This is a genomic window from Actinotalea lenta (assembly GCF_030586465.1).
Taxonomy (GTDB): Bacteria; Actinomycetota; Actinomycetes; order Actinomycetales; family Cellulomonadaceae; genus Actinotalea; species Actinotalea lenta.
The window spans coordinates 512,616-568,953 of record NZ_JAUQYP010000001.1; the positions used below are offsets into that span (position 1 = coordinate 512,616).

Genomic DNA, 56,338 nt, shown 5'->3' on the forward strand with positions numbered 1-56,338 from the left:
CACGGGCCGCCCGAGCCCGGGCGAGGGCCCCGGCAGAGGCGGCCGTCGTCCCGGGCTCGTCCGAGACCAGGGCCCAGCGCCGGACCTCGGCCTCCGCCTCGTTGCGCGCCTGCTCGGCACGCTGGGCGTGCTGGAGGGCGACGAGCGAGTCGACCTGCGCGCGATCCAGGGCAACCGCGTAGTCGGCCAGCGCGCCTCCCACCGCTTCGTAGCGTCCGTGCGCGTCACCGATCTCTGATGCGACCTGCCGGGCACGGCCGCGAACTGCAGACACCGCCGCAGAGACCATCTCCTGCGCGGCGGCGACGCGCCCGAGGGCCTCGGCGGTGTTCTGGATGTCCGCCGCCACGCCCCGGTAGGCGCTCGCCGCCGCCCGCACCGCGCCCGGGTCCCCCGGGACGGGGTCCCTCGTCGCGAGCGGGTACCACGAGCAGGGCCGCGTCATCCCTCGCCCTTCAGAGCCGTGACGAAGCTGGTGTCAAGCTCCTCGAAGCCGTCACCGATGCCGGTGCACGCCTCGGCCAACGCCTGGATGCCGGCGACCACCCTCTCCCGTCTGTCGTCCCACTCGTAGGCGAAGCCGCGCACGCACGCCGCGAGCCTGTCGTGGCCGATCGCGGGCGACAGGTCGCTGCTGCGGGCGTTGGCGTGCTCGAACTCGAGCGCCACCCTTCGCAGCGCGGCGCCGGTCTCCCGTAGGCGCGTGGTGTCGAGGACCAGGTCGGTCACGTCCACCCCCTTCGACGTGGCGGCGCCGCCGGCGCCGCACTGTGGTCCCGCCGGTCAGCCGCGCAGGCCGGCGGCCAGCTGCGTGTCGGCGTCCTCCAACGTGGTCGCCGCGTTGCGCAGGTACTCCCCGAGGTTGGCGAGCGCAGCCACCGTCTGGGTGGTGCCCTGGGTGAACTGGCGATACGTCTCGCCGAAGGCCACGGACGCCTGGTCCGTGACGAAGCCGGAGGAGACCAGCGACTCGATGAACGCCTTCAGCTCGTGAAGGGTCGTGGTGATCTCCTCCTGACCGGTGGTCAGCCGCGTCGCCGCGTCACGCATGTCCTGGTAGCTGACGGTGAGATTGGCCATGTGCGCCCCTTGGTGGTGTCCCGAGTCCCGCGGCCGACGGTCGATCGCGGCCCTCAGGACACTAGTCGTCAAAACACATCAAAGGGGATCAAACGGCCCACCTGTGGATGACAGAGGTCTGGTCCGCGACGCCGGTCAGTCGGGGACCGGCACCTGCACCCGCCGGAGCCGCCCGTGCTCGACCAGCACCCCCCGTCCCGGGGGGAAGTCCGCGCGCGCCATCCGCGGAAAAGGGGTCCGGAAGAGCGCGTCCCCGTCGAGGTGGTCGGGCTGGAGCACGAGCCCTCGTCGGCCGTTGCGCACCTCGGCCACCAGGGGCCAGGAGGAGCCCCACGTGCTGGTCTCCGACTCGGCGATCACCAGGTGGTCGTTGCGCCGCGCCGCCTTGACCGCCTGGGTGAGCGGAGCTTCGGCGGGACCCCCGAGGAAGTCGCTGAGCCCCTCGACGACCAGCACGATCCCTGGCCCGTCCGGGGGCTCCGCCAGCTCGATCAGCAGGGCCGACGCGAGCGCCGCAGCCTCGCCGGCCCCCGCCGCCGTGCGCGTCCAGACCCCGGCGGCGTGCACCGGAGACCGGCGCCCACCGAGGAAGTACAGCCGGGCGTCCGGGTCGAATCGCCTCAGCGCCGAGCCGAGCGCGGCGAGCGCCGTGGTGCGGCCGCTGCCGGGCAGACCGGCCAGCAGGAATGAGCCCCGCGGGTCGAAGCCGACCGGCGCGAGGGTGTCGTCGGCGAGCCCCAGGAGCGGGAGGCCGTCGACGGAGGTCGGCAACGACGAGGTTCGTACGAAGGCGGACAACCGCCGGATCGGCGGCGCAGGGCGGGCCCCGGACGCCCGGAGCCGCTCGGCCAGCGCCGCCACCGCAGCCGCCTGCTGAGCCGGTGCAGGACCGCCCGCCACCGCGATCTGCAGCTCCTCGCAGGTGCCCGCGATCACGGCCCGGCCCGGTGGTGACTGAGGGCCGAGGACGTCGGCGGGCACCCCCAGCGCGCCGTACGCGGTCTCGTCCGCCTGGCGCAGGACCACGCGGTACGGCACGCTGCCCGCGAGCGCCGTCGGCAACGCGCCTGGGCGTTCCGCGGCCATGGCCACGTGAACCCCCAGCGGGCGCCCCTCGGCGAGCACCCGCCCGAAGACGGACCAGGACTGGGCCCGGCCGGGTTCGCTCTCGTAGGCCTCGCGGAACGCCGCGAGCCCGTCGACCACCAGCAGGATGCGGGGCTCGTCGTGGTCACCGGTCAGGGCGCGGTACTCCGCGATGGTTCCGGCGCGCGCGGCGGCGTAGCGCGACGCGCGCTCGTCGAGGAGGTCGCGCAGCATGCGCATCGTGCGTGCCACGCGTTCCGTGTCCCGCCCCTCGACCACAGAGCCGACGTGCGGCAGGTCCTCGAGCATGGCCAGGCCGCCGGCACCGAAGTCGAGCCCGTACACCCACGTCGGCCCCTGGGACCGGCCCGCGCCCAGCACCAAGGTGCGCAATAGGGTGGACGTGCCGGAGCCGCTCGTGCCGTAGGCGACCAGCGCACCGTCCCGGTCCGGGCGGTGGTGCAGCACACGCTGCTCCTGGAGCGCCGGGAGGTCGACCAGGCCCAGGACGAGGGCGCCGTCGGAGTCACCCGGATCCTCACGACCCGTCGGCGTCGCCACGTCAGGCGCCGACGTCCCAGCGGGCACCACCGGAGCGGCCGCGGCTCTCGCCAGCAGGCGTTCCAGCGGCACGACGTGCTCGAGCTCGGGCAGCCACGGCCTGCGCGGGGCGGGCAGGTCGAGCCGCTGTGCGGCGGCCCCTATGGTCCCCACGATGCGCGCGACGTCCGTCGGACCGTCCGCGTGAGGGTCCTCGGCGGGCGACGACGGCACGTCCCACGGCTCGCCGGGACCGAACGACAGCGATTCCACGCCCACCGTCACCGGTGGTGGCGCGGCCGCGGTCCGGCCGCCCGCGTACCCGGACTGGAACAACGCGATGCGGCCGGGCCCCGTGCGGACCGCGCCGCGTCCGGGCACGCCGGGGTCGAACTGCGCCGCGACGGGTGACCCGAGGACGTCGACCGAGTCGTGCTCGTCGGCCATCCGCAGAGCGATGCGAAGGGCGGCATTGGCGCGCAGGTTGTCCGTGATGACGCCGGCGGGGCGCTGCGTCGCCAGGATGAGGTGCAGCCCCAGGGACCGTCCGCGTCGCGCCACGTCGATCACACCTTCGACGAACTCGGGGACCTCGGTGGCCAGTGCCGCGAACTCGTCCACGACGATCACCAGTGCGGGCGGCGTCTCGGGGTGCCCGGCGCGCTCCAGGGTGAGCAGGTCCTTCGCCTTCGTGCGTTGCAGCAGTCGCTCGCGGCGGCGCAGCTCGGCACGCAGAGAGGCCAGCGCCCGCCGCACCAGGTGCGGGGACAGGTCGGTGACCAGCCCCACGGCGTGCGGCAGGTGGACGCAGTCGGCGAACGCCGAACCACCCTTGTAGTCGACGAACAGGAAGGAGACCCGGTCCGGGCTGTGCGCAGCAGCCATCCCCAGGACCCATGTCTGGAGGAACTCGCTCTTGCCCGAACCCGTCGTCCCGCCGACCAGGGCGTGCGGGCCCTGAGTTCGTAGGTCCAGGACGAAGCCGTGCTCAGGGCCTTGCCCCACCAGCGCGCGCAGGGTCGCGTCGGGCCGGTGCGCGCTGGGCGCGAGCGCGCCGGTCCGGTCCAGGAGCGAGGACGTCTGGCGCCACCGCTCTGCCACACGGTCCGGGTCCTCAACGAGGTCGGCGCCGGCCAGCGCGAGGAACGAGGCCGTGCGGGGCAGATCGGACTCGTCGACCACGGGAGCGCCGGCGTCGACCACGGCCGCCAGATCGCGCGCCAGGTCACCGGCGGTCGCGAGGGCAAGGGGCTCCACCGCGACCGGGGTCCACCGGCCGTCGAGGACCAGGCCGACGGTGGCGGATGCGCCGGGGTTCTCGACCTGCACGAAGGCACGGCACACCGCGGGCAGCCGCTGGACCGAGCCGGCGCACCACAGCACGTGCACCCCGGCCGACGGGCCTTCCTCGGCGAGGCGGACGACGCGACCGCGATCCACCGGGGCGTCGTCCTCGACCAGGACCAGGACGGCCGGCACGGGACGATCGCCGCGTGACCAGGTCGCTCGCGCGGCGACCAGCTCCTCGAGGTGCGTGACCAGCGTGAGCGCGGCCGCCGGGCTCGAGGCGAGGTGCGGTCCGGGCAGCGGACTGTGCGGCGAGGTGGTGTGCGGCAGCCACGCGAGCCAGCGCCAGTCGTCGGCGCCGGTACCGACCAGGCCCGCGACCACGAGCTCGGCGGGTGAGTGCAGGCACACGAGCTGGGCGACCAGGCCCCGGGCGGGACCCCGGTCGCGGCCCACCACACCGATCGCCCCGCACTCGCGCAGGTCGACTGTCACCGGCACACCGTCGATGGTCGAGAACCGGTTGCTGACTTCCTCGAGCGCCTCCCAGTGCTCAGCGACGGCACGTCCCCGAGGCGGCAGCGCCACCGTCGTGCGGGCGGGTGCCCGACCCGTTCCGAGCCTGGCCACGAGGAACTCCGGGTGCTCGGGGCGCCGCGCCCAGAGCAGTGGTGAGAGCTGCCGGGCACCGAGCACGGCCTCCCCGGTCGAGGGTGCCTCACCCAGCCGCGCCCGGCGCTCGGCCTCGTGTCGACGCGCCAGGTCCGCATCGAGCCGGTCGAGGTCCCGGCGGAACTGCTGTGCGCGGTGCCGCCACTCGCGCCGACCGGCGAGGTGCTTGTCCAGGTAGGCGCCGAGCATGAGCACCGGGCTCAGCCCGACGAAGATCAGGCTGAGCGGATTGTGCATCGTGACCCACAGGACCGCACCCAGCAGCAACGGCGCGACCAGGGCCACCAGCGGGAAGCGACCCGACGACGCAGGCTCGGGCGGGACCGGGGCCTCCACCGCGTCGGGTGGCAGGCGCGGCACCACCCGGGGTGACCGGTTGAACGGCACCACCGCCCCGACGCCCGTCGTCCGAACACCCGCGAGCGGCGTGACCCGGATGACCGTGTCGCCGAGGAGCACCACGTCGGTCGCCCGCAGGACTGCGCGTTCGACGGTGCTGTCGCCCACCGTCAGGCCCGAGGTGCCCGCGTCGACGATCTCGATGTCCTCGCTCACGTGCACGCGCGCGTGCAGCGGCTCGACGCGGGGGTCGGTGAGCGGGACGTCGGCGTCCACGTGCCGACCGATCGTGCTGACCCCGGTCGGCAGGGTGTGCTCCGCACCCTGGTCCGGCCCGAAGAGCACGGTCAGCCGGGCCGCAGCAGCCGCCAGCGCCTCGGGGCACGGCTCGCCCGGACGGGGGTGTCGGACCGACGCGCCGCCGGGCACCAGACGCAACCAGGAACCGGCACGGATCCCTGACTCGACCATCCCCGTGCTGCGGCGGAGCGACCGGCGGACGGCATGGTCGGGGGTCTCGACCTCGAGCGTCACAGCGCCGGAGACCTGCGGCGAGCCGGCCGACGCCCCAGGGGCCGCCCTCGCGAGGGCGTCGGCCACGTCGCCGACCGTCGCCGAGACGTCGGTCGTGACCACGATGTCGCGGTCCGGCCCACCGTCGACGCGCAGGGTCAGCTTCGTCCTCACGGGCGGCGACGCTAGCGACGGCGCCGGTCGAGGCGGGGCTCCCCGGGGGATCTGTGGACGACGGCGACGACGGCGAGCGGTCGTCGTCGTGTCCCGACCTCGGGACGGGCGCGCTGCTACAGGCGGTCGTGACGCGTCCAGCCCTGCCGGACCCGCCACACAGCCAGAACCCAGGCCGCCGAGGCGACCGCGATGAGGACGGCGACGCTGCGCCACACGGCCGCGGCGTCACCCGCGAGTGCCCCGGTGAGCCCGGCCATGCCCCAGTACCCGGGCGAGATCGGCGCCACGTGCTGCACGGCCGTCGGCAGCAGGGTCAGGGGCACCAGGGCGCCGCCCAGCCCGGTGAGCACCAGGCCGCCGACGTCCTGCGCCGCAGCCAGCTCGTCACGCGAGCGCACCAGGGTCGCCAGCGCCATCCCGATCGCCAGCAGCATCACCAGCCACGCGGACTCGGCGACCAGCAGTAGCCAGGGGTGCCCGACGCGCAGACCCAGCAGCGCAGCCCCGAACCCGAGGACCACCCCCTGCTGGGCGACGAGGAACCCCAGGGCGGGCACCGCCTTGGCGGCCAGCATCTCCGCCGGGGATGTCGGGCTGGTCCGCAGCCGGTCCCAGGTGCGCCACGTCCGCTCGGACACGATCCCCGATGCGACCATCGACAGGGCGAGCAGCGAGAACATCACCGCCATCCCGGTCACCGAGCGCGCGGTCCCGTCCCCCGCCGCCGCCTCGTACAGCGGTCTGAGCAGGATCATCAGGACGACGGGCATCACGAGCCGGCTGACGATCGGACCGGGTTCGCGGAGCATGAGGGTCATCCCCATGCGGACCATCGCCGCGAACCGGCCGGCCGCGTCCCGGGCGTCCCCCGGTCCGACCCGCACACCCACGGCTACCGCTGCCTCACGCCGCATCACGCACCTCCTCGCCCTGGCCGAGGGCGACGATGAGGTCGTCGAGGGTCGCGTGCTGCACGTCGATGCTCCGCAGCCGGCGGCCCGCGGAGGCCAGCTCCGCGAGCGTGGTGCCGGGGTCCTGGGTCCGGATGACCCGGGGTCCGTCGGCGCCGCCGTCCGCGAACCGTACGACCAGGCGGGACGGCAGCCCTGCGAGCAGGGCGGCCTGCGAGTCGCGGGCGACCACGCGTCCGGCGCGCATCACCGCGAGGCTCGCGTCCAGCTCCACGAGCTCGGGCAGGTAGTGCGTGGTGTAGAGGACGGCTGCGCCGGCGTCGGCACGCCGCCGGACGGCGGCGAGCAGCGCCGCTCGGGTCTGCGGGTCCGCGCCCACCGTCGGCTCGTCGAGGAGCAGCAGGGCCGGGTCACCGACCAGCGCGCACGCGGCCTGGGCCCGGCGCCGTTGTCCACCCGAGAGCGTCATCACGGGGCGGCCGGCGAGCTCGGACAGGCCCAGCTCGTCGAGGACTTCGGTGATCGCTCGCGCACGTCGGCCCGCGCGGATCCCGGCGAGCCCCGCGCAGAGCGAGAGGTTCTGCCGCACCGTCGCCGTCGCGTAGAGCTGCAGCTCCTGCGCGGCGACCCCCATCATCGCGCGTGCGCGCCGGGGCGCGGCCAGGGCGTCGACGCCCGTGACACGGACCTTCCCGGCATCCGGGACGACCAGGCCGGTGATCACGTCCATGGCGGTCGTCTTCCCTGCGCCGTTGTGGCCCACCAGCCCCACGACCTCGCCCGCGGCGACGTCCAGGTCGAGACCGTCGAGCGCCACCACGTCCCCGTACCTCTTGCGCAGACCCACCACCTCGAGCACCACGCACCTCCTTCTCGGCAGACCGCCGGTCACGCCGCACACCGCAGTGGGACGCCCCTCATGTATACGTTGTATACGTCTACCGTGTATACATGGCACCTCGCAAGAACCAGATCCTCAGCACGGCCCTCGAGATCGCGGACGAGTTCGGCCTCGACGCGGTCACCATGCGTGCTGTTGCGAACCGCGTCGGCATCACGCCGATGGCGCTGTACCGCCACGTCGAGGACAAGGAGGCCCTGCTGGACGGGATGCTCGAGCTGGCGATGAGCGAGGTGCCGGCGCCGCCCGCAGACCTCGGCTGGGAGGCGCGCCTCACCGAGCTGGCGGGAGGGGTGCGCGACATGGCGCGGCGTCACCCGGCGGCGATCGGCCTGGCGTTCAGCCGTCCCGGCTACACGCCGGGCGTGCGGCGCCTGGTCGGCGCGATCCACGAGGCATTCGCCGACGCAGGAGTCCCCGAACGGCACCGCGCCCGGCTCGAGCGGATGGTGAGCACGTTCGTCGTCGGGTTCGCCGTGTCGGAGGTGTCCGGTCGCTTCCCGCACGACCAGGCCGAGGGACTCGCCCGCGAGTTCGCTCGGGACCTGCGTGACCTGATGGGCGTCGTACGCGCCGTGGCGACGGAGGACTGAGGCCCGGGCCGGCGCGCCTTCCTACCCCACGGCCAGCGCGAAGGGCAGGACGGCTGAGGCGCCGGCCAGCCGCAGCGCGCGCGCCGCGACCGTCATGGTCCAGCCGGAGTCGACCCTGTCGTCGACGAGGAGCACCGACCGGCCCGGGAGACCGGCGAGCGCACCCTCGCCCAGGGCGAGCCGGAGCCTGCCGTGCACCGTGGCCAGGCGCTGCGCCGAGTTCACGTCGTGGCGGGAGGCACCGGGACCGGGACTCACCACCCCGACGACGGGCACCTGGAGGTGCCGCGCCACCCCGGTCGCCAGGTGCTCGACCAGCGTCGGGCGTGACGCCGAGCGCACCAGCACCACGCCGTCCACGTCCGGACCCCACGCGTCGAGCACGTCGAGCGCCGGCCTGCGCAGCGGCGAGGGAAGCTCGCCGTCACGCGGCACGCCGTCGGGGTCCGGCGCGAACAGCTCGCGCAACGCCCGGCCGAACGCGATCCCGTCCAGCCGCCCGACCGCGCGGCCGGGTTCCGCGCGCTCAGCCTCAGGGATCCGCCCCGACAGCGGCACCTCCAGGGCCGACATCTGGGGAGGCCACTGACGGCGCGATGCGATCTCCACGCCGGGGACCTCGACCTGCGCACGGGCCCGCGCGACGGCCTCGTCATCCGGGAGGACGTCGCGCGAACCCCCGAGGCACACGTCGCACCGGCCGCAGGTCCACGTCGGGTGCTCGCCCAGCGCCGGGTCGTCGAGCGCGGCCCGCAGGAAGGCCATCCGGCACCGGTCGCCGGCCGCGTACTCACGGATGGCGGCCTGCTCGGCCCGGCGGGTCTCGGCGACCCGCGCGTAGCGCTCGGCGTCGTAGGACCACGGCTGCCCGGTGGCCCGCCAGCCGCCGCGGACGCGGGTCACCGCACCGTCCACGTCGAGCACCTTGAGCATCATCTCGAGGCGGCTGCGGCGCAGGTCGATGCGCGGCTCCAGGGCCGCCGTGGACATCGGGGCGTCGGAAGACGCCAGCACGTCGAGGGTCGCGCGCACCGACGCCTCGTCGGGGAAGGCCTGCGAGGCGAACCAGTCCCAGATCGCCGCGTCGTCCCGGCCTGGGAGCAGGACCACGTCGGCGCGGTCCGTGGCACGCCCCGCACGACCCACCTGCTGGTAGTACGCGATCGGCGACGGCGGGGCTCCCAGGTGCACGACGAACCCCAGGTCCGGCTTGTCGAAGCCCATCCCGAGCGCCGACGTCGCGACCAGCGCCTTCACACGATTGGCCACGAGGTCTGCCTCGCACTGCAGGCGCTCGGCAGGCTCGGTCTGACCCGTGTAGGCCCGCACGGCGAGGCCCGCGGCCCGCAGTCGCTCGGCGGTCTGCTCCGCCGCCGCCACGGTCAGGCAGTAGACGATCCCCGAGCCCTCGAACCGGGGCAGGTTCGCCTCCAACCAGGCGAGCTGGGCCGCGTGGTCGCCCAGCTGCCGCACCGCCAGGTGCAGGCTCGTGCGGTCCAGCGTGCCGCGCAGCACCAGGACGTCGCCGGTCGCAGCGTGCCGCGTCCCCGCGAGCTGCTCGGCCACGTCGGCGGTGACCCGTGCGTTCGCGGTGGCCGTGGTCGCGAGCACTGGGGTGCCGGCAGGCAGGTCCTCCAGCAGGGTGCGGATGCGGCGGTAGTCGGGACGGAAGTCGTGCCCCCAGTCGGAGATGCAGTGCGCCTCGTCCACGACGAGCAGGCCTGTGGTGGCGGCGAGGCGCGGAAGCACCTCGTCGCGGAAGCCCGGGTTGGTGAGCCGCTCGGGCGAGACCAGCAGCACGTCGGTCGAACCGTCGGCGACCCGCGCGGCTACGTCGTCCCACTCGGTGACGTTGGCCGAGTTGATGGTCTCGGCGTTGATGCCTGCCCGGCGCGCGGACTCCACCTGGTTGCGCATCAGCGACAGCAGAGGCGACACGATGACGGTCGGTCCCGCGCCCTTGGCCCGGAGCAGCGCGGTGGCGACGAAGTACACCGCCGACTTCCCCCATCCCGTGCGCTGCACCACCAGGGCGCGCCGGCGGCCCACGACGAGAGCCTCGATCGCGCGCCACTGGTCGGGGCGCAGCTCGGCGTCGGCACGGCCGACGAGGGCTCGGAGCACCTCGTCGGCGCGGGCGCGGAGAGCGGGGTCGGGGGCCGGGTCGGGGCCCGGGTCGCGGTCGGGGTTCGGCTGGGTCATCACGGGCAGTCTGCCCCGACGAGCCGACATCCCGCTCACCCGGCCGAGGCGCCGGTGGAAGAAGCGAGGCGCGGGGGGCGGCTTCGGGCGGGGGCGCGGCCGGCGCGGCCGGCGCGGACGCCCCGTCGGTTGTCCACAGATTCCATCCCGGTCGCCCCACCGTCACCTGTCACTCGTACGCTTGTTCGAAGGAGGTGATCTCGTGACGGCAGGGGCGGGCGGCTTGACCTTGGGCGACCGGAGGCTCCCTCCGCGTGCGACCGCGACGGGCGGCTCGGGCGCACCGGGGACCGGCGGCGCGCAAGCGCAGGACGCTCAACGTTCGGGCCGCCCCGACGCGTCCCCCGCGGACCATGGCACCGTGCTCGCCGCACGGATCGCGCGAGTACGGGCGGAAGTCGCCGCGCTCATCGCGCTGGAGCCGGACGTCGACGGCGAGACCGGGCCGAGCCTGCACGCTGAGCTGTGCACCGCAACGGACCAGCTGCGCGGGTTCGCGGCCCGGATCCTGGCGCGGGTGGAGGCGGACGGCCGCTGGTCCGACGGCGGGTCGCGCACCTTCCCCGACTGGGCAGCCCGCACCCGACGCGCGTCCAAGGGTGCGGTGCGCCGGGAGGTGGCACTCGGCCGCGCACTCGACGAGACCCTGCCGCACATGGCGGAGGCCGTAGCCGCAGGAACGGTGACGCTCGAGCACGCCCAGGTCCTCGCGCGCGCCGCCGACTCCTCGCCTGCGCGTCGGGCGGCCCTGCTCTCGGGCGCACCGGGCCGGGACGAGGAGGCCCTCGTAGAACTGGCCACGCGAACGCCGGTAGACGTCTACCGCCGCGCACTCGACCGCTGGGGAACGAGCGTGGACACCACCTCGGCGGAGCGGGAGGAGGACGCCGCATGCGCACGGGAGTACCTGACCGTGGCGCGGCGGCGCGACGGGGTTGCCCTGCAAGGGTTCCTCGCCCTGGAGAACGCCGAGCTGGTCTCCTCCGCCCTGCGCGCCGTCGCCGGCGTCCCCGCCAAGGACGACACCCGCACCCGAGAGCAGCGGCAAGCCGCGGCGCTCGTGGACGCCGCGCACCTCGTCCTCGACCGGGGGCTCGCGGGAGGGGGCAATCAGGTCCGGCCTCACCTGCTCGTTCATGTGCCGCTCGAGACGCTCGAACGCCTCGAAGCGGTCGATGCCGAGGGCGCGGAGGTCGACGGAGCATCCGGCGATCTCACGCCGGAACGCTTCGACAGCACCGAACCCGCCCAGCTGTCCGACGGCACCCCGCTGACCCCCACGACGCTCGCTCGTCTCGCCTGCGACGGCGAGCTCACGCGAATCGTGTTCGGCGCCGACGGCGCCGTCCTCGACGTGGGACGCGCCCAGCGCACCTACAGCGGGCAGCAGCGCCTGGCCGTCATCGCGCGCGACGCTTCGTGCCGCTACCCGGGATGTGGCGCCCCGCCGACGCTGGGTGAGGTTCACCACGTGCTGTCGTGGGCGGATCACGGCCGGACCTCGGTCGCGAACGGAATCCTCCTGTGCTGGTACCACCACAGAGTCGTCCACCAGCAGCGGATTCGGATCCGACGTGTCGGCGGCCGCTGGCGGTTCAGTCGACGCGACGGCACACCGATCACCGAGTCGGGATCGCCGCCGACCGAGCCGAACCCTGAAGGAGCATCCGGGGGTCGGCCTGACGCTCGAGTGCCAGGCAAGCGCGCCACTGATGCGCGCGCCTCCGAGAGCAGCATCCCCGGCACCCGCGCGGACGGCACCCGCGCGGACGGCACCCGCGCGGACGCCAATCGCGCCGCGGGTACCCGCGCGCCCGACCGGTCTCGAACCGGCGGACGGTCGAACGACCCAGCAGGCCCGGAGCCGGCCTCGTGGGGTGGGCCGTCGCGCACCGGTCGTGCCCCATCCCGAGACCGGTCCGCGACGGGGCAGCTCGCGCTGGACCTGGGACAGGCGGGCCCATGACATGCCCCCGCGCACCCGGCACGCGCAGCGGCACCGGGATCCGGCACCGGGCGACCGAGCACCCGGCACGACGCACCCGCCCGCCAGGCCGCCGCGACCGCGGCGTGCCTGCTCGCTACGCCGCCGCGAGTGCGGCGTAGCGGCCGGCGCGCGCCAGGAGGTCCGCGTGCGCCCCGGACTCGACGACGCGGCCGTGGTCGAGAACTGCGATCTGGTGGGCATGCCGCACCGTCGACAGCCGGTGGGCGATCGTGATCGTGGTCCGTCCGCGGGAGAGCTGCTCGAACGCTGCCTGGACGGCGCGCTCCGTCTCGGTGTCCAACGCGGAGGTCGCCTCGTCCAGGACGAGGATCGCCGGATCGCGCAGCAGCGTCCGGGCGATCGCGATGCGCTGGCGCTCTCCCCCCGAGAACCGGTGCCCGCGTGACCCGACCATCGTGTCGTAGCCCTCTGGCAGGCCCGCGATGACGTCGTGGACCCGCGCGGCGCGCGCGGCCGCCTCGATCTCCGCGTCGGTCGCCTCGGGGCGCGCGTAGCGCAGGTTCTCCCGCACCGTGGTGTGCAGCAGGTAGGTCTCCTGGGACACCACGCCGACGGTCCGAGCCAGGTCGGCGAGGGACACGTCGCGCACGTCGATCCCGTCGATCGTCACCCGGCCGGTGCCGACGTCCTGCAAGCGAGCCACCAACGCCGCCAGTGTCGACTTGCCCGAGCCGGTCTCCCCGACCAGAGCCAGGGTGGTCCCGGCTGGGACGTCGAGGGTGACGTCGGCGAGCGCCGGCTCCTCGGATCCGGGGTACGTGAACCCCACGCCCTCGAGGCGCACGTGACCCCGGACGTCCGTGAGCGGGACCGGCTGGGCCGGGTCGGCCACCTCCACCGGCAGGTCGAGGTACTCGAAGATCCGGGCGAAGAGCGCAAGCGACGACGTCAACGTGACCCCGACGGACAGCAGGCCCATCAGCGGGCGGAACAGCCCCGACTGCAGCGCGGTGAAGGCCACGAGCGTCCCGATCGTCATGCCGCCCCGCGTCGCCGGGAGCCCCGCAGCGAGGTAGATGGCGGCCGGGATCGCGGCGAAGATCACACTCATGGTCGCCCAGCGCCACCGGCCCGCCAGCTCGGAGCGCAGCTCGAGGTCGATCAGCCGCGCCGAGGACGCCGTGAACCGCTCGACCAGAGACGGTCCCGAGCCGAGCGTCTTGCTCAGCTGCACTCCGGAGACCGACAGGCCTTCCTCGATCACGACGTTCAGATCAGCCAGCTCGCGTTGCCGGCGTGCCACGATCTCGCGACGCAGGTGCGCCACCTTCCGGGTCAGGTAGATCGCCGGCGGCATCACGAGCAGGGAGATCAGCGAGAGCTTCCAGGACAGCGCGAGCATGGCGACCGCCGTCGCGACCGCGGTCGTGAGGTTCGACGCGATCGACGTCGCGGTGGAGGTGACGACCTCCTGCATGCCGCCGATGTCGTTGGTGATCCGCGACTGGACCTCCCCCGTGCGGGTCCGCGTGAAGAACCCGAGCGACTGGCGCTGGAGATGGGCGAAGACGTCCGTCCGCAGCGTGTGCATCACACGCTGACCGACGCCCGTGCTGATCCAGGTCTGCACCACACCGAGCACACTGGTCAGGGCGGCCACCGCCACCATCGCCAGCACCAGGCGGACGAGCAGCCCGACGTCCTGGCGTGGCAGGGCCCGGTCGATCACCGAACGCAGCAGGAAGGGCTGGGCCATCGACACCACCGACGACACGACGATGATCGCCGTCACGGCGGCCAGCGAGACGCGATGGCCCACGAACAGCCGCGCGATGCGCCGCAGGGACACGCGCTGAGCCTCCTCGCGTTCCTGCGCGGTGACTGGCCGCGGTACTCCGTACCGGCCGCCGCGCGGGGGCCCCCCGGACCGACTCGACATCCCGGCTCCTTTCCTGAGGTTTCCTCACTATGAGGCACCAACAGGACCCTGGCTAGTCTTGTTCCATGCGGGACGACCCTCTGGACGCCGACGAGACGCTGGTCGAAGCGTTCTGGTCCGTGGCCCACCTGCTCCGCAAGGCCTCGCACACCGCGCTGGCGCCCCTGGGCCTGACGCCCGGGCACGCTCGGGCGCTCGGCACGCTCGCTCGCCACGGCCGGATGCGGCTCAACGCGCTGTCGGAGCACCTGCGGATCGCCGCCCGCTCGACGACGGAGGTCGTGGACGCCCTCGAGGCGGACGGGCTAGTGATCCGCGAGCCGGACCCCACCGATCGCCGGGCAACCCTTGTCACCCTCACGCCTGAGGGCGTCGAGGTGGCCCACGAGCTGAAGCGAGCACGCGCCGTCGAGGCCGAGTCCCTCTTCGGCCGCCTGAGCTCGGACCAGCGCGCGGAGCTGCGGCAGCTCCTGGACGTCCTGAGGGCGCCCTAGCCCGGTAGCTCCGGCACCACGGACGTCAGCGCACGACCCGCCGCACGAGCACCGGCGCACGTCGTGCTGGGGTGCGCGGCGACGCACGCCGTACCGGAGCGCGTGTCAGCGCAACGGGTACCAGCGCGATCCCCAGCGCCGGGTCACCCTGCTGACCTCCACGTCGACAAGCTCGTCGACCCTCTCGACGATCGCGCGCCCGAAGCCGGCGGCGGTCAGGTCGTCGGGCGCCTCGTAACGCACCGTCAACCGAGGCCGACCCGCCGCGATCTCGATCTGGCCGTGCTCGACCGCCGTGAGGTCGCGCCCCGCCTCGATCGCGGTCGGCAGCACGGCGGCGGGGTCCGCGCCCGCCCGCATCAGCCCGACGACGATCCGGACGCGGTAGGAGGGCATACGTCACCGTAGCCACCGGGACCAGCACGCCCGGTTTGGCGTCGCGGCACCTCAGGCTCCAGGCTGAGCGCACCATGACGTTCGCCACCCGTGCCGAGGTGGGCTTCCGCTCCGAGCGAGGCCCCGTGCTCATCGCACTGATGACCACGACCGGCCTGGTCGCCATCGACGCGACGATCCTTGCGACCGCAGTGCCGACCATCGTCTCGGAGCTGGGCGGGTTCACCAGCTTCCCGTGGCTGTTCTCCATCTACCTGCTCACCCAGGCCGTGTCGGTCCCGATGTACGCCAAGGTCGCCGACACGATCGGCCGCAAGCCCGTGATCCTGCTCGGGATCGGGCTGTTCCTGCTGGGCTCGGTGCTGTGCGGCGTCGCCTGGTCGATGCCGGCCCTCATCGCGTTCCGCGCCCTGCAGGGCCTGGGCGCGGGCGCGGTCCAGCCGATGTCGGTCACCATCGTCGGCGACATCTACACCCTGGCCGAACGAGCCCGCGTGCAGGGCTACATCGCGAGCGTCTGGGGTGTCGCCTCCGTGGTCGGGCCGACCCTCGGCGGCGTGTTCAGCCAGTTCCTGAGCTGGCGCTGGATCTTCTTCGTCAACCTGCCGCTCGGCCTGGTCGCGGCGTGGCTCCTGGTCCGCCGGTACCACGAGTCCGTCGAGCACCGCGAACACCGGATCGACTGGCTCGGCGGCGCGATCCTCACCGTTGGACTGAGCCTGGTCATCCTCGCGACCCTGGAGGGTGGCAACGCCTGGGCCTGGGACGCGTGGCAGAGCGTGGGGGCCTACGGGCTGGGCGGGTCACTGCTCGTCGTGTTCGCCGCCGTCGAGCGCCGTGCTGCCGAACCCGTGCTGCCGATGTGGGTGTTCTCGCGTCGCCTCCTGGCCACCACCGCGACGATCGCGGTGGGCGTGGGCGCGATGCTGCTGGGCGTCACGACCTACGTGCCCACGTTCCTCGAGGCGCTGCTCGGCGTCACGCCGTTGACCTCGGGACTCACCCTGGCGATGCTCACCATCGGTTGGCCGATCTCCGCGTCCCAAGCCGGCCGGGTGTACCTGCGCATCGGCTTCCGGAGCACCGCGATGATCGGCGTGGGCGTCGTGATCGTCGGCACCGTCGGTCTCGCCGTGGTCTCCGCGACGCCATCAGTGCTGCTCACCGGGTTGAGCTGCTTCGCGATCGGTGCGGGGCTCGGGTTCGTCGCCGCGCCGTCGCTCATCGCCGCGCAGTCCAGCGTGCAGTGGGGCGAGCGGGCCGTCGTCACCGGGACCAACATGTTCTCCCGGTCGATGGGCAGCGCGGTGGGCGTCGCCGTCCTGGGCGCGCTCGTCAACGGCGTGATGCGCGACCAGTCGGCGGCGGCGGACCCGGCCCTGTTCGGCACCGCGGCCACGCGAGCGTTCTGGACCATCGCCGGCGTGGCTGTGCTCACCGCGGTGGCGGTCCTGGCGATGCCTCGGGACCGACCGGCGGCGTGAGCGGCCGGCGCCGGGCGGCCACCCGCGCCGCGCGCCTCCGGCACCGAGGCGGGCCGGACGACCCTCGGACCGCCGCCGCCCGTGCGCAAGAATCGGGTACCCGCGCGTCCAGGAGCGACCACATGAGCTACCCCGCACCACCCGGCCAGGTGTACCCGCCGCCCCCGCTGGTGCCGCAGAGCTCCGACGGTGTGCGGGTGCTGCGATGGGTGCTCGCGGCGCTGCTCGCGATCGGCTGGGTGGCGGACGGCCTGCACACCCCCGCTCAGCTGCTGCCGGGCGTGACCCTGCACTGGTCCGGGGTGGCTTCGCTCGCGACGCTGATCCTCCTCATCGTCGGACCGCAGCCGCGGTGGGCCACCAAGTGGGCGTGGTTCTGGCTGCTCGGCGTCGGGCCGATGTCGGTCGTGTTCCTGCTGGCCGAACCCGTCCCCGTGTGGCAGACCAGCCCGGCCTACGCCCGGCCGCAGCGGCTCACCGGCGGTTGGGCATTCCTGCTCGCCATCGTCGGTGGCCTGCTGCTGAATGCCCTGGCCTCGCTGGTGGTCACCCCCTGGCTGGACCTCGTCCGCGCCGGGTACGCCGGCTGGTGGCTCCCTTAGCTCTCGACCGTGACCTTCGAGTCGTCGAAGCACAGGAAGCCGGGGACCTCCGAGGCGTCACGCAGCGGCTCGTCGTAGCTCCAGGCCACGTCGGCGACCCCACCCAGCTCCGGCGGGAGCGAGTGATAGGTGGCCCAACCCTTGTAGGCGCAGACCGTGCGCGAGTCGCTGGGGACCAGGTGCTCCGTCGCAACGTCCTCACGTGGCAGGTACCAGCGCAGCGGGAGACTGGTCTCGAGCAGGGCCACCGGGCGCCGCGAGTCCGCCAGCACCGTGTCGCCCACGCGCACCACGACGTGCCGGTCACTGCGCACCGTGTCGATCCGGTGGAACGGGTCGTGCGGATGCCCGGTCACGGACTGGTCCTCCTCCGTCCAGTCGAACGGCGCCCAGTCGACCACCACCCGCCCACCCAGGTCCGGGTCGTCCGGGCGGAACGCCGCATCGAACGTCTCCCCGTCGACCCGCACCGCGAGGGCCTGCCCCGGGCTCAGGTGCCACCCGAACGGGTGGGACGGGAGCAGGACCGGCGGGAGGTCGACCGGTGGCGGGGGCAGCACGGTCGGGACGAGCGGAACCAGCATGTCGGACTCCGGCACTGCGTACTGCGCCACGACGCGCCGTGGTTCCCACACCACCAGCACGTCGGTGCTGTCCAGCACCGGGGTCCCGCCGCGGGCAGCTCGTACCCGACGCGGCGTGGGGACGACGCGGAGCTGGTCACGGACCGAAGCGAGGTGCGCACCGAGGTCGACAGCCATGCCTCGATCGTGCGACGCCCCCGAGCCGGACGCGAGCCGGTGCAGGACCTCGATCGTCTGCGCCCTCCCGTTCCGGTGCCCGGTGCGGCATCCTGAGAACAGGCGGCGCACCGACGCGCGGCCGGGACAGGAGGCGCTGTGGAACCCTCACCCGCGCCGCCCCGCGTCCCGCCGACGCTGACCGTCGAGATCCAGCCCGTCGTCGTGAGCGTCGCCGGGCACACCATCCGCGGTGAGTTCACCCCCGCCACACGCGAGCTGCGCATCGTGACCCGCCCGTGGTCCGGCACGACGTTCGCCTCGCCGGCCGCGGCCGCGCATGCCGTGGTGCGGTACTTCGCCGTGGGCCGCCCGGTGCGGACGCTGGACCGCCCCGTGTGGCGGCTTGCCGGCTCCGGTGCAGTGCTGCGCGCCACCGCGACCCACCGCCTGCACACGGCGGCGCACCGCACGGCGTGCTGACTCGCACCGCACGGCGTGCTGACTCACCCGCCCGCTGACTCCATACCCGCCACGTGCGAGTGGCCGTGGCGCCCGCGGCGCGCCACGCTGAGTCCATGACCGACCCCCACGTGCTCGACCCGAGCTGCCTGCCCACCCCGTTCACCGCGCAGGAGATCCGGGCGAACTCTCCGGCCGGCCGCACGGTGCGCACCCTCGTCGAGACGCCGGACGACCCGCCTGTGCACGAGGTGTCCCGGTTCGTCGAGGTCGACGCGCACGGGGCGCACCTGGAGAACTGGACGGAGAAGGCCGACGGCACCCGCACCCCGGCCGAGCGGTACTACGCCACCTGGCGCACCCTGCAGGAGCATGCCTTGTTCCCCACGGACGCGACCCGGGTCGAGCGCGTCATGCTGGCCACCCAGCTCGGCGAGCTGCTGTGCACCCGCTACACGGTCACCCGTGACGACGGCCGGGTGTCCCGGTTCTGGTTCGACACCGGCCGGCCCGGCATGCCCGTCGCGCACGACCACACGGACGCCTCCGGGCGGACCGCGCTGGCGGTGTCCATGGTGAGCGACGAGGTGGTCGTGGGCTGAGTCCTGGCCAGGAATCCGCCACACTGGTGCCGTGGCTCAGCACTGGTACGCATTCAGCGCCACGGACGACGGCGTCGCCCTCCTCGTCGACGCCGTGCTGCGAGCGACCCGTCCCCACGCGTTGCTCGCCGAGGCGCGGGCCAAGGACGGCCTGGACCCGGCCGCCCCGGCCGACGTCGTCGAGGCCTGGACCGCGCTGACCCGCCGGCGGCACCGAGGCTTCGAGGCGGTGGGCAGCTGGCTGCGTCGGCTGGCACACCTGGAGGTCCCGGTCCGGGTCGCGCACGGTGACCTCGAGGGCTGGGAGCAGCTGGCCGCGTGCGCGCCGTGGGTGGACACCGTCGATGTGCTCAAGCCCGGGCAGCTCCCGATCGCGCGCATCCACGACGGCGGCCGCACCGCGGTGCTCACGCTGCCGGACGCAGAGGGTCAGCAGCTCGCGGTCGAGGTCGCGCAGGCGGCCTCCGTGGAGCAGCTGCCGGAACCGCGACCCTGGTACAGGTGGAACTGACCCGTCGGGTGTGAACCACCACCGCTGAGGCCGTGAATCTCCTGCGAACACTCGGCCAACGTCGCGCGCATGAAGTCCCCCGACGGTCGGTCGCCGCTTAGCGTGATGGCGAGTGCCGACGGAAGGGGACCGACGATGTCCAGCACGTTCCGCCAGCGGGTCGTGGGCCGCCGCGGTGCGGCCGCCCTGGCTCCCGAGAACACGCTCGCGGCCTTCGAGGCGGGCTACCGCGCCGGCGCCGACGTCCTGCACGTCGACCTGCGCCTCACCGCCGACTGGCACGTGGTCGCCATGCACGACGAGACCGTGGACGCGACCACGGACGGGGACGGCAGGGTCGGCGACCTGGACCTCGCCTCCCTCCGGGGCCTCGACGCCGGGTCGTGGTTCGACCCGAGGTTCGCCGGCGAGCGCGTGCCCACCTGGGACGAAGTGCTGGAGCTCGCCGTCGTCCGCGACGTCGACGTGCTCGCCCACCTCCACGGGAGCTGGTCCGGCCTGGAAGCGGCGCTGGTCACGGACGCCGTCCTGGACGCCGGGTTCGGTGCCAGGACGACCGCCGCGAGCTCCGACCCGGGCACCCTCGACGCGGTCGCCGCCGCCGAGCCCGGCGTGCGCCGCTCGCTCGTGCTGCACCGCAGCGACCCGGACCTGGTGGCACGGTGCGTGGACCTCGCGCTGGACACCTGCAGCCCGCACGGCCGGTTGCTGATCCAGCAACCGGGCCTGGTGGCACGGTTGCACGACGCGGGAGTCGGCGTGCTGGGCTGGGCACTGGACGACCCGGCCCTGTGGCGACGGGCCGTCGACCTCGACGTGGACGCGATCGTCACGGACGACCCGGAGCGACTTCGGGCCTGGCTTCGACCCGAGGTCCCGGCGCAGCGGCGCGCGGCCTAGCTGTCGGCCAGCGCGCGGGCCTGCTCGGCCCAGGTGCCCAGCGTCCCGGACGCCCGGACATTGGCGGTCCGCAACGCGGCGCGCAGGTCCTCCTCGGTCGCGACTGCGACCGCGGCGTAGGTCTCGAACCCCGCGGCGACCAGAGCAGCAGCGATCTTCGGGCCGACTCCCTCGATGCGGGTGAGGTCGTCGGCCGCCCGCACCGCCTCCGGGGTGGTCGGGACCGGCGCCGGGGTCCGTGCGACGTCCGGCTCGGGCTCGGCGTCACGCACCGGAGCCGGGCCGGGCGCCGGGCTCGGGACGGGCTTCGGCTCCCACGACCCGCCGGCCTCCGTCCACGTGTCGTCGTCCCGGAGCAGGCGTAGCACCCAGACCACCCCGCCTCCGAGGAGCAGGAGCAGCAGGACCCACCAGCCGGTACGACGCTTGTGATCACGCATGCGCCAATCCAACCACCGGCGTCCACCACGCGTGGGGTGGACCCGGCGGCTACGACCGCTGCCGCGCGCGGTAGGCGGCCACCGCGTTGCGGTTCCCGCACGCCGCGGAGCAGTACCGACGCGACCGGTTGCGGGACAGATCCAGGACGACCCCCGCACAGGTGTCGTCGGCGCACACGCCGAGGCGCGACGTCTCCCCGGTGCGGATCACGTCCACCATCGCCATGGCGGTCTCGACCACGATGCGGCGCGCCAGGGCGGCGTCGGGCGCGATGGCGTGGATGTGCCAGTCGTGCCGACCGTGCCGGACCAGCTGGGGCACCGCGCGCTCGTCGGCGAGCATCGTGTTGACGAGCTGCGCGGCGGGGTCACGCTCGGCGAGCAGGAGCTCGCGCACGGCGGGTCGCAGCGCCCGGACCTCCGCGAGCTCAGCGGCGGTGCCGTCCCGCCGCCCGGTGTACTCCCAGGTGTCCAGGAAGCCGGTCAGCTCGTCGACCGTCGTGAGGGTGTCCGGCTCGAGCGCGCTGTTCGCCAGCGCGACGGCCGCCTGGAGGGCTACGACGGTGTCATGAGCGAAGACCACGTTGACAGGTTACAGCGGGACCCCTAGCGTCATCGGCCATGACGGAGATGGCTCATGACGCTGTCGTGAGCCCGCGCCCCCGGCTCGCGTCGGGCCTCGCGCTCGCGCTGATCTCGGCCGTCTCGTTCGGGACGTCGGGCACCCTCGCGCGCGGGTTGCTGGACACCGGCTGGAGCCCAGGAGCGGCGACCCTGCTCCGGGTGGCGCTGGCGGCTCTCGTGGTCGCGCCGCTCGGGGCGGTCGCGCTGCGCGGGCGCTGGGGGGTGCTGCGCCGCAACCTCGGCGTCGTGATGCTCTACGGAGTGCTCGCGGTGGGCGCGGCGCAGTTCTGCTACTTCTCCGCGGTGCAGTACATGAAGGTCGGCCCGGCGCTGCTGATCGAGTACACCTCTCCCGCCGTCGTCGTGCTGTGGATGTGGCTCCGGCACCGGCAGCGACCCGGGGTGCTGACGTTGACCGGCGCAGCGCTGGCCGGGCTCGGCCTGGTCCTCGTGCTGGACCTGGTGGGCGGCCTGGGCGTGAGCCCGGCGGGCGTCGGGTGGGCGCTGGGTGCGATGGTCGGCAACGCGACCTACTTCGTGGTGTCCGCCGACGACCGCGTCGACCTGCCGCCCCTGACGCTGGCCGGCGGCGGTCTGGTGGTCGGCGCGGTGGTCCTCGGGCTCTTGGGCGCCGTCGGGCTGCTGCCGATGTCGCTCTCCGCAGCCGACGCGGTCTATTCGGGGCACGCCGTTCCGGTCTGGGTCCCGGTCCTCGGGCTAGGGCTGGTCTCCGCGGCGGCCGCCTACACCACCGGGATCGCGGCGGCCAGGCGGCTGGGCTCGCGGCTCGCGGCGTTCGTGGCGCTGACGGAGGTGCTCGCCGCGATCGTCGCGGCGTGGCTCGTGCTCGGCGAGGTGCCGATGGCCGTGCAGCTGGGCGGTGGGGTGCTCGTGGTGGCCGGCGTCGTCGTCGTGCGCCTGGGCGAGGCGTGGCGGACGGGCGGCACGCCGCGACCGAGCGAGAGACGTCGGGGCTCCGGGAGCGCGCGCCGGCCGGCGAGCGCGGCGGGTGCCACTGCGGCGCAGCGGAAGCAGGCCACGGCGCGCGGGCGGCCGATCGCCTGATCGACGCACCGACGCACCGACGCACCGAGATCGCCCTGCACGAAGGTCGACGCGCTCGCGTGTGGTGCACTGAGCACCGTGACAGGCGTGCGCTGGCGGGTGCTGCCCAGCCCGGTGGGGCCGCTGCTCCTGGGCGCGCAGGGGCCACACCTGCGCCGGATCGCCTTCACCGACGAGGAGCCGACGGGGCTGGCCGGCCCGGACGCCGGCTCGCTCGAGGAGGCGGTGCTCGCCGAGACCGCGCACCAGCTCGGCGAGTACTTCGCCGGCGAGCGCGAGCGGTTCGAGCTCCCCCTCGCACCGCGGGGCACTGACGTGCAACGCCGGGTGTGGTGGGCGCTGGCCGACCTCGGCTACGGCACGACGGTCTCCTACGGCACGCTCGCCGCCCGCGTGGGCGGGTCGCCGCGCAGCGTCGGGGCAGCCCTCGGCGCGAACCCCATCGTGATCGTCCTGCCGTGCCACCGGGTCGTCGGCGCGGACGGTGGTCTGGTGGGTTTCGGAGGGGGCGTGGCACGCAAGGAGACACTCCTCGCGCTGGAGGGTTCGGCGCTGCTGTGACATGCGCCGCAGGGGCGACCCTGCGCCGTGAGCGTCGCCCGACCACGAGGGCATCACGGCCGACCGAACGCCCACCAGGCGGCCAGGAGCCCGCAACCCAGCGCGACCGCCCAGAACAGGCCACGCCACAGCAGCGCGGGGACATGGGTCCGGCGCGCCAGCTGATCGGCATCGGAGAGCCGCGCACCCTCCCCGACCGCGCGGAGCGCACCCACCAGCAGCGTCCAGGTGAGCAGCCACGCGACCGGCTCCGGCTCGAGCGTCGTCGCGGCGAGCAGCGCAGCCCCGAGCAGCAGGATGGTCAGGAACCCGTACAGGTTGCGCATCAGCGGGAGCAGCAGCGCCACGGCCACGAGGAGGACGGCGGGGACGGCCCCGGGCTTGCCGTGCGTCGTCAGCCAGGCGCACCCGAGGCCCGCGAGCGCCGGGGCCGGGTAACCCGCCGCGAGCAGCAGGGCTCCGCCACCGCGCGACCGGGTCAGGCCCGAGGTGTCGGCGTGGATGCGGACCCGGGCAGGATGCCCGCTCAGCACCGCCACGAGCGCGTGGCCACCCTCGTGCAGGGCGGTGATCAGGTGCCGGACCGGTCGCCACGCGATGGCGATCACCACCACGGCCGCTGCCAGCGTGACGAACGGCGTCACGTGGCCGTGTCGCGTCGCAGGAAGCCCCAGAAGCCCGTCGCGACCGCGACGCCCGTCAGCGTGACGAGGAGCCCCATGCGGGACACGTCCAGCCCGTTGACCACCGGCCGGTGCCCGGCGTACCACCAGTACGGCGAGATCGAGGCCAGCCAGTCCAGGTCGGCCAGCGGCCCGGCCCACGAGGCGAAGTAGGCCAGCACCGCCAGACCCGCGCCCGTCGCGAGCGCGATGCCACGACGCCCGGTCAGCGCGCCGACCGCGTAGCTCACCGCCCCGATCGTCACCCCGAACAGCCACAGCGCCAGGCAGGCCCCCGCGAGGTGGCCGATCGGGATCTCCATCGCGAGAACCGCGTCGAGCACCGCCAGCACGACGAGCGTGGCGAGGACCGGTACCGCCACCGCGGCCAGCAGCACGACGAGCCGCTCCAGGTAGACACGGGTCCGGCTCACCGGCGCCGCGAGCTCGAGCTCGAGCAACCCGGCCTCCTCCTCGCCGGCGATCAGGCGTGCGCCGGCGCCCACCGCGCACGCCACCAGGACCGCCATGCCCACCAGGCCGAAGACCGTCATGTGCAGATACCCGGCGCCCGAGCTCAGCGCGTCCCAGCCCAGCGCGTTCACCACCGCCTCGGGGAACGAGGCCAGCATCGCGTCGGTATCCATGGTCTGCATCATCGGGAAGAACAGCGCGTACAGCGCGGCCACGCCGGCGACGGCCACGCTCCACCACCCGATCCCGCGCCGGCGCGCGCGCAGCACGCCCTGGACGATCATGCGGCGCCCTCCCGGTACAGGTCGAGGAAGATGTCCTCGAGCTCGCGGTCCTCGGCGCGGATCCGCGTGACGTGCCGCGGCGCCACGGCACGCAGCAGCGCGTCCGGCTCGCCGTGCAGCAGCAGTCGCACCGTGGCCCCGTCCACGTGGACGTCGCTCACCCCGGGCAGGTCGACGAGCGCAGCGTCCACCGGTGCGGCGAAGGTGAGCTCGACCTCCTGCCCGGCCCTCGCCCGCAGGCCCGCGATGTCGTCGACGTCGACCACGCGTCCGCTCCGCACGATCGCCACCCGGCGGGTCAGCTGCTCGACCTCGGCGAGCACGTGCGAGGACAGGAAGACCGTCGCGCCGTCCCCGGCGACCTCGGCGACCAGGGTCCGGAACTCCTGCTGGAGCAGCGGGTCGAGACCCGAGGTCGGCTCGTCCAGCACGTACAGCTCCGGTGCGTGCATGAAGGCCTGGACCAGGGCGATCTTCTGCTTGTTGCCGCGGGACAGCGTGCGGATGGGGCGCCGCAGCTCGACGCCGAACCGTCGGACCAGGTCGTCCAGCCGCGGCGCACCGCCACGCAGGGACGCGAGGTACCCCAGGTACTCCGCGCCCGTCAGCGTCGGCGGGAGGGCGGGCTCGCCGGGCAGGTACCCGATCCTCGACCGCAGCTGCGGACCGGCCGTGCGCGGGTCCTGACCCAGGACCTCGACCGTCCCCGCGGTGCGGCGGATGAGGTCCAGCAGGATGCGGATCGTGGTGGTCTTGCCCGCACCGTTCGGACCGAGGAAGCCCAGCACCTCGCCTGACGCGACGTCGAGGTCCAGGCCGCGCAGGGCGTGCACGGAGCCGTAGTCCTTGACGAGCCCCGACGTTCGGATGGCGGACATGTCTTCGTCCTATCACCCGCGCGGGCACGCCGGGGTGCGATCGGCGGGCCTGGCCCGACACCGGCGAGGAGCCGGCCGGCCCGGGACGGGGATCAGCCGGCCCGGGACGGGGATCAGCCGGACACCAGGAGGAAGATCACGCCCAGCGCGGTGCCCAGAACGCCCCCCACCAGGGCGGTGAGTGGCCGGCCGAGGCCGAAGCCCTCCCGTCGGGCCTGCAGGTAGGACCATCCCCCGAGGAACAGCGCGACCGGCCCGAGCACCCACACGAGGACAGCAGCGATCCCGATCCAGGCGCCGTAGGCCGCCTGCCACCGGCCGGGGGGCCGGCTCAGCACGTCGACGGGGTGTGGGGGAGCCGTCCGCGCGCCCTCGGGCGCGGGTCGGGTGGCGGGACGCGCGGTGGCAGGTGGGGTCGGGAGCGGGGCGGAGGCAGCGGGCTGCCAGCCCACCGCGGGGACGACCACGGCTGAGGCGACCGTCGCGGCGCGGGGGCCGGGCACGACGGCGCGAGGGTCGGGAAGCGCGGCGTGGGAGCCGGGCGCGACGGCGCCTGGAACCGCGGCGCGAGGGCCGGGCACGACGGCACGAGGGCCTGGAACCGCGGCATGGTCAGGCCTCGCGGGTTGCGTGAGCTCGGCCTCGATCTCCTCGATCGGTCGCAGGGCGGGAAGCACGGGAGCGTCCATGAGGGTCCCCGGCATACCGAAGCCGTCGGTGACGGCGGCAGGCTCGACCACCCGGACGTCGGAGGGGGCGGCGGTCTCGACGTGGACGTCGTGCTGCCTCAGCTGCCTCCTGCTCGGCGCCGCCGCGGTCGGGGGCTGCGGCCCGGCCGAATCTGCCGCGGGGGCGGTCGAAGCCGGACCGGGGTCTCCCGATCCCGGGCTGGCGTCCGTCGCGGCGCGTCGCCGCTCGAGCTCGCGCAGCTCACGGCGGGTGAGGGGGCGGTCGGCCGGGGACCGGGCGGCGGTCTCGGTCATCGGGTCCTCCCGCCCCGCCGCGCCGCACGGGGCGCGCGGCGCTTCCGCGCGGCGCTGCTGCGGTGGGTCATGGGTGGCTCCGTGCTCGGGACTGCTGCGTCTATCGGCAGGTCGCCGGCGGTTCCTGATGCCCCGACCAGGTGAACCAACCCGACATCCAGCCACGAACAGGACACCTGGTGACGACGGGGACCGGGCACGCCGCGGTGGCAGAGTGCCCGGGTGCGACATGGACGTCTGCGGCGGTGGGCGCCTGTGCTCGTGCTCCTGGTCGTGGCCGCGGTTGCGTGGTGGGCGTCGATGCCCGACCCGGGGCCACCCGTGGTCGTCCCCGCGGTCGACGTCGCCACTGCCCGAGACCGGCTCGCCGAGCTCCCGGTGCACGAAGCGCTCCCGTCGACGGGGTACCGGCGCGAGGAGTTCGGGAACGGGTGGGCAGAGCGCGACGGGTGCTCCACGCGCGAGCAGGTGCTCGCCCGCGACCTCACCGGTCTGGCGCGGGCCGGCTGCCGGGTGCTGACCGGGACCCTCGAGGACCCCTACGGCGGTTCCCGGATCGCGTTCACCAGCGATCGACCGTCCCAGGTGCAGATCGACCACGTCGTCGCCCTCGCGGACGCGTGGCGGACCGGCGCGCAGGACTGGAGTCCGGCCGAGCGCACCGCCTTCGCCAACGACCTGGTGAACCTGCTGGCCGTCGCCGGCGACCTGAACCAGGACAAGGGGGCGTCCGACGCCAGCGCGTGGCTACCGCCGGCCCGGTCCCTGCGCTGCCCGTACGTGATCCGGCAGATCGCGGTGAAGGCACGCTGGGGGTTGTGGGTCACGCCCGCGGAACGGGCTGCGCTCGACCGGGAGCTCGGGCGGTGCCGCACCGTCGTCGTCGACCCGTGAACCTCAGCGCGGGCGGTGGAACGTCACCCGCTGGACGAGCTCGCGCACCTGCCCGGCCGTCATGAGCAGCCGGGAGCGCTCGGTGGACTCCCAGGCGTCCTCGACCCCCAGGTCGCCGGCCGCCTCCTCGACCAGGAAGCCGGCCGGTGAGCCCGGCTGACGTTCCATCGGCGTGATGCGATACGTCACGGGGTGGCCGCGCAGGGGGTGCGCACCGTGCAGGTACGCCGACGTGCCGCGGCTCGGGACGGTGGGGGCAGACATGTCGACCTCCTCTCACCAGTTCCTATCGGCACTCCGGCGTCAAGGTTGACCACCGAGGGACGACAGACGGTGCGGTCGGCCGCGCGGGGGTCGTCAGGCAGAGGCGAACGCCGCGAGCCCCAGCTGGACCGAGCGGTCGAACAGCAGCTCCCGCTCCTCGGCGGGCAGCGACTCGTCGGCGAAGAGCAGGTCGGAGATGGTGCAGATCGCCAGGGCCTCGCCGCCCTCGCGGTCGGCGACCGCGTACAGCGCCGCCGCCTCCATCTCCACCGCGAGCGTGCCGTGCGCCACGAGCTCGGCGTTGGTCGCCTCACGGTCCGCGTAGAAGGTGTCCGAGGAGAGCACCGGACCGACGTAGGTCTTCGAACGGCGGGCGCGGCGACGGCGCCCGGTGGGCGGTGGGTCCCCCACCCCGGCAGCGCGCGCGGCGCCCGCGAGCAGCGCATAGCTGGGCACGTGGCTGTAGTGGATCCCGGGGATGCGCAGCGCGGTCATCTGGGAGTCGGTGTGCGCGGCGTTGGCGATCACCACGTCACCCACCTGGAGGTGCGGGGCCATGCCCCCGGCCGTCCCGATCCGGATGATCCGCCGCACGTCGTAGAACCGGAACAGCTCGGTGGCGTAGATGCTGATCGACGGCATGCCCATCCCGGAGGCGAGCACGCTCACGGGCGCGCCGTCGAACGTACCGGTGTAGCCGAGGATGCCGCGGACGTCGGTGACGAGGCGGGCGTCGTCGAGCACCGTCTCCGCGATCCGGGAGGCCCGGCGTGGGTCACCGGGCATGAGGACGTCGGGGGCGAAGTCACCGGGCTCGGCGCCGAGGTGCGGAGTGGCCATGCGCGGAACCCTAGTCCGCCGATCCGCCGGGCACATCGCCCCGCCCGCTGCCGGGTACCTGCCGACGCTGTTCCGTCCCGATCTGCGCGTCACGCCCGATCGTCGGGACCGAGCGGCGGACCCTCACGGCTTCTCGAGGGGGACGTCCGTGCCCTTGAAGGACAGCTCGAGCGCCTGGGGGCCCACGTGCACGGCGTCCAGGACGACCCCGTCCGGCAGCCCGGAGATCGGCACCGACATGTTCTCGAAGGCGTCGCCCAGGCCCAGAGGGAGGTCGGCGGGCGCGACCGAGACGCCGGCGAGGGTGAGCTGCGTGACCTCGAGGTCCACCCGGTCGCCCCGCAGGTGCGGGACCACCGTCGCCGACAGGGGGGCCGCCCGGAGCGTGGCGACCAGCGCGCCGCCCTCGATCGAGATGTCGAGCTCCTGGCCGAGAGCCGCGGTCATCGCAGCCGGGGTCATCTCCGCGGTGCCGGAGAGCGCCCCGGCCCGCGGGTGGTCACCCGCGGTGACGTCGGTGAGCGTGGCATGCAGGCGGTCGAGCTCCACGCCGTCCGCAAGCAGGGCGTCGGCCGTCACGGTGAGCGTGTCGAACCGCCCGCGCAGGACCTGCGGCGTCACCACGGGGCCACCCACCGAGACCCGAGGGTTCTGCATCCCGATCGCGACGAGCTCGTTCTCGATGATCGCCTCGGTACGGTGACGCAGCACGAGGTCCCCGGCGGCAGCGGCGGCGCCGAGCAGGACCAGGACGAGCACGAGGACGAGGACCCTGCGGAGCACGCCACGACCCTACGGGCAGCGTCGCGGCGCGGTCATCTCGCGACCCCCTTTCGCGTACCCCCGTCCGCACATAGCCTGAAGACCTCGACGAGGAGCGCCATGTCGCTGTACCAGGCACCGACGACGCCGAGGTCCCGCGGACTGACCCGGCTGTGGAACCGGTTCGCGCACCGGACGGACCTGGACGCACTGGCGGCGCTGGACCGCCAGCTCCGACTCGAGGGCCGGCTGGGCGCCGTCGCGGCGCTGCTCCGGCGCATCGAGAACGACGAGCGGATGTTCGCCCGCGGTCAACGCTTCATCGCGACGAAGGACGCCTACGACGCGCTCCTGGCCGACGCCTGCCGGCTCGCGGAGGTGCCGCCGGCGCGCGCCTGCACGGAGGACGAACGCCTCCGGGTCGAGCTCGAGCTCTCCTCTCTCGGCTGGAGCTGGTGACCCGCGCTAGGCGCGAACCGTGAGCGTTGAGGCGCCGTCCGGACGGCGGCGGATCTCGATGCGCTCCGGGATGGCGGTCTTCAGCGTCTCCACGTGGGAGACCACCCCGACCACCCGTCCACCGTCGCGAAGCCGGGACAGCTCGGCGAGGACGACCTCGAGGGTCTCGGCGTCCAGGGCACCGAACCCCTCGTCGATGAGCAGCGTGCCGAGCTCGACCCCGCCCGCCTCGGCCGTCACGACGTCCGCCAGCCCGAGGGCCAGGCACAGGGACACGTAGAACGTCTCGCCGCCGGACAGGGTGCGTGGGTCGCGGGCCACACCGGTGCGGTGGTCGACGACCTGCATCGCCAGGCCGAGGCGGCGCGTGCGCACCGCTTCCCGCTCCGCGCTGCGCACCAGCTCGTAGCGGCCGTCGGAGATGCCGGTGAGGCGGGCGTTGGCTGCGGCGACCAGGTCCTCGAAACGCTGCCCGAGCACGTAGGTCGCCAGCGTGAGGGTGCCGGCACCGCCGCTCGCCGTCGCCACGTTGGCCATCCGGACCACGGGCGCGGCTGCTGCTCGCTGGGCGTCCAGCTCCGTCACGGCGGAGGCGAGGTCTGCGGTCGCCGTCCGCGTCGCGTCCGCGCGGTCGGCGAGCACCGCGGCCTCCCGCTGCCCGGCCTCGGCCCGGTGCTGGGCGGCATCGAGCGCCTCCTGCGCACGGGCCAGCACGGTCCCGTCCACCGCGTCCGGGAGGTCGGCGAGCTCGGGTGCCTCCAGCGCAGCACCCACGCGAGCGCGTTCGCGGTCGTAGCGGTCCAGCTCGTGGCGCAGCGCGGCGATCTCGCCGGCGGGCAGTCGGTCGCGCAGCGCGTCGTGCAGTGCGACTCCTGCGGCTGCCAGGGCCTCGTCACGCTCCCGCTCGGCGGTCCGGTGGTGGTCCGTGGCGTCGACGAGCACCCGCAGCGCGGCCGACCAGCGGCGGGCCTCCCCGGCGCGACGGGCGAACTCCTCGTCGCGAAGCCTGGCCGAGGGCGCACCATCGGCAGCGGCCAGCACCTCGAGCTCGTCCTCGGCGAGCCGTGCGGCGAGGTGCTCGGTGCGCTCCTCGTCCAGCGCGATGGCGCTGGCCCGGTCGGCCACCGCCGCGCGCCGGTCGGCGAGGTCCTGGTCGAGGGTCTCGATCTCCCGGGACAGCTCCGCCACCCGGTCCTGAGCCGCTCGGGCCTCGGACACGGCGACCTGCGCGGCCGCGACGGCCCGCTCGGCCTGCTCCGCGTCACCGCCGGCGGCCTCCCGCCTGGCGGCGACCGCGGCGCGGAGCACCTCGACCTGCGTGACCGCCTGCTGGAGCGCGTCCTGGGCGGCCGCGCGCGCGGCCTCGGCCAGCTCGGGGTCCTCCGGCGCGCGGGTCGGCCGTACATGGGAGGCGGGCGCCGGGTGCTCGGTGGAGCCGCACACGGCGCACGGTCGCCCCGGGACCAGCTGCGCGGCGAGCTCCCCGGCGATGCCCGCGATCCGGGCCGCGTGAGCGCGAGCAAGAGCGTCCACGGCGTGTCGGGCGTCCTCCTCGCGCGCGAGGGCGCTCTGCTCAGCGACGTCGAGCTGCTCGGTGAGCGGCGCGATCTCGCGAGCGGCAACCAGCCGGGTCCCGGCCTGCGCGAGCTCCACCTGTGCCGGGGCGAGGCCCGAGGCCGCCGCGCGCGCACCGTCGCGCTGGGTCACGAGGCCGGCACGTCGTCCGGGGAGCTCGGCCAGCTCCTCGCGCTCCCGCTGGACCGTCCCGCGCGCCGCGAGCGCCGACTCCCGCCGAGCCGCGAGGTCGTCGCGGCGCGCCGCCAGCCCGTCCTCGAGGGCCACGGCCCGCTTGAGCCGCTCGCGGGTCGCCGCGCACAGCTCGAGCTCGCCGTCCAGCGCCTTGAGCACCACGTCGGGGTCGCCCTCGCCGACCACGGCACGCAGATCGGGGGACGCGGCGGCCCTGGCCCGCGCGTGCTCGTCGGCCGCACCGGACATGGCCTCGCCGGCGCGCCGCTCGCCCTCGATCCAGGGCCACACCCGCTCGACGACCTGCGCGGCCTCCCAGCGGACGGACCGCTCCGTGTGCGAAGGGGTCTCAGCCTCCAGGGCCGTCCACTCCCGCCGCAACGCGTCCCGACGCGCGACCCGGGCAGCCACCTCGCGCAGCCGGTCGTGCTCGGTCCGGGCCGTCGCGGCCTGGGTCGCGGCCTCCTCGGCCTGCTCCTGCGCACGGTGCGCCTGCTGGCTCAGCCGGTCCAGGACTGTCCCGGCCAGCGCCGCGGCCTCGGCCGGCGGTGCCGAGGCCAAGAGCTCGGACAACGGCACCTCGGACCCGTCGAACGGCGCGGCGGCAAGGTCGCCGACCGCACCGCACAGCTGGGCGACCCGACGTGCGACGACCTGCTCGGCCTCGGTGACGGCCCTGGTCGCATCCGCTCGCATCCGCTCCAGGCGCTGCTGGACCCGGTCGAACACCTCCGTGCCGAACACCTTCTGCAGCAGGCTCCGACGCTGCTCGGGATCGGCCCGCAGGAACGCGGCGAACTCGCCCTGCGGCAGCACCACGGTCTGCACGAACTGCGCGCGGTCGAGACCGACCACCCGCTGGATCTCGAGACCGACCTCGTCCATCCGGGAGCTCAGCAGGTCGCCGGGCGCATCCGGCGACGTCAGCCGCCACAGCCGAACTCCGGCAGGCTGGGTCGTGGTCCCGCTGCCACGTTGCTTGGGCCGGGGGTACGCGGGGGTCCGCCGCACGCGGAACAGCCCGGCGCCGGTCGCGAAGGTCAGGTCGACGTAGGTCTCCGCGGCCGCAGGGGCGTGGGCCGAGCGCAACCGGTCCTCCGACGCCCCCGCCGACGCGACCTTGCCGTACAGAGCGAACACGACCGCGTCGATCAGCGTGCTCTTGCCCGCCCCCGTCGCACCCTCGAGCAGGAACAGCCCGGACGCCCCGAGCTCGTCGAAGTCCACCGTGTGCTCACCGGGGAACGGGCCGAGCGCCCCCAGCGACATCCGGACGAGCCTCATGACGCCGGCTCCCGAACGGCCTCGTAGGCCCGGGTCAGGACGGCCAGCTCGGCCGGGTCGGGCTCGGCACCCGTGACGTGCGCCACGAACTCCGCCAGCAGCTCGACCGGGTCGCGGGTCGGGGTGACTGCGACCGACGGGGGTGCTGCCGTGCGCGCAGGCCTGTGCTCGACCGAGAGGGCGTGCGGGAAGGCGGCACGCACCCGGGCGTACAGGTCCGGTGGCCGCCGGTCGTCGGTCGCGACGACCCGGACCCAGTCCTGCCCGTGCAGACCGCCGCCCCCCTGGGCGAGGACGAGCTCCAGCTCCCCCACCAGCTCCGTGAGTCGCCGTGGCACAGGGGCCGGCACCAGCTCGACACGTGGCGGACCGCTGGCCTCCAGCTCGACCAGAGCCGTGGACTTGCGGTGGTTCCGCTCGGAGAACGAGTACGCCAGCGGTGAGCCGCTGTACTGCACCACCTGGCCCGGTGCGCCGTCGATCCGCTGCGGGCCGTGCAGGTGCCCGAGCGCCACGTAGTCCACCCCCTCGAAGACCCCGGCCGGCACCGAGTCGACACCGCCGACCCGGATGTCACGTTCCGAGTCCGAGGCGGCGCCGCCCAGGACGAAGGCGTGCGCCATCACCACCGACCGCATGCCCGGCCGCCCTGCGAGATCGGTCCGCACCCGGTCCATCGCCGCCGCGGTCACGGCCTCGTGCGAACGGGGCAGCGGCTCGCCGTCGCCGAGCACATCGCGCACCCCGTCCGGGTCCAGGTACGGAAGCGGGTAGACCGCGACCGCGTCGTCCAGCAGCACCGGGGTTCCCACCTGATCCGGGCGGGCACGCAGGTGCACGCCCGGTCGCATCAGCGCGGCACCGAAGCCGAGCCGGATCGCCGAGTCGTGGTTGCCGGGGGTCAGCACCACGGTCGCCGTCTCGCTCAGTCGTGCCAGCGCGTGCGCGAGCAGCTCGACGGCCTCCACCGGCGGGATCGCCCGGTCGTACACGTCGCCTGAGACCAGCACCGCGTCGACCCGCTCGCCCCGGACCAGCTCGACCAGGTGGTCCAGGTAGGTCGCCTGGTGCTCGAGCATGCCGACGCCGTGCAGGGTTCGACCCAGGTGCCAGTCGCTGGTGTGCACGAGCCGCATGCCCAGGACGCTAACCGCCGCCCCCGACACGGCCCCGACAACCCGCCGTCCACCCCCGTCGCCGAGCGACGTCGCGGACCGGCCGCCCTGCGCTGCGCCGGACGGGTCATCTCCGGGCCGGCCCGGCGCGCCGGGGATCAAGACTGCGGCCGGGGGCGCCGATGGCAAGATGCTGGAGGCCCGCCCCACTGCGAGGCGCCCCGGACCTGGAGGATCGATGACGCTCAGCACGCCCTTCCACGACCTGGACGAGTACGTGGCGCTGCCGCGGCTGTCCGGCCTGGTGCTCTCGCCGGACGGCTCACGCCTGGTGACCACCGTCTCGACGCTGAACCAGGACCGGACCACCGCACACACCGCGCTGTGGGAGATCTTCCCGACTCGCTCCAAGCCGGCCCGCCGGCTGACCCGGAGCGCGCAGGGCGAGACGGGCGCAGCCTTCACCCCCGACGGCGACCTGCTGTTCACCTCCAAGCGCCCGGACGCCGACGCGAAGGAGTCCGAGAAGCCGCTGGACACCCCGGCGCTGTGGGTCCTGCCCGCCGGTGGCGGCGAGGCGCGCGTCGTGGCCACCCGACCGGGCGGCGTGGCGGGGGTCAAGACCGCACGCTCGTCCGCCGCGGTGGTGTTCTCCACCCGGATGCTGCCGTCCGCGCTCGACGCCAAGGACGACGAGCGCCTACGAACGCTGCGCAAGGACACCAAGGTCTCGGCGATCCTGCACGACGGCTACCCGGTCCGGTACTGGGACCACGACCTGGGCCCGGATGCCCCGCACCTGGTCGGCTGGCACTTCACGCATGCCGACGAGCCGGCCCGCGCGGTCGAGGTCGCCAGCCGCAGCGTGGAGCACCTCGACGTGACAGACCTGACGCCGACGCCCGGCGCCGCGCTCGAGGAGGCGGACTACGACCTGTCGCCCGGCGGCGGCTTCGTCGTGTCCACCTGGCGCGTCCCCGGCGCGAAGGCCGAGGCCCGCACCCACCTGGTCCGGATCGATCTGGACACCCAGGACGCCGCGGACCTCGCCCGGCACGACGACGCCGACCTGGCCGCGCCGGTGATCTCGCCGGACGGACGGCAGGTCGCCTACCTCGCCGAGACGCTCTCCACGCCGGAGCAGGCACCGCAGGTCCAGCTCTTCGTGCTGCCCCTGGACGAGGCGGGCCTACCTGGCGGGACCCCTCGCCGGGTCGCCGCCGACTGGGATCGCTGGGTGACCGGTCTGCAGTGGCTGCCGGACGGCTCAGGCCTGGTGGTCACGGCCGACCAAGGCGGCCGCGGTCCGGTGTTCGTCGTGGACCTCGCCGGGGACGCCGTGCACCAGCTGACCGACGACGACTACACGTACTCCGACCTCCAGGTCGCCCCGGACGCCGGCGTCGTCTACGCGCTGCGCACGTCCTACCTGGCGCCCCCGCACCCGGTGCGCATCGCCCTGGCCGACCGGGACGTGCCCGCCGGGACCGTCACCGTGCTCCGCGCACCCGTCCCGCCGCCCACCTTGCCGGGCTACCTCGAGGAGGTCTTCGCGACGGGCACGGACGGAACGCCGGTGCGCGGCTGGCTGGCCCTGCCGGACGAGGCGACCGCGGAGTCGCCGGCGCCGCTGCTGCTGTGGATCCACGGCGGCCCGCTGGGGTCGTGGAACGCGTGGTCGTGGCGGTGGAACCCGTGGCTGATGGTCGCGCAGGGCTACGCCGTGCTGCTCCCGGACCCGGCACTGTCCACCGGCTACGGCCAGGAGTTCATCCAGCGCGGCTGGGGTGCGTGGGGCGCGGCACCGTTCACGGACCTCATGGCGGTCACCGACACGGTCGAGGCGCGGCCCGACATCGACGCCACCCGCACCGCTGCGATGGGCGGCTCGTTCGGCGGCTACATGGCGAACTGGGTCGCCGGGCACACCGACCGGTTCAGGGCGATCGTCACGCACGCCAGCCTGTGGGCGCTCGACCAGTTCGGGCCCACGACGGACGCTGCGTTCTACTGGGGCCGTGAGATGACCCCGGAGATGGCGCTGGAGAACTCCCCGCACCGGTTCGTCGAGCAGATCGGCACCCCGATGCTCGTGGTGCACGGGGACAAGGACTACCGCGTACCGATCGGCGAGGGCCTGCGCCTGTGGTACGAGCTGCTCTCCCGGTCCCGGCTCGCCGCCGATGACCAGGGGCGTTCACCGCACCGCTTCTTGTACTTCCCCGACGAGAACCACTGGGTGCTCTCCCCGCAGCACGCCAAGGTCTGGTACTCCACGGTGCTGGCGTTCCTGTCCGAGCATGTGCTGGGCGAGGAGCCGAAGCGCGCCGAGTCCCTGGGCTGAGGCCGGGGGGCGGATCGCGGGTCGGGCTGTCGGCGTCAGGGGGCCGACGGCCAGGACTCGGGGATCCGCCCGTCGGGCGTGGCCGGGACGACGCCGTGGTAGGGCGTGAGCGTTCGCCAGGTCTGGACGTCCGGGTCCTCGATGAGGAGCACGACCGAGCTCCCACCAGGTGTCGGGCACCGTCGACATCGGCGCTGAGGCGGATGGGCTGGCGCTGGACGCGTCTGCCCACGAGCTCTACGTGGCCAGCACGGACGCCGGGACGGCATCCGTGATCGACACCGACTCCGACGCAGTGGTCGACACCATCGCGCTCAAGGCCGGGACGGGCGGCGTGCAGGTGGACCCGTCGAACGGAGACGCGTACGTGGCCAACTGGCGCGAGGGGACGCTGACGGTGCTGACCGCTGACCGCCGGCTGACGGCTCCCACCGTCAGCACCAGAGCGTGGCGACCCGCTCGGCGACGGCCCGCCCCTGGGCGTGGCCGGCACGGGCGGAGGGCGGGCGCGTTGACTGGTCCATCAGGTTGCCGCCGAAGGCGTCGAGGGAGCGGTCGTCGGGGAGGACGACCTCCACGCGGCTGCCACCGGCGCGTAGCTCGGCGACCTGGGCTGCGAGGTCCGTGCCCCACTCGAGCGGCATCCGGGTCCTGCCGCCGAGTGGCGAGAGCACCAGCACCCGCTCGTACCCGGCAGCCAGGTCGGCGTTCTCGTTGCGACGGTAGGCGCCGTCGAGGTAGCGGTCCTCGCCGATCCGGTACGGCAGGCCGCTCGACGTGCTGGCGGCGACCGCGTCGACCAGGTCGACGCCGCTCCCGCGGTCGAGCACGACGGGCTCACCGGTCCGGGCGTCGATGGCTGTGAGGAGCAGCGCTCGCTCCGGCCACACCGCGCCGGGCAGCCGCGCGGCGACCGTGGCCCGCCATCGCCCGGACCAGGAGCCGTCTGACGCGGCCTCGAGCTCGCAGGCTGACGCGCCGAGCCTGCGGCGCATGTCGGCGACGTCCTCCGCAGCGGCGATGATGCGCCCGGTCCGCTCGAGGTGGTCGACCGCCGGGCCGCCCGGGCCTCGGCCCGCGCGGGACCCGCCCGCACCCCCCGGCCGCGAGGACGGCGCGGCCAGGACGTCGGCGAGGAGGTCAGCCGGCGACCTGCCGGCGATCTGGGCCGCCGCGGTCGCACCGGCCGAGGTGCCGACCACCAGGTCGGCCCCGGTCACGTCGACCCCGGCGTCGCTCAGGCCCGTGATCACACCGATCAGCCACGCGTTGCCCGCCGACCCGCCACCGCCCAGCACCAGCGCGCGTCCCGTCACGACCGCGGACTCTACGCACGCGGCACCGCGATCTCGAGCAAAATGGGCGGCCGCTCAGTTCACGGTGTCACCGTCGGCGGCGAGCGAGACGTCGGTCGGCAGCGGCAGCGCCTCGAGGTCCGGGTGGGCCAGCACGGCGTCGATCAGCGGAGCCGGGCCGCCGACCACGGTGGAGTCGAGGTCGATCTCAGTGGCCAGGCACCATGACCCGTCGACGGCCCACAGCAGGTTCGGGCTCTGATGCCACGAGCCGATGCCCGCTGTCGACCACGGCCCGTCGGCGTCGAGCACCGTCGCGACGTCGGCCAACGCCCCCCGGAACAGCAGATAGCTGCGATGGGGCAGCTCCAGCCGTGGTGCCTCGAGCACGTCGGGCTCGAACGCGCCACGGACCGACCGCCCCCGCTGTCGCGTCTCGAGCTCGTCCGCCGTGGGCTCGCCGTCCGACGCGAACAGGACGGAGACGCCTCCCCCGTCGATCCAGCCGAACCCCTCCCACAGGCCGGCGACCACCTCGGCGGCCGCGCCCCGGTGGGTCGCCAACGCCTCGACCACCGCGCCGTAGGTGACCGCGTCGAGCGTGCCGACCCGCGGTGCGTAGCCCGGCCACCGGCCGTCGTCCGCGCGCCACGGGTCCGGGGCGCCGACCAGGCGCCAGAACTGCACAGCGGGATGCACCGTTGTGCCGCATGCAGCGGCCACGTCTCCCCACCGCGCCGGGGTGCCGTCGGCGGTCTCCGCCGGGTGGAGCACCCGGGCGTAGGCCTCGTAGCCAGCGGGCACGAGCGAGCCGACCCGGGCGCCCAGCGGGCCGAGCCGCTCGACGAGCCACTGCCCCGCAGCGACGTGATGCTCGTGGGTCAGCGCCATGCCGCCCATCCTGGCGCACGGCCCTCGCGTTCAGCGCGATGCTCGACCCCCGTCGGAGGCCATCAGCTCGTGGAGAACTCCAGCGGCACCTGGTCGGAGAGCCCGAGCAGGTCGAGCATCTCCAGCAGCAGCGTCGGCGGGTCGCGCAGCACGACGGGCCGGCCGTCCTCCTGGGCGGCGCGCAACAGCTGCAGGATGAACGCCAGCCCGGAGGAGTCCACGAACTCCATCGCATCGGCGTCGACCACCACCGGGCCCGACCGCACCAGGGCGTGCGCCATCACGGCACTGGCCTGAGCACGCAGCGACTCGTCCACCGAGCCCCACATCCGCACGAGCGTGCCGTCCGGGATCTCGATCGCCTCGAGGCCACTGGCCTGCTCCGGCCACACGCTCGTCATCGCACTCCCTCGCTGCTGTGCCGTCCGCGGCTCTGCACTGTAGGACGTGCGGGTGACAGGCGGGGTTCCCCGCGGGGACGATCCGCCGCGCGGACGCCGAAGGTCACCCGTGCCGCGCCGCGACGTGGTGCGTGCGGGCGACCAGCACCGGGCACGCGGCGTGCAGGACCACGGTGTGGCTCACGGAGCCCAGCAGCACGCGGGTCAGCCCGTGCCTGCCGCGGCTGCCGACCACGAGCAGGCGCGCGTGCTCGGCGGCGTCCAGCAGGGCGGTCGCGGGCTGGTCGTGCACCAGTCTCGTGTGCACCACGAGGTCGGGGTACTGCTCGGCCAGGCCCGCGGCGGACTCCGCGAGCGCGACCTCCTCCTCTTCCCGGATCCCTGCGGTGTGCTCGGCGATCACGGCGTCGCCGGCGGTGTAGACCGACGGTTCGAGCCAGGCGTGCACCACGTCCAGCGACTGACCGCTCCGGTCCGCCTCCGCGGCCGCGATCGCCACCGCCTCGAGGCTGTCGGCCGAGCCGTCGACGCCGACCACCACACCGGCGGCGTCCGGGGCGACCGCGCCCGGCACCACCGCGACCGGGTGTGGCGCCGCGGCCGCGATCTGATAGGCGAGCGAGCCGGAGAAGACCCGCTCACCGGCCGACAACCGGTGCGTGCCGACCACGAGGAGCTCCGCGTCCTCGGCCAGGTCGGCCAGTGCCTCGGCGGGCCGTCGGGGGTCGACCACGGTCTCCACCCGGATTCCCGGCACCGCCTCCCTCGCGTGCGCGACCGCGTGGTCCAGCAGCTGCTGACCCGCTGCCTGCACGCCCTGGTCCCACAGCACGTCCACGGCCATGATCGGATGGCCCACGGCATGGACCAGGCGGAGGACCGCACCCCGCTGCTCGGCGGCGCGCGCAGCCCACGCGACCGGGGCTTCGCTGTGCGGCATGTCCTCGACGCCGACGACGACGCGCTTCATCGGGTCCACCTCCCGGCGGGCCGGGCCGCGGCGGATCCGCGTGCGGCCCGCTCCCCCCATCGTCGCGCCGTCGGACGTCGCGCACCAGGGCTTCGGGTCCCCGCGAACCGGCATCCGGGCGTTCCCGAGCCGACTGTGCCACGCTGCCGTCATGCGGATCGGCATCACAGGCGCGACGGGGCACATCGGCGGGCTGGTGGCGGCGGAGCTCGCCGCCGACGGGTTCGCCCAGCGGTTGCTGGTGCGTGACCTGCGCCGCGCGCCGGCGCTGGCGTGCAGCGAGATCCGGCAGGTCGCCTACGGGGCGGACGCGACCGAGGCGCTGGACGGGGTACGGACGCTGCTCATGGTCTCCGGGGCGGAGAGCGCGGACCGGGTGGCCGAGCACCGCGCCTTCATCGACGATGCGGCCGAGGCCGGGGTGGAGCACGTCGTCTACACCTCGTTCGAAGGCGCCGGACCGGACGCGACGTTCACCCTGGCCCGCGACCACGGCGAGACCGAGGAGCACCTCAAGGCCTCGGGCATGAGCTGGACGTTCCTGCGCGACAACCTCTACCTGGACCTGGTGCCGTTCTTCGCCGGCGAGGACGGCGTGCTGCGTGGGCCGGCGGGCGACGGCCGGTTCGCGGGGGTGGCGCGGGCAGACGTCGCTGCGGTGGCGGCGCACGTGCTGCGGGACCCCGCCCGGCACGCCGGGCGCACCTACCGGCTGTCCGGACCGGAGGCGATCACGCTGGACGACGTGGCCCGCATCGCGGGGGCCGCGACCGGCCGCGAGCTGCGCTACGAGGCGGAGACCGTCGAGGACGCGTACGCCTGGCGGCGGGAGACCGGCGCCCCCGACTGGCAGCTCGACGCATGGGTCTCGACCTACCTGGCGATCGCGTCGGGGGAGCTGGGCGAGGTGACCGGCGACGTCGAGCGCCTGCTGGGTCGGCCGGCGCTGTCGCTGGAGCAGGTGCTCGCCGAGGCCGGCTGACCGCGGCGACCGACCGGCGCCGACTCCGCGGAGTGAGCCCTGCGGCGTGGCCGAGGGCGGTGATCTCGATCGCCGGGCGGAGCCTCACCTGGGTCCAGCGTTCCGAACGACGTCAAGCCCCGTCCATGCCGTCGCGACCGCGAGACCAGGACGACGAGACGCCGCAAGGCGAGCGCCACCGGACCTGCACACGCCGCCGTGGCGACCACGGCCGCGGGAACGCCGATCGCCGGCCCGGTCGTGCAGCTGGACGTGGCGGGATCGCGTCAACGCAGACCCCGCCCTGCACGCCCCGCACGAGGACGACCACGAGGACCGCCACCACCGCGATGGTGTGCCAGAGCTACGCCTGCGACGGACGGCTCTCCACCAACGGACCATAGGACCCCATCGCCGCGACGCTGTGTCGCCTTGCCATCTGCGGCATGAGCGCTCGTGAGCAGCCGGCGCGGCGAGGAGCATGGGAGGCACGGTTCGGCGTCCGCACTGTGGACGGCCCCGCGCGGATCGGTGTCTGGGCGCCGCTTCGCCGCGTGGGCTGCCGGGACCGCGCGGCCGCTGCGCACTGGGCGGCGCGCGAGTGGGGCGCCGTACCGCTCCACCCGTATCCGGCGTTCACCTGAGCGTTCCGCGGCCGGCCCACGAGAATCGACGCGACCCCACGTCCCACCTCGGGGAGAATGGCGGGTCGTGAGCGAAGGACCCCCGTCGGAGCCGAGGCGCGGCTCCCGCTCACCACAGCGCGGGCGCCGCGGCAGGCGACCTGCAGGGGATCGCGGCGGCCGGCCCTCCCAGAACAGCGACACCGGGCGGGGGCAGCGACCCGACCGCCCCGACGGCCAGCGCGCGGCCGCCGCCCGCGAGCGGCGTGCCACGGCGCGGCGCGCGGTGGTCGTCCCGCCGATCACCTACCCCGAGGCACTGCCGGTCAGCGCGCGTCGCGCCGAGATCGCCGACGCGATCCGCGAGCACCAGGTGGTGGTCGTCGCGGGCGAGACCGGCTCCGGCAAGACCACCCAGCTGCCCAAGATCCTGCTCGAGCTCGGCTACGGCCGCGCCGGCCAGATCGGCCACACCCAGCCACGCCGGATCGCCGCCCGCAGCGTCGCCGAGCGGATCAGCGAGGAGCTGACCGGCGGGCGCGACGCGCTGGGCAGCGTCGTCGGCTACCAGGTGCGGTTCACCGACGCCTCCAGCGAGCAGACCCTGGTCAAGGTGATGACCGACGGGATCCTGCTCGCGCAGATCCAGCGCGACCCCGGCCTGCTGGCCTACGACGCGCTCATCATCGACGAGGCGCACGAGCGCAGCCTCAACATCGACTTCCTGCTCGGCTACCTGACCCGGCTGCTGCCGCGCCGGCCGGACCTGCGGCTGGTCATCACGTCGGCCACGATCGACTCCGAGCGGTTCGCGCGGCACTTCGGGCGGCCCGCCGGCGGCCAGCGGCCCGACGGGGGCGAGGCGGAGGTCGTGCCCGCGCCGGTGGTCGAGGTCACCGGACGGACCTTCCCGGTCGAGGTCCGCTACCGCCCGCTCACCCCCGACCCGGAGCCGGACGAGGAGCACCCCGAGGACGCACCGGCACCGGCCCGGCCGCGCACCCAGGGCGCGTCCGGCCGCGGCGTGCGCACCGGGGCGGCGGGCCGCGGCGACGAAGCGCGCGACCTCATGACCGGCATCTGCGAGGCGGTCGACGAGCTGTCCGCCGAGGGGCCGGGCGACATCCTGGTGTTCCTGTCCGGCGAGCGCGAGATCCGGGACGCCGACGACGCCCTGCGCACCCACCTGGGCGACCGGCTCGACCCGCGCCACCCCCGGCACACCGAGCTCCTGCCGCTGTACTCCCGGCTGTCCGCGGGCGAGCAGCACCGGGTGTTCGAGTCGCACCCGGGGCAGCGCGTGGTGCTGGCGACCAACATCGCCGAGACCTCGCTGACCGTGCCCGGGGTGCGATACGTGGTCGACCCCGGGACGGCACGCATCTCGCGGTGGTCCAAGGCGACCAAGGTCCAGCGGCTGCCCATCGAGCCGATCAGCCAGGCGTCGGCCCGGCAGCGCTCCGGCCGCTGCGGGCGGGTCGCCGACGGCGTGGCGATCCGGCTGTACTCCGAGACCGACTTCGGCTCGCGGGCGGAGTTCACCGAGCCGGAGATCCTGCGCACGTCGCTGGCCAGCGTGATCCTGCAGATGATCGCGGTGGGCGTGGCGGCGAGCCCCGAGGACGTCGCGACGTTTCCGTTCGTCGACCAGCCCGACACCCGAGCGGTGCGCGACGGCGTGCAGCTGCTGCTCGAGCTCGGTGCGCTCGCCGCGGCGAGGGGCGGGGACCGCGACGGCCTCCGGCTCACCGACGTCGGACGCGCGCTCGCGCAGCTGCCGATCGACCCGCGGCTGGCCCGGATGATCGTCGAGGGCGGGCGGCGCGGAGTCGCGCGCGAGGTGATGATCATCGCCGCGGCACTGTCCATCCAGGACCCCCGCGAACGTCCCGCCGACTCCCGCGACGAGGCCGACGCGGCGCACCGCCGGTTCGCCGACCCGACGTCGGACCTGCTCGCCTACCTCAACCTGTGGCACTACGTGCGCGAGCAGCAGCGCGAGCTGTCCGGCAGCGCGTTCCGCCGGATGTGCCGCACCGAGCACCTGAGTTTCCTGCGCCTGCGCGAGTGGCAGGACGTGGTCACCCAGCTCAAGCAGCTCGCCAAGCCCCTCGGCATCACCGTCCGGCCACCCGCCCGCACCGACGCGCCCGCCGCTGACAACGCCCTGCGCCGCGACTGGGACGGCGAGGCGATCCACCGCTCGGTCCTGTCCGGCCTGCTGTCCCAGATCGGGCAGCAGGAGGCGACCGAGGTCCGCACCGGGCGCACCTCCGGGACCGAGCGCGACCGCCGCGGACGACCCCGTCCGCGCAACGAGTACGTCGGCGCGCGCGGGGCGCGGTTCGCGATCTTCCCCGGCTCCGGCCTGGCGAAGAAGCCGCCGGCGTGGGTGATGGCGGGCGAGCTGGTCGAGACATCCAGGCTGTGGGCCCGCGACGTGGCGCGCATCGAGCCCGAGTGGGCCGAGGAGCTCGCCGAGCACCTGGTCAAGCGCACGTACTCCGAACCCGCCTGGTCCGGCAAGCGCGGCGCGGCGATGGCCACCGAGCGTGTCACGCTCTACGGCGTCCCGATCGTCACCGGTCGACGGGTGCTGTACGCGAAGGTCGACCCCGAGCACGCCCGCGAGCTCTTCCTCCGGCACGCGCTGGTCGAGGGCGACTGGACCACCCACCACCGGTTCTTCCACACCAACCGGGCACTGCTCGCCCAGGCCGAAGAGCTCGAGCAGCGCGCCCGACGCCGCGACCTGGTGGTGGACGACGACGCACTGTTCGACTTCTACGACGAGCGCGTGCCCTCCGAGGTGGTCTCCGCTCGGCACTTCGACACCTGGTGGAAGGGCGCCCGGCGCCGCGACCCGGACCTCCTCACGTTCGACCCGGCGATGCTGCTGGCGGCCGACGCCGAGGAGGCGCGTGACCCGACGCTGTACCCGGACCGCTGGCCGCAGGGCGACCTCGAGCTGCCGCTGACGTACGCCTATGACCCGGGCACCGAGCACGACGGCGTCACCGTGCACATCCCGATCCAGGTGCTCGACCGGGTCGTGCCCGACGGCTTCGACCGACTGGTGCCCGGCATGCAGGCCGAGCTCGCGGTCGCCACGATCCGCGCGCTGCCCAAGCCCGTGCGCGTCCAGCTGGTCCCGGCACCGGACGTCGCGGCCGCCGTGGTGGCGTGGCTGGCGGACCAGCCGTCCTGGGCGGACACCGTACGGGCCGGGGACGCTGCACCGTCGTGGCATGCCACGTTCGCCCAGGCCGTGCGCGAGCTGCGCGGCGTGGAGATCCCACCGGACGCGTTCGACGACTCCCGACTGCCCGCACACCTGCGGATGACGTTCCGGGTGGTCGAGGACCGCCGCGACGGTGCGATCGTGGTGGACGACGGGCACGACCTGGTCGCGCTCCAGCACCGGCTGGCCGCGCGGTCCGAGCAGGCGATGCGCTCGGCCATGCGCGATGCGCTGCGTCGGGCCGTGGCGGAACGGGACGCCACGGCGGCCGCCGAGGCGGAGCACGCCCGGCTCTCCGCACCCGGGCCACGCCCCACACCGGCGCCGGGCCCTCGGCCCGGCCATGACCTCGAGCGCACCGGCCTGACCACCTGGCCGGACCTGGATCCGATCCCGGAGCAGGTCAGCGCCGAGACCTCCGGGGTCCGGGTGGAGGGCTACCCGACTCTCGTGGCGGCAGCCCCGTCGGAGCGCGCGGCGCCGGTCGACCTGCGCGTGCTGGCCCGTCCCGACCCACGTCGGCACGCGGTGGCGGTGCGCGAGCTCCTGCTGGGCGAGCTGGCGCTGTCCACGGGACGCGTGACGAGTCGCTGGAACGCGCAGCTCTCGCTCGCGCTGGGCGCTTCGCCGTACCCGAGCACGCCCGCGCTGGTCCTGGACCTGCAACGGGCCGCGGTCGACGACCTGCTCGCACAGCACGCCGGGCCGGGCGGTGCGGCCGGCCTGCGTGATCGCGCCCGGTACGAGGACCTCCGCTCCCGGCTGCGCGACGTGCTCGAGGACCGCGTGCACGCCGTCGCGCGCACCACGGGCGACGTGCTCGTCGCCGCGCGCGAGCTGGACGTCGACCTGCGGGCGTCGACCAGCCTCGCGCTGCTGTCCGTCGTGCACGACCTGCGCGGCTGGGCCGACGGGCTGGTGACCGACCGGGTCGTCTCCGACGTCGGTGCGCAGCGGCTCCCGCACCTGGTGCGCTACCTGCGGGCGGCCCGGCACCGGCTCGGCAAGGCCGCGGAGAGCCCGTCACGCGACGAGGCCCTCGCCTGGCAGGTGCACGAGCTCGTGCAGGAGTACGAGGGCGCGCTCGCGAAGGCGGCGGCCGCGCCTCCCGACCTGGAGCGCGACGCGAGACTTGCGCAGGTGCGGTGGATGCTCGAGGAGCTCCGCGTCTCGCTGTTCGCCCAGCACCTGGGCACGCCGCAACCGGTGTCCGCCAAGCGCATCCGCACCGCGCTCGCGTGATCCACGTGGGAGGCGCGTCGCTGAGGCGTTCGCCGGTCCCGTTCCGGACGTGGGGGCTGGTCCCGAGCCAGTAGGCTCGACGTGCGCCGAGAGTGCTGCGTGGTCGGCTGTGCGGATGGAGGGAGTGACCATGCCCCTGCGTCTGATGGACCTGGCCCTGCCGCTGCCGGTGGTCAACCGACGCACCACGGCGCTGGAAGCAGCCCGGCGGATCGCCGGCGACCGGCTCTCCGCCCTGGTGGTGGCCGGCGACGACGGCACCCCCGCGTTCGTCGTCCCCGCCGTCGACGTCCTCGGGCTGCTCATCCCGCTCTACCTGCGGGAGGACACCCGGCTGGCCGGCGTGCTCGACGAGTCCGCCGCGGAGGAGCTGTGGGGACAGGCCGACCGCCGCACCATCGGCGAGCTGCTGGACTCCGAGGACGTGCGCGTCTACGACATCCTCCGGGTGGACCCGGACGCCACCCTCGTGGAGGTCGCCACCCTGATGGCCGCCGCGCACACGTCGATCGCGCTGGTCGAGGCCGAGCACGTCCACCGGGGGCACGGCACCCATGCCACACCTGCCGGCGACCGCGAGACCGACGAGCCCCGCGCCGTGGAGGAGGTCGAGCCGCACTTCATCACGTTGCCCACCGTGCTGGACGCCGCTCTCACCGCACGCGGGGGTGGCCGGACCGCATGACGATCCAGGTCGTCGCCGGCCTCGTGGTCTTCCTCGGGGCCTACGTGCTCATCGCCACCGAGAAGCTCCCGCGCGCCACCGTGGCGCTCACGGGCGGTGCGCTCATGGTGCTGCTCGGCGCCACCGACGAGGCGGGGATCTTCTTCTCCGAGGAAGCCGGGATCGACTGGCACGTCATCTTCCTGCTGCTCGGCATGATGATGATCGTCGGCATCCTGCGCCAGAGCGGGGCGTTCGAGTACCTGGCGATCTGGGCCGCCAAGCGGGCCCGCGGGCGCCCCTTCGTGGTCATGGCGATGCTCATCGTCATCACCGCGATGCTCAGCGCGGCGCTGGACAACGTCACGACCGTGCTGCTGGTGGCCCCCGTGACGCTGCTCATCGCCGACCGGCTCGGGGTGCCGCCCGTGCCGTTCCTCATCACCCAGGTGATGGCCTCGAACATCGGCGGTGCCGCCACCCTGATCGGCGACCCGCCGAACATCATCGTTGCCAGTCGTGCGAACCTCACGTTCCTGGACTTCCTCGAGCACCTGACGCCGCTGGTCATCGGCCTCATGATCGTGTTCATCGGGCTCGCGTGGCTGCTCTTCGGCCGAAGGCTGCACCACGACGCCGAACGGGCCGCCAAGGTGATGGCGCTCAACGAGCGTGAGGCGATCAAGGACACCCGGCTGCTCATCACCTCGGTCGCCGTGATCGCCCTGGTGCTCGCCGGGTTCGCGCTGCAGGGCGTGACCCACCTGGACCCCGCGGTGGTCGCACTGCTGGGCGCGGGGCTGCTCGCGCTCCTGACGCGGCTCGAGGCCCGCAAGGTCGTCGCGGACGTCGAGTGGGAGACGCTGCTGTTCTTCGCGGGCCTGTTCGTCATGGTCGGTGGCCTGGTCAACCTCGGCGTGATCGACCAGCTCGGCAAGGCCGCGACAGACGCGGTGGGCACCAACTACGCCGGTGCCGGGGTCGCGCTGCTGGTGGGCTCGGCCCTGGTGTCCGGGATCATCGACAACATCCCCTACGTGGCGACCATGGCGCCGCTCGTCGCAGACCTGGTGCACGCCGGGGGCGCGGCGGCCGAACCGCTCTGGTGGGCTCTGACGATGGGCGCTGACCTCGGTGGCAACGCCACCGCGGTCGGGGCGAGCGCGAACGTCGTGGTGCTCGGCATCGCCCGGCGCTACGGGCACCCCATCTCGTTCTGGGAGTTCACCAAGTACGGCCTGCTGGTCACCGGCGTGACCGTGGCGCTCTCCGTTCCCTACCTGCTGATCCGCTACTTCTGAACGAGCGGGCCGGCACACGATCGCGCCGTCGGCCGCCCCTGTGGAGGGCCGCGCGGCCACGTCCGACGCCGCTGCTACCGTCCCGGCCATGAGGTGCTTCGGGGACGGCGACCCGCTCTACGAGCAGTACCACGACACCGAGTGGGGCGTTCCGGAGCACGGCGAGCACGCGCTGTTCGAGAGGTTCTGCCTCGAGGCGTTCCAGTCCGGTCTCGCCTGGATCACGATCCTGCGCAAGCGCGAGGCCTTCCGTGCCGCGTTCGCCGACTTCGACCCCGAGGTGGTGGCCGGTTACGACGCGCACGACGTCGCGCGGCTGATGGGTGACGCAGGAATCGTGCGGAACCGGGCCAAGATCGATGCGACCCTCGCGAACGCGCGTGCCGTGCTCGAGCTGCACGACGCGGGCCGGTCGCTGAGCGAGCTGGTCTGGTCCCACGCGCCGGCCGACCCGGTCCGCGACCCCCGCGCCGTCACGTTCTCCGACGTCCCGGCGAGCACCCCGGCGTCCCGGGCGCTGGCCGCGGAGCTCAAGTCGGTCGGCTTCCGGTTCGTCGGCCCGACCACCGCCTACGCGGCGATGCAAGCCTGTGGCCTGGTGGACGACCACCTGGCAGGCTGCCCTGTGGTCACTCGCCGAACGCCTCACAGCTGATGTCGCCCGGAGCCTGCTCGACGAGCGAGGTGTGGTCGGCGTCCGAGGCCCAGGCGGCGGCTGCGGGGACGGTCATGCCTGATGTCTGGTCCGACGCCGGGTAGAACGCCACGCCCTCGGAGCCCTGGCAGTACTCGAGCAGGGCGGGCTTCCCGTCCGGAGCGTGGGTCGCGATCGCGTCGACCACCATCCAGGTCGGCGTGCCGTCCTGCGTCATCCCGGTGAGCTTCAGCAGGAGCAGCAGGTTCACTCCCGTGGGCTCCGGGAGCCCACCCGCGCCCGGCTGGGCCAGGCCCTCGATCGACCACGGGCAGTACTCCTGCGCATCGCCGTCGAAGCACGCACCGAAGACCTGCGTCAGGCCCAGGTCCTCACCGTCGACGGTGGTGGTCGCGCCGCTGTCGGAGAAGGTCGTGACCAGCTCCCCGCCGATCAGGCTGCCCGGCTCGGGAAAGCCCGGTGGCAGGGCCGCCGGGTCGGTGGACGCAGGAGCAGTGGGCGCAGGAGCAGTGGGCGCAGGGGCCGTGGGCGCGGGGGCCGGCGTACCGACGGCGCCGGGCGAGGTGGCGCCGGACGTCGGACTCCCGGTGGAGGTGGAACCGGAGTCCGGCGAGGAGAGTCCGGCGTCCGGTGCGGTGCAGCCGCCCGCCAGCGTGGCGACGGCGAGCGCCGCCACGCGGGTGCGACGACGTGCTTCCATGGATCCCCAGTCTTCGGCCCGAGCGTCACAACGCGTCGGTCAGGCGAGGCCGCCCGGCTCGGCTGCCCGCACCGTCAGCTCGCGGACCAGGTCGACGTCGCCGTCCAGCCACGCGACCGTGTGCCAGTCCGGGTGGTGCAGCCAGCGCAGCTGGTCATGACCCTCCAGGGGTCGCGGGTCGCCGTGCGTGAGTACCGCCGCCCACACGCGCATGACGTGCCGCGGCGTGATCGGCCACCGGCCGTCGGCCGGACCGGCGATCTCCGTGCCGAGCTGCACGCGCACGCCGAGCTCCTCGTCGAGCTCACGGTGCAGCGCCTGCTGGGGGGTCTCGCCTGGTTCGACCTTGCCGCCCGGCAGCTCCCACCGACCGGCGACGTGTGCGGGCCGGGTGCGGCGCGCGGCGAGCAGCCGGCGTGGGGCTGCGAGGTCGTCCACCACGGCGGCGGCGACGACGAGGATCGGCGACACGGGCTCAGTCTGGCAGCGTCGCCAGGTCGGGGGGAGCCCGCGGTCGCCTCGCTCAGCGCAGGCCGAACTGGCGGGCGCGCGCCACGGCGTCGGCGCGGGTGGAGACGCCGAGCTTGCGGTAGACGCTGCGCACCTGGGACTTCACGGTGTTGCGGCTGACCCACAGCCGGCTGGCGATCTCTTCGAGGGTGGTGTCCTCGTCGAGGTTGGACAGGATCACGCGCTCACGACGAGTCAGGGTGCGCTGGGCCGGAACCATGTGCAGGTCAACGGTCTCGACAGCCATGTCGTCCTCCAGGTGTTCGCGGTGCCGGGGGACACCGCCTCAGCGGGTACACCTGGAGAGAGCAACCGCGCCGCGCGGCATGACGCGGTTTTCACCCGCAGTTTCGCCACCCGGGAGCAGCGACGGGGCGCCATAGGAGGCGAGACCGTGGCAGATTCCGGCGTCGGCGCAGGTCAGGCCGACATGTCGCGGATCGAGGGGGTCGGCCGCCACAGCTCGGGTCACGCGCGAGCGATCACCCGATCGGAGTACATCGACCGCGGGGCGTCGACCCGACGCTCCCTCCTGAGGACCGGTCGCCGCCGCCCTCGCCACCCGCACCCGCTGTGGCTCTGGCCGCGAGCCTTCCTGCCGCCGACCTCACTCGCCGACGAGCGCTGCGTACTGCTCCGCGGTGAGGAGCTCGCCGCCGTCCCCGCTCACGGCGACCCTGAGCAGCCATCCGGCGCCGTACGGGTCCGCGTTGACCACGGACGGGTCGTCCACCGCGGCGCTGTTGACCTCGACCACGGTGCCGTCGACGGGGGCGAACAGCTCCGACACCGACTTCGTCGACTCGATCTCGCCACACACCTCTCCGGCGGTGATGGTCGCGCCGACCTCGGGAAGCTCGAGGTACACGACGTCTCCCAACGCGTCGGCGGCGTGCGCCGTGATGCCCACGGTGGCGGGGTCGCCCGCGGCGACCCACTCGTGCTCGGCCGTGTACTGCAGCTCGGTGGGGTTGCTCACGACGTTTCTCCTTGCTCGGCGGTTGCCGCCGATCGTGCCACGGGGGCGAGGTCAGGGACGACGGTAGAAGGGCAGGGCGACGACGTGCACAGGTTCGGGACGGCCACGGACGTCCACGGCCAGCGCCGTGCCCTCCGCGCTGACCTCCGGCGTGACGTAGGCCATCGCGATCGGCACGCCGAGCGTCGGCGACGGGGCACCGGACGTGACCCGACCCACCGGAGCCCCGCTGCGGGTGGTCACCACGTAACCCTGCCGGGCCGCGCGCCGGGACTCACCGACCAGGCCCACCAGGACGCGCGCGGGCGCGGCATGCGCGCGGGCGTCCAGCGCGGCGCGCCCTATGAAGTCGACGGGGCGGCCGTGTGCGTCGGTCTTCTCGAGCTTGACCACCCGGCCCAGTCCCGCGGCGTACGGCGTGACGGTCAGGTCGAGCTCGTGCCCGTACAGCGGCATCCCGGCCTCCAGGCGCAGGCTGTCGCGCGCCGCGAGCCCGGCGGGCACCAGGCCGAACGGCTCGCCGGCCGCGAGCAGCGCCCGCCACAGCGGCACCCCGACGGACGCGGCGTCGACGAAGAGCTCGAAGCCGTCCTCGCCGGTGTACCCGGTGCGGGCGATCAGCACGGGCCGCGGCTCGCCGTCGACGTCGAACGTGCCCTCGAGCGCGGCGTAGTAGCGCAGCTCGACCAGCCCCTCCGCGACCAGTCCGGGGGTCGACCGGAGGATCTCCAGCGCCCGGGGGCCCTGGACCGCGACCAGGGCGGTGGTGTCCGTGCGGTCCTGGACCGCGACGTCGAGGTCGCCGACCCGGTCCCGCAGCGCGGCCAGCACGGGGTCGTGGTTGGCAGCGTTGGCCACCACCAGGTACTCGGCATCGCCGGTGCGGTAGACGATCAGGTCGTCCAGCACGGCCCCGGACTCCACACAGATCATCGTGTAGCGGGCCTTGCCGACCGCCATCCTGGAGAACGAGCCGACCAGGGCGTGGTCCAGGAACGCGCCCGCGTCCGGCCCGAGCACCACGAGCTCGGCCATGTGGGACAGGTCGAACAGGCCGGCTGCAGTGCGCACCGCGGTGTGCTCGGCGATGTCTGAGCGGTAGCGCAGCGGCATCGACCACCCGGCGAACGGCACCAGGGTCGCCCCCAGGGCCACGTGCTCGTCGTTCAACGGACTGGGTCGGGCGTCGGCCGCGACGGCGTCGTCGCTCATGCGTACTCCTCGATCGGGGGACAGGTGCACACCAGGTTGCGGTCACCAGCAGCCTGGTCGATCCGACGCACCGGTGGCCAGTACTTCCCTGCACGAAGTGCGGGCAACCCGAACGCCGCCGTCTCGCGGCTGTACGGCTTGTCCCAGCCGTCGGCCACCACGCACGCCGCGGTGTGGGGCGCGCCGCGCAGCGGGGAGTCGGCGGCGGTCCACTCGCCGACCTCGACCCGGGCGATCTCGCCGCGGATCGCGACCATCGCCTCGACGAACCGGTCGAGCTCGGCCAGGTCCTCGCTCTCGGTGGGTTCGACCATCAAGGTGCCGGGCACGGGGAACGCGAGGGTCGGCGCATGGAAGCCGTAGTCCATCAGCCGCTTGGCGACGTCCTCCGCGGTCACGCCGGTGGCCCTGGTGATCGCGCGCAGGTCGAGGATGCACTCGTGCGCGACCCGGCCGCCAGGGCCGGTGTAGAGCACCGGGAAGTGCTCGTTCAGCCTGGTGGCGAGGTAGTTGGCGGACAGGATCGCGACCTCGCTGGCCCGGCGCAGCCCCGCGCCGCCCATGAGCAGCACGTAGGCGTAGGAGATCGGCAGGACCCCAGCGGACCCGTACCGCGCCCCTGCCACCGGGCCGACCCCGGCCACGTCCGCCTCCGCCGTCGTGGGGGTGGGGTCGCCGGGGAGGAACGGGACCAGGTGAGACGCGACGGCGACCGGACCCACGCCGGGGCCACCGCCGCCGTGCGGGATGGCGAACGTCTTGTGCAGGTTGAGGTGCGAGACGTCCCCACCGAACTCGCCGGGCCGCGCGAGTCCGACGAGCGCGTTGAGGTTGGCACCGTCGATGTAGACCTGGCCGCCCGCGGCGTGCACCGCGTCGCACACGTCGCGCACGCCCGCCTCGAAGACACCGTGCGTGGACGGGTAGGTGATCATGATCGCAGCGACCCGGCCCTCGTGCGCGGCGAGCTTGGCGTCCAGGTCGGCGGCGTCGATCGTGCCGTCCGGCGCGGTCGCCACGACCACCACGCGCATGCCGGCGAGCACCGCCGACGCCGCGTTCGTGCCGTGCGCCGACGCGGGGATGAGGCACACGTCGCGCTCCGCCTCGCCGCGGGACCGGTGGTAGGCGCGGATCGCCAGCAGTCCGGAGAGCTCGCCCTGCGAGCCCGCGTTGGGCTGCAGGCTCACCGCGGCGTAGCCGGTGAGGTCGGCGAGGTGCGCCTCGAGGCCGCCGACGAGCTCGCGGTAGCCCTCGGCCTGGTCGGCCGGGGCGTACGGGTGGAGGTTCGCGAACTCGGGCCAGGAGATGGTCTCGAGCTCCACCGCGGCGTTGAGCTTCATGGTGCACGAGCCCAGCGGGATCATCGTGCGGTCCAGCGCGAGGTCCTTGTCCGCCAGGGTGCGCAGGTAGCGCATCAGCGCGGTCTCGGACCGGTAACGGTGGAACGTCGGGTGCGTGAGGTACAGGCTTGTGCGGAGGCGCTCCGGTGGGATCGCCGTTCGGGTCGCCTCCGCTCCGGGCGAGGGGGCGGCGCTCGCCTTGCCCGTACCGACGGAGACGGCCGCGAGCGCGCGAGCCACGTCGTCGACCGTGGTGGTCTCGTCGGTGGTGAGGCCGACGTGGTCGGCGTCGATGCCGCGCAGGTTGATCCCGCGCTCCACCGCGGCGGCGAGCACTGCGTCGGCGGCGCCGGGGACGTGGGCGACGACGGTGTCGAAGAACGTGTCGTGCAGCACCTCGACGCCGAGCTGGGCCAACCCGTCGCGCAGCCGCACCGCCGCGGCGTGCACCTGCTCGGCGATCCGACGCAGGCCCTCGGGCCCGTGGTGAACCGCGTACATCGCGGCCACCACAGCGAGCAGCGCCTGGGCGGTGCAGATGTTGCTGGTGGCCTTCTCACGGCGGATGTGCTGCTCGCGGGTCTGCAGGCTCAGCCGGTAGGCGGGCGCGCCGTCGGCGTCCACGCTCACTCCGACCAGCCGGCCGGGCAGCTGACGCTCCAGGCCGGAGCGCACCGCCATGAACGCCGCGTGCGGGCCACCGTAGAACATCGGCACGCCGAACCGCTGCGCGGAGCCGACCGCGACGTCGGCACCCACCTCCCCCGGGGGCACGATCAGCGTGAGGGACAGCAGGTCGGCGGCCACGGTGACCAGGGCACCGGCCTCGTGCGCGGCTTCGACGATCGGCGCGACGTCCTGGATGAGCCCGTCGGCCCCCGGCTGCTGGACCACGACGCCCACCAGCTCGACGCCGTCGCCCAGGTCGGGCAGCCCCGCGGTCAGGTCCGCGACCACCAGCGGCAGGCCGATCGCGTCGGCCCGGCCGTGCAGCACCGCGAGGGACTGCGGAAGCACCCGCGAGTCCACCACGACGACGCCGCCCTCCTTGCCGCGCACCGCACGACGCATGAGAAGCACCGCCTCGGTGACGGCCGTCGCCTCGTCCAGGAGGCTGGCGCCGGCCACCGGCAGCCCCGTGAGGTCCTCGACCATCGTCTGGAACACCAACGCGGCCTCGAGCCGACCCTGGCTGATCTCCGGCTGGTACGGCGTGTACGCGGTGTACCAGGCGGGGTTCTCCAGCACGTTTCGGCGGATCGCCGCCGGGGTGTGCGTGCCGTGGTAGCCGAGGCCGATCATCGAGGTCAGCACACGGTTCCGGCTCGCGAGGTGGCGCAGGTGGGCGACCACCTCGTCCTCACCCATCGCGACACCCGGGCCGGTCGGCAGCTCGGTGCGGATCGCGGCGGGCACGGCCTGGTCCATCAGGGCGTCCAGCGACGGCGCACCGACGACGTCGAGCATGCGGCCGATCGCGTCCGGCCGGGGGCCGACGTGCCGGTCGACGAAGCCGAGCGCCGCGGGGACGCCGACGCTCCCGTCCGGAGTGGCGGGGACTGCTGGCGTGCTGTCGTTCACAGGGCGGCTCCCGGGTCAGGTCCGGCGCGCGCCGGAGTGCTGGGGCCTCCCCGCTCTGTCCTCCGGGGCAACGCCCCGACCTGAGAGATTGGCCGGGTGCGGCCCCGCGGGGATCACCCGACGTGCACCGTCGGTGGGCCGTCGTCGGCCACTTTCCAGAGTTGCCTCGCCGTGGCGGTACTGGGGCCTGAGAGATTCCCGGGGAGGGTTGCTCCTTCGGCGCCTCGCGAGAGGCTCTCCCGCCACGGCTCGAGCGGCGTGTTCGGTTGTGCGCCGACGACGGACGCCGGACGTCGCGAGGATAGTCCCGTCCACCCCGCGCCACGAGCCCTGTCCGAGGGCCGGGCGTCAGAGCCCCAGGACCACGGTCGCCGTCGTCGTCGCGCCTGCAGCCAGCGCGGCGGACACCGCACTGCGCACGGCCGCGAGGCTACCCTCCGCGAGCGCCGCGCCGCCGGCCCCTGAGCCGGCGGCCCACAGCACCCCGGACACCTGCGGCGGGCGCACTCCCTCAGGCAGCTCGACCACCGCAGCGGCCCGCACCAACGGGTCGTCCGCGCGCCGCACCTGCACGTCACGCACCTCCGCAAGCCGGGCGACGGTCCGCAGCAGCTGGGTGCGGCGACGCTCGCTCGCGCAGAAGGTCACCGCGATGGTCCCGCTGCCGGCATCCACCGACCCGGTGGACAGCGAGTCGAAGCTCACGCCGCGCGAGGAGAACACGCTCGTCAGCGCGGTCAGGGTGCCCGGACGGTCCGCCCCGCGCACGAGCGCCACCCAGTGCTCGTCGGCGGTCATGCCCGAGCCTCCCACGGCGCCAGCGACGCGTGGATCCGGTCGGCGCAGGCGAGCAGGCGCTCCGCCTCGTCAGCCGCCAGGTCGTCGAGGAGCACGCGGGTCCAGCCGTCGGGCCCCAGGACCACCGGCGCCCCGAGCACCCCGGTGAGCCGGCGGCCGCCCACCACGACCTCACCCGCGAGCTGCACCTGGCCCGCGACCACGATCTCTCGCCCGTCCAGCACCGTCTCCAGCAGATCGACCGTCGCGCCCGCCGTCCCGGTCGCGGTCTTCGCGCCGCTCGTGTGCGTCAGCCACGGACGGATCACCGCGCGCAGGTCAGCGGGCAGGGCGTCGACCCGGGCGTACGCGCTCGCGACGTCCAGGTCGAGCAGCTCACGCTGGGCGGCAGCGACCTCCGCGTCGAAGGTCCCCAGGGAGCGGCCCGTGCGCAGGCCGTCGACCGCTGCTCGCCGCTCACCGGCGTCCAGCCCGCTGACCCGCACGGTGGACCACAGCGGGACCAGGTCCGTGCCGTGCTGGCCGGCGACGAACCCGCCGATCCGGTGCCGGCGCAGCCCCAGCGACACCGCCACCTCACGCCGGAAGCGCAACGTGTCGAGCCACGCTCCCATCCCGATGACCCGGTGCCGACCGAGCTCACGCGCCAGCACGGCCACGCCGAGCTCGACCGGGTTGGAGACCACCACGACGACCTCGTGCCCCGAGCCGTGCTCGGCGAGGGCCCGCGCGTACTCGGCTACCACGCCGTGGTTGGCGGCGGCGAGCTGCGACCGGTCGATGCTGCCCCCGGGGGCCGCGGGCGTGGTCATCCCGGCCGCGACCACGACCACATCGGCCACCACGTCTGCCGGGTCCAGCGCGACGTCGATCAGGGGGGCGTGCTCGTCGTACGCGTCGATGAGATCGG

The 56,338-nt window shown here is 74.2% G+C and carries 52 protein-coding genes and 1 riboswitch (2 of these 53 only partly in view); of the genes, 19 read left to right on the forward strand and 33 right to left on the reverse strand.

All coding sequences use genetic code 11. The annotated features are described in order from the left end of the window. The 6 genes from Q6348_RS02365 to Q6348_RS02390 form a co-directional block, all read right to left on the reverse strand. Positions 1–445, reverse strand: partial view of a hypothetical protein gene (locus Q6348_RS02365; RefSeq protein ID WP_304599729.1) — the beginning only. 848 nt of this gene lie to the left of the window's left edge; 445 of the gene's 1,293 nt are visible here — the first part of the coding sequence; its start codon is at positions 443–445; its stop codon lies off the left edge, out of view. Beyond that, the gene (locus tag Q6348_RS02370) at positions 442–729 is read right to left on the reverse strand and encodes a hypothetical protein (RefSeq protein ID WP_304599730.1); all 288 of its coding nucleotides are present in this window, start codon (positions 727–729) and stop codon (positions 442–444) included. The genes Q6348_RS02365 and Q6348_RS02370 overlap by 4 nt, the downstream gene beginning before the upstream one ends. Positions 730–783: 54 nt before the next feature. Further along, positions 784–1,080 carry a WXG100 family type VII secretion target gene (locus Q6348_RS02375; RefSeq protein ID WP_304599731.1) on the reverse strand — a complete coding sequence of 99 codons (297 nt, stop codon included), beginning with the start codon at positions 1,078–1,080 and terminating at the stop codon, positions 784–786. 135 nt (positions 1,081–1,215) lie between these two features. After that, positions 1,216–5,691, reverse strand: coding sequence for a type VII secretion EssC family protein (locus Q6348_RS02380; protein WP_304599732.1), 4,476 nt, complete (start codon positions 5,689–5,691; stop codon positions 1,216–1,218). A gap of 116 nt (positions 5,692–5,807) precedes the next feature. Beyond that, positions 5,808–6,608, reverse strand: a complete 801-nt coding sequence (locus tag Q6348_RS02385; RefSeq protein WP_304599733.1) for an ABC transporter permease — start codon at positions 6,606–6,608, stop codon at positions 5,808–5,810. Continuing rightward, positions 6,598–7,467, reverse strand: a complete 870-nt coding sequence (locus Q6348_RS02390; protein WP_304599734.1) for an ABC transporter ATP-binding protein — start codon at positions 7,465–7,467, stop codon at positions 6,598–6,600. Before Q6348_RS02390 ends, Q6348_RS02385 begins: the two co-directional genes overlap by 11 nt. An 89-nt stretch (positions 7,468–7,556) precedes the next feature. Between Q6348_RS02390 and Q6348_RS02395 the strand changes: the two genes are divergently transcribed. After that, positions 7,557–8,099 carry a TetR/AcrR family transcriptional regulator gene (locus Q6348_RS02395; RefSeq protein ID WP_304599735.1) on the forward strand — a complete coding sequence of 181 codons (543 nt, stop codon included), beginning with the start codon at positions 7,557–7,559 and terminating at the stop codon, positions 8,097–8,099. 21 nt (positions 8,100–8,120) lie between these two features. Here Q6348_RS02395 and Q6348_RS02400 read toward each other — a convergent pair whose 3' ends face one another. Next, positions 8,121–10,301 (reverse strand): RecQ family ATP-dependent DNA helicase, encoded by a 2,181-nt coding sequence (locus Q6348_RS02400; RefSeq protein WP_304599736.1) that lies wholly within the window; start codon positions 10,299–10,301, stop codon positions 8,121–8,123. A 361-nt stretch (positions 10,302–10,662) separates the two neighbouring features. Between Q6348_RS02400 and Q6348_RS02405 the strand changes: the two genes are divergently transcribed. After that, a complete protein-coding gene (locus tag Q6348_RS02405; RefSeq protein WP_304599737.1) occupies positions 10,663–12,267 on the forward strand; it encodes an HNH endonuclease signature motif containing protein in 1,605 nt (534 codons plus the stop codon). A gap of 115 nt (positions 12,268–12,382) precedes the next feature. On the opposite strand, the gene Q6348_RS02410 is transcribed toward Q6348_RS02405, so the two are convergent. Next, complete coding sequence (locus tag Q6348_RS02410) at positions 12,383–14,188, reverse strand: ABC transporter ATP-binding protein (protein ID WP_304599738.1); 1,806 nt, start codon at positions 14,186–14,188, stop codon at positions 12,383–12,385. Between the two features lie 65 nt (positions 14,189–14,253). Here Q6348_RS02410 and Q6348_RS02415 point away from each other — a divergent pair, with 65 nt between their 5' ends. Then, positions 14,254–14,682, forward strand: a complete 429-nt coding sequence (locus Q6348_RS02415) for a MarR family winged helix-turn-helix transcriptional regulator (protein WP_304599739.1) — start codon at positions 14,254–14,256, stop codon at positions 14,680–14,682. Between the two features lie 105 nt (positions 14,683–14,787). On the opposite strand, the gene Q6348_RS02420 is transcribed toward Q6348_RS02415, so the two are convergent. Beyond that, positions 14,788–15,078, reverse strand: a complete 291-nt coding sequence (locus Q6348_RS02420) for a hypothetical protein (protein ID WP_304599740.1) — start codon at positions 15,076–15,078, stop codon at positions 14,788–14,790. 74 nt (positions 15,079–15,152) lie between these two features. Here Q6348_RS02420 and Q6348_RS02425 point away from each other — a divergent pair, with 74 nt between their 5' ends. Beyond that, entirely contained in the window at positions 15,153–16,562 is a 1,410-nt protein-coding gene (locus Q6348_RS02425) for an MFS transporter (protein ID WP_304599741.1), read from the forward strand. A gap of 122 nt (positions 16,563–16,684) precedes the next feature. Then, positions 16,685–17,164: a hypothetical protein gene (locus tag Q6348_RS02430; RefSeq protein WP_304599742.1), complete on the forward strand. Its 480-nt coding sequence runs from the start codon at positions 16,685–16,687 to the stop codon at positions 17,162–17,164. Here the strand turns inward: Q6348_RS02430 and Q6348_RS02435 are convergent. Next, a complete protein-coding gene (locus tag Q6348_RS02435; RefSeq protein WP_304599743.1) occupies positions 17,161–17,925 on the reverse strand; it encodes a DUF427 domain-containing protein in 765 nt (254 codons plus the stop codon). The genes Q6348_RS02430 and Q6348_RS02435 overlap by 4 nt on opposite strands. Before the next feature lie 138 nt (positions 17,926–18,063). On the opposite strand from Q6348_RS02435, the gene Q6348_RS02440 reads away from it, so the two are divergent. From Q6348_RS02440 to Q6348_RS02455, 4 genes are all read left to right on the forward strand, one after another. Next, complete coding sequence (locus Q6348_RS02440; RefSeq protein WP_304599744.1) at positions 18,064–18,387, forward strand: hypothetical protein; 324 nt, start codon at positions 18,064–18,066, stop codon at positions 18,385–18,387. A 95-nt stretch (positions 18,388–18,482) separates the two neighbouring features. Further along, entirely contained in the window at positions 18,483–18,968 is a 486-nt protein-coding gene (locus Q6348_RS02445; protein ID WP_304599745.1) for a hypothetical protein, read from the forward strand. Positions 18,969–18,999: 31 nt separating this feature from the next. Further along, positions 19,000–19,479, forward strand: a complete 480-nt coding sequence (locus tag Q6348_RS02450; RefSeq protein ID WP_304599746.1) for a hypothetical protein — start codon at positions 19,000–19,002, stop codon at positions 19,477–19,479. A gap of 135 nt (positions 19,480–19,614) precedes the next feature. Continuing rightward, positions 19,615–20,379 carry a glycerophosphodiester phosphodiesterase gene (locus tag Q6348_RS02455; RefSeq protein WP_304599747.1) on the forward strand — a complete coding sequence of 255 codons (765 nt, stop codon included), beginning with the start codon at positions 19,615–19,617 and terminating at the stop codon, positions 20,377–20,379. On the opposite strand, the gene Q6348_RS02460 is transcribed toward Q6348_RS02455, so the two are convergent. Together Q6348_RS02460 and Q6348_RS02465 are read right to left on the reverse strand one after the other, a co-directional pair. Then, a complete protein-coding gene (locus Q6348_RS02460) occupies positions 20,376–20,819 on the reverse strand; it encodes a helix-hairpin-helix domain-containing protein (RefSeq protein ID WP_304599748.1) in 444 nt (147 codons plus the stop codon). The genes Q6348_RS02455 and Q6348_RS02460 overlap by 4 nt on opposite strands. A 49-nt stretch (positions 20,820–20,868) precedes the next feature. After that, entirely contained in the window at positions 20,869–21,402 is a 534-nt protein-coding gene (locus Q6348_RS02465; RefSeq protein WP_304599749.1) for a CGNR zinc finger domain-containing protein, read from the reverse strand. A gap of 38 nt (positions 21,403–21,440) precedes the next feature. Between Q6348_RS02465 and Q6348_RS02470 the strand changes: the two genes are divergently transcribed. Together Q6348_RS02470 and Q6348_RS02475 are read left to right on the forward strand one after the other, a co-directional pair. After that, the gene (locus Q6348_RS02470; RefSeq protein ID WP_304599750.1) at positions 21,441–22,508 is read left to right on the forward strand and encodes an EamA family transporter; all 1,068 of its coding nucleotides are present in this window, start codon (positions 21,441–21,443) and stop codon (positions 22,506–22,508) included. A gap of 78 nt (positions 22,509–22,586) precedes the next feature. Next, complete coding sequence (locus Q6348_RS02475) at positions 22,587–23,069, forward strand: methylated-DNA--[protein]-cysteine S-methyltransferase (RefSeq protein ID WP_304599751.1); 483 nt, start codon at positions 22,587–22,589, stop codon at positions 23,067–23,069. A 53-nt stretch (positions 23,070–23,122) separates the two neighbouring features. On the opposite strand, the gene Q6348_RS02480 is transcribed toward Q6348_RS02475, so the two are convergent. From Q6348_RS02480 to Q6348_RS02495, 4 genes are all read right to left on the reverse strand, one after another. Further along, a complete protein-coding gene (locus tag Q6348_RS02480) occupies positions 23,123–23,713 on the reverse strand; it encodes a M50 family metallopeptidase (RefSeq protein WP_304599752.1) in 591 nt (196 codons plus the stop codon). After that, positions 23,710–24,489: an ABC transporter permease subunit gene (locus tag Q6348_RS02485; RefSeq protein ID WP_304599753.1), complete on the reverse strand. Its 780-nt coding sequence runs from the start codon at positions 24,487–24,489 to the stop codon at positions 23,710–23,712. The genes Q6348_RS02480 and Q6348_RS02485 overlap by 4 nt, the downstream gene beginning before the upstream one ends. Beyond that, positions 24,486–25,367: an ABC transporter ATP-binding protein gene (locus tag Q6348_RS02490; RefSeq protein ID WP_304599754.1), complete on the reverse strand. Its 882-nt coding sequence runs from the start codon at positions 25,365–25,367 to the stop codon at positions 24,486–24,488. Before Q6348_RS02490 ends, Q6348_RS02485 begins: the two co-directional genes overlap by 4 nt. Before the next feature lie 113 nt (positions 25,368–25,480). Further along, complete coding sequence (locus Q6348_RS02495; protein WP_304599755.1) at positions 25,481–26,350, reverse strand: hypothetical protein; 870 nt, start codon at positions 26,348–26,350, stop codon at positions 25,481–25,483. 222 nt (positions 26,351–26,572) lie between these two features. Here Q6348_RS02495 and Q6348_RS02500 point away from each other — a divergent pair, with 222 nt between their 5' ends. After that, positions 26,573–27,244, forward strand: coding sequence for an HNH endonuclease family protein (locus tag Q6348_RS02500; RefSeq protein WP_304599756.1), 672 nt, complete (start codon positions 26,573–26,575; stop codon positions 27,242–27,244). A gap of 3 nt (positions 27,245–27,247) precedes the next feature. Here the strand turns inward: Q6348_RS02500 and Q6348_RS02505 are convergent, their stop codons facing one another. The 3 genes from Q6348_RS02505 to Q6348_RS02515 all read right to left on the reverse strand — a co-directional run bounded on the left by Q6348_RS02505 (position 27,248) and on the right by Q6348_RS02515 (position 29,131). Beyond that, positions 27,248–27,508 carry a hypothetical protein gene (locus Q6348_RS02505; protein WP_304599757.1) on the reverse strand — a complete coding sequence of 87 codons (261 nt, stop codon included), beginning with the start codon at positions 27,506–27,508 and terminating at the stop codon, positions 27,248–27,250. Positions 27,509–27,601: 93 nt separating this feature from the next. After that, positions 27,602–28,348, reverse strand: coding sequence for a purine-nucleoside phosphorylase (locus tag Q6348_RS02510; RefSeq protein ID WP_304599758.1), 747 nt, complete (start codon positions 28,346–28,348; stop codon positions 27,602–27,604). 123 nt (positions 28,349–28,471) lie between these two features. Beyond that, positions 28,472–29,131, reverse strand: coding sequence for an LmeA family phospholipid-binding protein (locus Q6348_RS02515; RefSeq protein ID WP_304599759.1), 660 nt, complete (start codon positions 29,129–29,131; stop codon positions 28,472–28,474). A gap of 99 nt (positions 29,132–29,230) precedes the next feature. Here Q6348_RS02515 and Q6348_RS02520 point away from each other — a divergent pair, with 99 nt between their 5' ends. Then, the gene (locus Q6348_RS02520; RefSeq protein ID WP_304599760.1) at positions 29,231–29,569 is read left to right on the forward strand and encodes a hypothetical protein; all 339 of its coding nucleotides are present in this window, start codon (positions 29,231–29,233) and stop codon (positions 29,567–29,569) included. A 6-nt stretch (positions 29,570–29,575) separates the two neighbouring features. On the opposite strand, the gene Q6348_RS02525 is transcribed toward Q6348_RS02520, so the two are convergent. Both Q6348_RS02525 and Q6348_RS02530 read right to left on the reverse strand, forming a co-directional pair. After that, a complete protein-coding gene (locus Q6348_RS02525; protein ID WP_304599761.1) occupies positions 29,576–32,602 on the reverse strand; it encodes an AAA family ATPase in 3,027 nt (1,008 codons plus the stop codon). Then, positions 32,599–33,738 carry an exonuclease SbcCD subunit D gene (locus Q6348_RS02530; RefSeq protein ID WP_304599762.1) on the reverse strand — a complete coding sequence of 380 codons (1,140 nt, stop codon included), beginning with the start codon at positions 33,736–33,738 and terminating at the stop codon, positions 32,599–32,601. The genes Q6348_RS02525 and Q6348_RS02530 overlap by 4 nt, the downstream gene beginning before the upstream one ends. 217 nt (positions 33,739–33,955) lie before the next feature. On the opposite strand from Q6348_RS02530, the gene Q6348_RS02535 reads away from it, so the two are divergent. Next, a complete protein-coding gene (locus Q6348_RS02535) occupies positions 33,956–36,061 on the forward strand; it encodes a S9 family peptidase (protein ID WP_304599763.1) in 2,106 nt (701 codons plus the stop codon). Between the two features lie 434 nt (positions 36,062–36,495). On the opposite strand, the gene Q6348_RS02540 is transcribed toward Q6348_RS02535, so the two are convergent. The 4 genes from Q6348_RS02540 to Q6348_RS02555 all read right to left on the reverse strand — a co-directional run bounded on the left by Q6348_RS02540 (position 36,496) and on the right by Q6348_RS02555 (position 39,618). Then, positions 36,496–37,377 (reverse strand): patatin-like phospholipase family protein, encoded by an 882-nt coding sequence (locus Q6348_RS02540; protein WP_304599764.1) that lies wholly within the window; start codon positions 37,375–37,377, stop codon positions 36,496–36,498. A gap of 54 nt (positions 37,378–37,431) precedes the next feature. Continuing rightward, positions 37,432–38,247, reverse strand: a complete 816-nt coding sequence (locus Q6348_RS02545; RefSeq protein WP_304599765.1) for a hypothetical protein — start codon at positions 38,245–38,247, stop codon at positions 37,432–37,434. A gap of 62 nt (positions 38,248–38,309) precedes the next feature. Continuing rightward, the gene (locus Q6348_RS02550) at positions 38,310–38,648 is read right to left on the reverse strand and encodes an STAS domain-containing protein (RefSeq protein WP_304599766.1); all 339 of its coding nucleotides are present in this window, start codon (positions 38,646–38,648) and stop codon (positions 38,310–38,312) included. 103 nt (positions 38,649–38,751) lie between these two features. Continuing rightward, on the reverse strand, positions 38,752–39,618 hold the full coding sequence (locus Q6348_RS02555) for a universal stress protein (protein ID WP_304599767.1): 867 nt from the start codon (positions 39,616–39,618) through the stop codon (positions 38,752–38,754). Between the two features lie 151 nt (positions 39,619–39,769). Between Q6348_RS02555 and Q6348_RS02560 the strand changes: the two genes are divergently transcribed. The 5 genes from Q6348_RS02560 to Q6348_RS02580 all read left to right on the forward strand — a co-directional run bounded on the left by Q6348_RS02560 (position 39,770) and on the right by Q6348_RS02580 (position 48,305). Beyond that, a complete protein-coding gene (locus Q6348_RS02560; protein ID WP_304599768.1) occupies positions 39,770–40,600 on the forward strand; it encodes an SDR family oxidoreductase in 831 nt (276 codons plus the stop codon). Positions 40,601–41,290: 690 nt separating this feature from the next. Then, entirely contained in the window at positions 41,291–45,685 is a 4,395-nt protein-coding gene (hrpA, locus tag Q6348_RS02565; RefSeq protein ID WP_304599769.1) for an ATP-dependent RNA helicase HrpA, read from the forward strand. 130 nt (positions 45,686–45,815) lie between these two features. Next, entirely contained in the window at positions 45,816–46,370 is a 555-nt protein-coding gene (locus Q6348_RS02570) for a CBS domain-containing protein (RefSeq protein ID WP_304599770.1), read from the forward strand. Beyond that, positions 46,367–47,650 (forward strand): ArsB/NhaD family transporter, encoded by a 1,284-nt coding sequence (locus Q6348_RS02575; protein WP_304599771.1) that lies wholly within the window; start codon positions 46,367–46,369, stop codon positions 47,648–47,650. The genes Q6348_RS02570 and Q6348_RS02575 overlap by 4 nt, the downstream gene beginning before the upstream one ends. An 88-nt stretch (positions 47,651–47,738) precedes the next feature. Further along, on the forward strand, positions 47,739–48,305 hold the full coding sequence (locus Q6348_RS02580; RefSeq protein ID WP_304599772.1) for a DNA-3-methyladenine glycosylase I: 567 nt from the start codon (positions 47,739–47,741) through the stop codon (positions 48,303–48,305). On the opposite strand, the gene Q6348_RS02585 is transcribed toward Q6348_RS02580, so the two are convergent. From Q6348_RS02585 to Q6348_RS02620, 8 genes are all read right to left on the reverse strand, one after another. Continuing rightward, complete coding sequence (locus Q6348_RS02585) at positions 48,280–49,005, reverse strand: hypothetical protein (RefSeq protein WP_304599773.1); 726 nt, start codon at positions 49,003–49,005, stop codon at positions 48,280–48,282. The two genes, Q6348_RS02580 and Q6348_RS02585, sit on opposite strands and share 26 nt — an antisense overlap. Positions 49,006–49,044: 39 nt before the next feature. Beyond that, entirely contained in the window at positions 49,045–49,476 is a 432-nt protein-coding gene (locus Q6348_RS02590; protein WP_304599774.1) for an NUDIX domain-containing protein, read from the reverse strand. Positions 49,477–49,528: 52 nt separating this feature from the next. After that, entirely contained in the window at positions 49,529–49,762 is a 234-nt protein-coding gene (locus Q6348_RS02595; protein ID WP_304599775.1) for a LuxR C-terminal-related transcriptional regulator, read from the reverse strand. Positions 49,763–50,122: 360 nt separating this feature from the next. Beyond that, on the reverse strand, positions 50,123–50,494 hold the full coding sequence (gene gcvH / locus Q6348_RS02600) for a glycine cleavage system protein GcvH (RefSeq protein WP_304599776.1): 372 nt from the start codon (positions 50,492–50,494) through the stop codon (positions 50,123–50,125). Positions 50,495–50,545: 51 nt separating this feature from the next. Further along, positions 50,546–51,706: a glycine cleavage system aminomethyltransferase GcvT gene (gene gcvT / locus Q6348_RS02605; protein WP_304599777.1), complete on the reverse strand. Its 1,161-nt coding sequence runs from the start codon at positions 51,704–51,706 to the stop codon at positions 50,546–50,548. Next, the gene (gene gcvP / locus Q6348_RS02610) at positions 51,703–54,630 is read right to left on the reverse strand and encodes an aminomethyl-transferring glycine dehydrogenase (protein ID WP_304599778.1); all 2,928 of its coding nucleotides are present in this window, start codon (positions 54,628–54,630) and stop codon (positions 51,703–51,705) included. The genes gcvT and gcvP overlap by 4 nt, the downstream gene beginning before the upstream one ends. A gap of 165 nt (positions 54,631–54,795) precedes the next feature. Continuing rightward, positions 54,796–54,882: riboswitch (glycine riboswitch) on the reverse strand. 96 nt (positions 54,883–54,978) lie between these two features. Next, positions 54,979–55,428 carry an ACT domain-containing protein gene (locus Q6348_RS02615; RefSeq protein WP_304599779.1) on the reverse strand — a complete coding sequence of 150 codons (450 nt, stop codon included), beginning with the start codon at positions 55,426–55,428 and terminating at the stop codon, positions 54,979–54,981. After that, positions 55,425–56,338 carry the 3' portion of a lactate/malate family dehydrogenase gene (locus Q6348_RS02620; RefSeq protein WP_304599780.1) on the reverse strand. The gene runs 151 nt beyond the window's last position, so the window shows 914 of its 1,065 coding nt (coding positions 152–1,065); its start codon lies off the right edge, out of view; its stop codon occupies positions 55,425–55,427. Before Q6348_RS02620 ends, Q6348_RS02615 begins: the two co-directional genes overlap by 4 nt.

Coding starts and splice junctions, on each gene's coding strand:
- Q6348_RS02615 (WP_304599779.1), bottom strand. CDS start 55,428: ATGACCGCCGACGAGCACTGGGTGGCGCTCGTGCGCGGGGCGGACCGT.
- Q6348_RS02520 (WP_304599760.1), top strand. CDS start 29,231: ATGTCGCTGTACCAGGCACCGACGACGCCGAGGTCCCGCGGACTGACC.
- Q6348_RS02435 (WP_304599743.1), bottom strand. CDS start 17,925: ATGGCTGTCGACCTCGGTGCGCACCTCGCTTCGGTCCGTGACCAGCTC.
- Q6348_RS02425 (WP_304599741.1), top strand. CDS start 15,153: ATGACGTTCGCCACCCGTGCCGAGGTGGGCTTCCGCTCCGAGCGAGGC.
- Q6348_RS02400 (WP_304599736.1), bottom strand. CDS start 10,301: ATGACCCAGCCGAACCCCGACCGCGACCCGGGCCCCGACCCGGCCCCC.
- Q6348_RS02525 (WP_304599761.1), bottom strand. CDS start 32,602: ATGAGGCTCGTCCGGATGTCGCTGGGGGCGCTCGGCCCGTTCCCCGGT.
- Q6348_RS02485 (WP_304599753.1), bottom strand. CDS start 24,489: ATGATCGTCCAGGGCGTGCTGCGCGCGCGCCGGCGCGGGATCGGGTGG.
- Q6348_RS02570 (WP_304599770.1), top strand. CDS start 45,816: ATGCCCCTGCGTCTGATGGACCTGGCCCTGCCGCTGCCGGTGGTCAAC.
- Q6348_RS02455 (WP_304599747.1), top strand. CDS start 19,615: ATGTCCAGCACGTTCCGCCAGCGGGTCGTGGGCCGCCGCGGTGCGGCC.
- gcvT (WP_304599777.1), bottom strand. CDS start 51,706: ATGAGCGACGACGCCGTCGCGGCCGACGCCCGACCCAGTCCGTTGAAC.
- Q6348_RS02530 (WP_304599762.1), bottom strand. CDS start 33,738: ATGCGGCTCGTGCACACCAGCGACTGGCACCTGGGTCGAACCCTGCAC.
- Q6348_RS02595 (WP_304599775.1), bottom strand. CDS start 49,762: ATGGCTGTCGAGACCGTTGACCTGCACATGGTTCCGGCCCAGCGCACC.
- Q6348_RS02560 (WP_304599768.1), top strand. CDS start 39,770: ATGCGGATCGGCATCACAGGCGCGACGGGGCACATCGGCGGGCTGGTG.
- Q6348_RS02545 (WP_304599765.1), bottom strand. CDS start 38,247: ATGGCGCTGACCCACGAGCATCACGTCGCTGCGGGGCAGTGGCTCGTC.
- Q6348_RS02490 (WP_304599754.1), bottom strand. CDS start 25,367: ATGTCCGCCATCCGAACGTCGGGGCTCGTCAAGGACTACGGCTCCGTG.
- Q6348_RS02375 (WP_304599731.1), bottom strand. CDS start 1,080: ATGGCCAATCTCACCGTCAGCTACCAGGACATGCGTGACGCGGCGACG.
- Q6348_RS02575 (WP_304599771.1), top strand. CDS start 46,367: ATGACGATCCAGGTCGTCGCCGGCCTCGTGGTCTTCCTCGGGGCCTAC.
- Q6348_RS02415 (WP_304599739.1), top strand. CDS start 14,254: ATGCGGGACGACCCTCTGGACGCCGACGAGACGCTGGTCGAAGCGTTC.
- Q6348_RS02505 (WP_304599757.1), bottom strand. CDS start 27,508: ATGTCTGCCCCCACCGTCCCGAGCCGCGGCACGTCGGCGTACCTGCAC.
- Q6348_RS02510 (WP_304599758.1), bottom strand. CDS start 28,348: ATGGCCACTCCGCACCTCGGCGCCGAGCCCGGTGACTTCGCCCCCGAC.
- Q6348_RS02535 (WP_304599763.1), top strand. CDS start 33,956: ATGACGCTCAGCACGCCCTTCCACGACCTGGACGAGTACGTGGCGCTG.
- Q6348_RS02495 (WP_304599755.1), bottom strand. CDS start 26,350: ATGACCGAGACCGCCGCCCGGTCCCCGGCCGACCGCCCCCTCACCCGC.
- Q6348_RS02445 (WP_304599745.1), top strand. CDS start 18,483: ATGACCGACCCCCACGTGCTCGACCCGAGCTGCCTGCCCACCCCGTTC.
- Q6348_RS02580 (WP_304599772.1), top strand. CDS start 47,739: ATGAGGTGCTTCGGGGACGGCGACCCGCTCTACGAGCAGTACCACGAC.
- Q6348_RS02385 (WP_304599733.1), bottom strand. CDS start 6,608: ATGCGGCGTGAGGCAGCGGTAGCCGTGGGTGTGCGGGTCGGACCGGGG.
- Q6348_RS02430 (WP_304599742.1), top strand. CDS start 16,685: ATGAGCTACCCCGCACCACCCGGCCAGGTGTACCCGCCGCCCCCGCTG.
- Q6348_RS02420 (WP_304599740.1), bottom strand. CDS start 15,078: ATGCCCTCCTACCGCGTCCGGATCGTCGTCGGGCTGATGCGGGCGGGC.
- Q6348_RS02470 (WP_304599750.1), top strand. CDS start 21,441: ATGACGGAGATGGCTCATGACGCTGTCGTGAGCCCGCGCCCCCGGCTC.
- Q6348_RS02585 (WP_304599773.1), bottom strand. CDS start 49,005: ATGGAAGCACGTCGTCGCACCCGCGTGGCGGCGCTCGCCGTCGCCACG.
- Q6348_RS02460 (WP_304599748.1), bottom strand. CDS start 20,819: ATGCGTGATCACAAGCGTCGTACCGGCTGGTGGGTCCTGCTGCTCCTG.
- Q6348_RS02555 (WP_304599767.1), bottom strand. CDS start 39,618: ATGAAGCGCGTCGTCGTCGGCGTCGAGGACATGCCGCACAGCGAAGCC.
- Q6348_RS02410 (WP_304599738.1), bottom strand. CDS start 14,188: ATGTCGAGTCGGTCCGGGGGGCCCCCGCGCGGCGGCCGGTACGGAGTA.
- Q6348_RS02395 (WP_304599735.1), top strand. CDS start 7,557: ATGGCACCTCGCAAGAACCAGATCCTCAGCACGGCCCTCGAGATCGCG.
- Q6348_RS02550 (WP_304599766.1), bottom strand. CDS start 38,648: ATGACGAGCGTGTGGCCGGAGCAGGCCAGTGGCCTCGAGGCGATCGAG.